Genomic DNA, 56,478 nt, shown 5'->3' on the forward strand with positions numbered 1-56,478 from the left:
TCCACGGGTGGTTCCTCCTCGACCGGTGGTTCGTCCACCGGCGGCGACAACACCAACCCCGACGGCAACAACAACCCCGTCGAGCAGGGCCAGGGCAAGGACAGCCTGCAGGACACCGGCACCACGCCGGCCGAGCAGACCGCCGACCAGGGCAAGGGCGGCGAGCTGGCCGAGACCGGTGCGGACGGCACCACCGTGCTGCTCATCGGTGCCGCGACGATGATCGCGGGCGGCGTCGGCTTCCGGCTCCTGCCGCGCCTCGTCGGCAACCGCGGCGGCGCTGCCGCGTAAGGCATGCGCGAAGGCCCGGAGCCGCTCGGCGGCTCCGGGCCTTCGGTGTCTCTGGGGTCCCGCTACACGGTCTGGTGCGCGAGCAGCGCCACCGCCGCCACAAGGACCGCCACCAGCGCTATCAGCGCGGCCGGGCTGACGCCCGACAGGGGGCCCTCCTGCTGGAGCCGCTCGCGGTTGGCCCGGCACACGGGGCAGCGGCCCTCGCTCACGGGGGCCGCGCAGTTCGCGCACACCAAACGGTCGTAGGTCATGCGCTTCTCCTCCTCCCGCGCGGCGAAGCCGGCCAAGGGATTTCCCACTGGTTCTCTCCGCTCAACGCTCCGGGAAACGCAACCGTTCCCCCTACCACTGTGCCAGCTTCCCGGATTTTCGGCGCGCCCCGCCCCCAGGACGGTCCCTGACCAGGCAGGGGATGGACAAAAGCGGCACCGGGATCGGCTCCGTACGGGGACAAAACGCGCAACCGGGGACGGCGCCTGCGCTCCGCATGCCGGTTCGCGTATGGTCACGCTCACCTACCCCCGGCGACCTGTGGTGCACCCGTGATCCGATTCGACAACGTCTCCAAGGTCTATCCCAAGCAGACCCGACCCGCCCTCAGGGATGTCTCCCTGGAGGTCGAGCGCGGTGAGTTCGTCTTCCTGGTCGGCTCGTCCGGCTCCGGCAAGTCGACGTTCCTGCGGCTCATCCTGCGCGAGGAGCGGGCCAGCCACGGCCAGGTGCACGTCCTGGGCAAGGACCTGGGACGCGTATCCAACTGGAAGGTCCCCCAGATCCGCCGCCAGCTCGGCACGGTCTTCCAGGACTTCCGCCTGCTGCCCAACAAGACCGTCGGCGAGAACGTCGCCTTCGCGCAGGAGGTCATCGGCCGGCCGCGCGGCGAGATCCGCAAGGCCGTCCCGCAGGTGCTCGACCTCGTCGGCCTCGGCGGCAAGGACGACCGGATGCCGGGCGAGCTCTCCGGTGGTGAGCAGCAGCGCGTGGCCATCGCCCGCGCCTTCGTGAACCGGCCCAAACTGCTGATCGCGGACGAGCCCACGGGCAACCTCGACCCGCAGACGTCCGTCGGCATCATGAAGCTCCTGGACCGCATCAACCGGACCGGCACCACCGTCGTGATGGCCACCCACGACCAGAACATCGTGGACCAGATGCGCAAGCGCGTCATCGAGCTGGAGCACGGCCGCCTCGTGCGCGACCAGTCGCGCGGCGTCTACGGCTACCAGCACTGAGAGAAGTACAGAGAAAGCTGCGAAAGGCTCAGTAGACGCTATGCGTGCCCAATTCGTCCTGTCGGAGATCGGCGTCGGTCTCCGCCGCAATCTCACGATGACCTTCGCCGTGATCATCTCGGTGGCCCTCTCGCTCGCGCTGTTCGGCGCCTCGCTCCTGATGAGCGACCAGGTGGGCCAGATGAAGGGCTACTGGTACGACAAGGTCAACGTCTCGATCTTCCTGTGCAACAAGGGAGACGCCGAGTCCGACCCGAACTGCGCCAAGGGTCCGGTCACGAACGAGCAGAAGGACCAGATCCTCGCCGACCTCAAGAAGCTGCCCGTCGTCGACAAGGTGGCGCACGAGTCGCAGGACGACGCGTACAAGCACTACAAGGAGCAGTTCGGCGACTCCCCGCTGGCCAGCTCGCTGACGCCGGACCAGTTGCAGGAGTCGTACCGGATCAAGCTGAAGGACCCGGAGAAGTACCAGGTCATCGCGACCGCGTTCAACGGCCGTCCCGGTGTGCAGTCCGTGCAGGACCAGAAGGGCGTGCTCGACAACCTCTTCCGGCTGCTCGGCTACCTCAACTGGGCGGCGGGCGCGGTGATGGCGGTCATGCTCGTGGTCGCGCTGCTGCTCATCGTGAACACCGTCCGCGTCTCCGCGTTCAGCCGCCGCCGCGAGACCGGCATCATGCGGCTCGTCGGCGCGTCCGGGTTCTACATCCAGGCGCCGTTCATCATGGAGGCGGCGGTCGCCGGACTCATCGGCGGCGGCATCGCCTGCACGATCCTGGCGGGCGGCCAGTACTTCGTGATCGACAACGGCGTGGCGCTCTCCGACAAGCTCCAGCTCATCAACTTCATCGGCTGGGACGCCGTGTTGACGAAGCTGCCGCTCATCCTCGCCGTGAGTGTCCTGATGCCCGCGCTGGCCGCTTTTGTGGCGTTGCGCAAGTACCTCAAGGTGTGACGAGTCTCCTGCGCGACCCGGGGCGCCGTACGGTTCAACAACCCGTACGGCGCCCCGTGTTGTCCTAGACTCACCGACATGTCAGGCCCGGATCCGCTGCTTCGGACGTCCCGGCCCCGCCGCTACGGTCGTGGGGCGGCCCTGACATTGATCTTCGCGAGCGTGCTCGCGGCGGGTGCCGCGACCGGATCCTGGCCCGGTGACGGCCGGAAATCGCCGGAGGAGCACGGCAATTCGGTCGCCGCCGCGCACGAGGAGCCGCTGGAGGACGCGACCCGGGCCGCGCGGGAGGCGATGTCCGACGGCAAGTCGCAGCAGGAGTCGGCGCAGGCAGCCGAGGAGGCCGTCAGCCGCAGCGGCGACCGGTGGGGCGCGGTCTACTCCCCGGGCGAGTACGAGGAGTTCGAGCAGGCCCTCGACGGTACGTACACCGGGGTGGGGCTGCGCGCGAAGCGCACCGCCGACGGCGCGGTCGAGGTCTCCAAGGTCCGCGAGAGATCGCCCGCCCAGCTCGCCGGCATCCGTGAGGGCGACCGGATCGCCGCCGTCGACGGCAGGCCCGTCTCCGGGCGGCCCGTCACCGAGGTGCTGACCCTGCTGCGCGGCGAGCACGCGGGCACGTCGGTCCGGGTCGGTCTCCAGCGCGGCACGCGCGCGTGGAGCGAGACGCTGCGCCGCGCCAACCTGTCGACCGAGTCCGTCACCGTCGCGCATCTGCCCTCGGGCCCCGTGCTGATCAAGGCCACCGCCTTCACCAAGGGCTCCGGCGCCCAGGTGCGCAGGGCGGTGCGCGAGGCACCCGCGCGCGCGGGCGTCGTGCTCGATCTGCGGGGCAACTCCGGGGGCCTGGTCACCGAGGCGGTCACCGCGGCCTCGGCGTTCCTCGACGGCGGCCTCGTGGCGACGTACGACGTACGGGGCAGGCAGCGCGCCCTGCACGCCGAGCGGGGCGGCGACACGTCCAGACCGGTGGTCGTGCTCGTCGACAGCGGGACGATGAGCGCGGCCGAACTGGTCACCGGAGCCCTCCAGGACCGCGGCCGCGCGGTCGTCGTGGGCACCAGGACCTTCGGCAAGGGCTCGGTCCAGATGCCGAGCCGGCTGCCCGACGGCTCCGTCGCGGAGCTGACCGTCGGGCACTACCGCACCCCCTCGGGCCGCGGCGTCGACGGACGCGGCATCACCCCCGACCTGGAGGCCGACGAGCGGGCGCTGCCGCGGGCCGAGACAGTATTGAGTGGCCTCGGGTCCCCCTCGTAGTGCGAAAATGGCCAGCACTATGGCCAAGGGAATGTACGTACCGAAGGAGTCCCAGCCCAAGCAGGGCAAGGGGGACGCGTCCAAGAAGGACGGCAAGCGCAAGATCGTCGCGCAGAACAAGAAGGCGCGGCACGACTACTTGATCATGGACACCTACGAGGCCGGCATCGTGCTGACCGGTACGGAGGTCAAGTCGCTGCGGCAGGGGCGGACGTCCCTGACCGACGCGTTCGTCCAGATCGACGGGCGTGAGGCGTGGCTGCACAACGCCCACATCCCCGAGTACAGCCAGGGCACCTGGACCAACCACTCCGTGCGCCGCAAGCGGAAGCTGCTCCTGCACCGCGACGAGATCGACAAGCTGGAGTCGAAGTCGCAGGAGACGGGGCACACGATCGTGACCCTCGCGATCTACTTCAAGGACGGCCGCGCCAAGGCCGAGATCGCGCTGGCCAAGGGCAAGCGGGAGTTCGACAAGCGGCAGACGCTGCGCGAGCAGCAGGACCGCAGGGACTCGGACCGGGCGATCGCGGCGGCGAAGCGCCGGCAGCGGGCGCGCGAGCGCTGAGCCCGTCAGGAATAGGCTGGCATCGTCGCGCGTTGGTCACGTACGATGGAACACGTCCTCCACGGTGAGGACACCGGGTCTTCGGGCCCAGTTTGATAAATCAACATGGGGATGATCGGTTTCGACAGCGGATGTCGAAGCAGGGGAAGCGTGTCGAGGAAGCGGCAATGATCTCGTAAACCATATGTCGCAACCAATAATCGCCAATTCTAAGAGCGATTCCCAGTCCTTCGCCCTCGCTGCCTAATAACAGCGACTGAAGGACCCTAAAAGGGTGTCAGCCCGGGGATGTTCCCGACCCGGATCCTGGCATAATCTAGGGAACTAAACCATCGAGCCCGGTCACGGGGTTCGATGGGAAATCAAACAGTGACTGGGCCCGTCGGCGACTTGTTCGCGTGATCGCCGGGGCCGAGAAAATCGCAGCGAACTGCACACGGAGAAGCCCTGCTGCTGCACCGTTGGACGCGGGTTCGATTCCCGCCATCTCCACTCATCCCATGTGGGCAAAGGCCCGGTGACCTCAACGGTCACCGGGCCTTCGTCATGCCCGCCCCCTTGTGGACTTGGTCTGTACCTGCCACGCTCTCGGCGCCGCCCCCCACGCCCATCCCCCCGCTACGGAGGACCGGATGCGTCTGAGACTTCTCGGCGTACTGACCCTGCTCGCCGCGCTCTTCGTCCCGCTCACCGGCTCGCCCGCCTCGGCGGCCACCACCCCGCCGCAGATCTACGGTGCCTGGCACTGCGGTGACGACGCGTGCATCTGGGGCACCGTGCGCAGCGTCAGCGAGTTCGACTCCAAGAACCACTGGCTGATCGACCGCGGTGACGGGCGCCCCTCCGTCAACCTCGTCGTGCTGAGTTTCCTGGAACCGCAGAAACTCCTGCACCGCACCAATGACGCCACCACCGCGAACGGTGTGCCCAAGGGAATCACCCCGGAAATAGTGCAGTACTTCACGTCCCGCGGAATTCGCGTGATGCTTTCCATCGGCGGCATCACCTACACCGACGCATGGGACGCCGCCCTCGCGGAGAACGCGCGGCAGCTCGGGCTCAACGCCGCCGCCGTCGCCACCCAGCTCGGGGTCGGCATCGAGATCGACTACGAGCAGAACACCAACCCGAACCTCGCCGGGCTCCAGACCTTCATCGATGCCTACCGCTCCGTGCACCCGTACGACGCCTCGGGCGCCGCCCCGGCCGCGCGGCTCACCCTCGACACCGCCGCCGGTGACCGCTGGCTGATCGGCATCAACCGCAAGGCCACCGCCGACTGGCTGCGCACCGACACGCCCGTCCTCGACTACGCCAACGCCATGGTCCCGGCCCGCCAGCCCTCCACCAGCTCGGCGATCGCCAACTGGCAGGAGCACGTGGACGGCAAGCCCACCTACTCCCCGCCGGTGCCGCCGCTCGCCCCCGCGAAGTTCACCGGCGCCGTCTACATCAGCGACCAGAGCAAGACCCTCCCCGAGTGCACCGACTTCGCCACGTCGCTGCAGAAGTCGACGGGTTCCTTCACGCAGACCGTCGCCCCGAACGGCGCGGGCACCACCTCCGGCATGCTCGGCTACATGTTCTGGGCCGCAGAGAAACCGTCCACCCGCGGCTCGGGCACGGTGCCGCCGAACACCTGCGAGGGCGGTGTCGGCGCGGGAGCCACCGCGTACGGGATGCCGCTGCCGATGCCGGCGCTGCGGCAGGGGTGACGGGGCCCGGCCACCGGCCCGGGGCGTCGCATCGAGCCATACCCGCCTGGCCGCTCGTGGGGTCTTGGCCCGCGCCCGGGTCTCCGGGATGCTCCTGAGGCATGAGCAGACCTGACGGAACCGTGAGACGAGAGCACGTCAACTCCCGTACGAGAGCGCGGCGGTGGGCCCTGCCCGCCGTCGCGGTCGTCGTCGCCGCCACGTTCTCCTGGGGCGCGCCCGCCGGGGCCGACTCCGATCCCAGCGGGCTGACCGAGGCGATCGACACCATCCTCGGTGACCCGCGGATGGAGGGCGGGGCGGCGAGTGTCGTGGTCGCCGACGCCCGCACCGGCGAGACGCTGTACCAGCACAGCCCGACCGGGCGGCTCATGCCCGCCTCCAACACCAAGCTCGCCACGTCGGCCGCCGCGATGGGCGTCCTCGGACCCGGCTACCGGTTCACCACCGACGTGCTCGCCGACGGGCGCGTCAAGGACGGGGTGCTCGGCGGGGACCTGTACCTGCGCGGGACCGGCGACCCGACCACGCTCGCCGCCGACTACGACAAGCTCGCCGCCGACGTCGCCGCGGCAGGTGTGAAGCGGGTGAACGGGCGGCTCGTCGCCGACGACACCCGGTTCGACGCGCACCGGCTCGGCGACACGTGGGGCGCCGACGACGAGTCCTCGTACTACGCCGCCCAGATCTCGGCCCTGACCGTCGCGCCCGACACCGACTACGACGCGGGGACCGTCATCGTCGAGGCGAAGCCCGGCGCGAAGGCCGGGGACAAGCCCGTCGTCAGCGTCACCCCCAAGAACGACTACGTGCACATCGACGTCAGCGGCGCGAGCACCGTCGGCGCCGGGGGAGCGGACACCCTCGCCGTCGAGCGGCAGCACGGGACCAACACCATCACCGTCAGCGGGACCGTCCCGGTGGGCGGGGACACCACCAAGGAGTGGGTCACGGTGTGGGAGCCGACCGGGTACGCGGCCGCCGTCTTCCGCGACGCGCTCGCCGCCCACGGAGTGAAGGTCGGCGGCGCCACCCGGCTCGGCCGGGCCGCGCCCGAGAGCGCCAGGCGGCTCGCCGCGCACGACTCCATGGCGCTCAAGGACCTCCTCGTCCCGTTCATGAAGCTGTCCAACAACATGCACGCCGAGGCCCTCGTCAAGGCCATGGGGTACGAGCGGACGGGCCGGCCCGGGAGCTGGGAGGACGGGCTCGCCGCCGTCGCCGACTACCTGAAGGGCGCCGGGGTCGACGCCGGCAGGGTCCGCCAGGTCGACGGCTCCGGCCTCTCCCGCAAGGACAACTTCGCGGCCCGGCAGATCGCCGACCTGCTCCTGTCCGTACGCGACGAACCCTGGTACGCCGACTGGTACAGGTCGCTGCCGGTGGCCTGCGACCCCGACCGGTTCGTCGGCGGGACGCTGCGGACCCGGATGTGCGGCACCCCGGCCGCCCTCAACGCCCGGGGAAAGACGGGGTCGTTGACCGGTGCCTCCGCTCTGTCCGGCTATGTGAAGGACGCAGACGGGCGCGAGCTCGTCTACAGCGTCGTACAGAACAACTACCTGGTGTCCTCCGTGAAGCCCCTGGAGGACGCCATCGTCGTCACCCTCGCCAAGTCGTCCGCGGGGGAGACCGTGACCGCGGTCCTTCCCAGATCCACGCGCTCGGTCCCCGCGGCCGAGCGGCGCGGAGACCTGGAGTGCTCGTGGCGCAAGCCCGCCGCTTGTTGAGTCACCGGGTGCCGCGCACGTAGCCGTAGAGCGACAGGAGCAGCGCGAGCGCCGCCGCCGTGACCGGCACGGTGTACGCCGCGGTGGGGCCCCAGTGCTCCACCGCGGCGCCGCCCGTCGCCGAGCCGCACGCGATGCCGCCGAGGATGCCGGTCACCGCGAGCGTCATGCCCTCGTTCAACTGGCCCTCGGGGGTGCGCTGCTGGACGAGGGTCATGCCCGTCACCATCGTCGGCGCCGTCGCCATGCCGGCGACCAGGAGCGCGCCGCCCAGCGCGAACAGGGAGCCGGTCGACCACGCCGCGAGCAGCGGGAGGGTCATCAAGGCCGCCATCGCCGCGACGCACGGCGGGTGACGGCGGGCGGCCGGGCCCGTCGGTTTCAGGGCGCCGTAGACCAGGCCCGCCGCGCACGAACCCGCCGCCTGGAGCGCGAGGATGCCGCCCGCCCACACCTTGTGGCCCTGCGCGTCCGCGAACGCGACGGTGACGACTTCCAGCGAGCCGAAGATCGCGCCCGTCGCGAGGAAGGCGACCAGGAGCGGCGGCATCCCGCGCGCGCGAAGCGGCGTCCTCGTCGTCTTCGTACGGGCGTGGGCGGGCGGTTCCGTCGCACGCTGCGCGGCGAAGATCAGCACGCCGGTCACCATGAGGACGACACTGGCCAGCGTGCCCGCCTCCGGGAACAGCGATCCGCACAAGAAGGCGGCGACCACCGGGCCCAGCATGTAACAGAGTTCGTCCGCGGACTGCTCGAAGGAGTTCGCGGTGTGCAGGGCGTCCGGTTCGTCCTTGAGCAGGTGCGCCCAGCGGGCCCGGGACATGCCGCCCGTGTTGGGTGTCGCCGCCGACGCCAGGTAGGCGGCGAACAGCGTCCAGTTCGGCGCCCCGACGTGCACGCACAGGAGCAGCGCGAGCGAACCGCACGCGGAGACCACGGTCGCGGGGACGGCGACCCGCGCCTGCCCGAACCGGTCCACCAGGCGTGCCGTCCACGGACCGACGACCGCGTTGGCGACCAGCCCCGTGGCGGTGACGGCGCCGGCGAGCGCGTACGAGTCGCGGGCGCCGGAGATCATGATGACCGCGCTGATGCTGAACATGCCCTGCGGGAAGCGGGCGACGAGGTTGCCGAGGGTGAAGGCGCGGGCGCCGGGGATCGTGAAGAGGCGGGCGTAGCCGGTCCGGGGGGAGGGCGGGGCAGTGGTGGTTGCATCAGCCATGACAAAGAGCGTCGCCGCAGGTCACGTACGCCGTCCAACACCTACTCGGCGATGATTCACGCACCTGTGTTGTGAGTGGTGGGGTAGGTTCGCCGGATGTCTCCGCCGTCCGTCGAGCCGCGGCTGCTGCGCGCCTTCCTCGCCGTCGCCGACGAGCTCCACTTCACGCGCGCCGCCGCCCGGCTCTACGTCGCCCAGCAGGCCCTCAGCCGTGACATCCGGCGCCTGGAACGCGAGCTGGGCGTCGAGCTGTTCGGCCGCACCACCCGGCAGGTCACGCTCACCGCGGACGGTACGCGGCTGCTGCCGTACGCCCGCCGCGTCGTCGAGGCGCAGGACGAGCTGCTCGCCGCGTTCGCCCGGCCCGCGCCGGAGGGCACACCGCTGCTCGTCGACGTCAACAGCCCGGGGCTCGTGCACGAGCGGGTCCTCGCGCGGGCGCGCGAACTCGCCCCGGAGACCGAGCTGATGGCCCGCTACGAGAGCGGCCTCACGCACGCCGCCGCCGAGCTGCTCGCCGGGCGCATCGACGTCTCCTTCGGGCGGTTCGCCGGCCTCGACCCCGCCGTGCGCGAGCGCCTCGACCAGCAGCCCATGCGGTACGAGCCGATGGCCGTCGTGCTGCCCGAGGAACACCCGCTGGCCGCCCTCGACGAGGTCCCGCTCGGGCGGCTCGCCGGCGAGCGGATCTACGCGGGCGCGGGCAATCCCCGTACGCCGGAATGGACGGATCTCGCGCGGCAATTGTTCGCCGGGCGCGGCATCGAGATCGCGCCACCCGCGCCGCTCGCCATCGGCGAGGAAGAATTCCGGCGGATCATGGCGAAATACCGGAATCCAGTACTCACGGGGGTGGATTTTCCGGCCATGCCGGGTTCGGTCCTGCGGCCGCTGGTCGACCCGGTTCCCCTGTCACCGGTGTCACTGGTGTGGCGAAAGGGACGCAAGCACCCCGGAATCGAGGCCCTGCGCGCCGCGGCCGCCGTGCTGGCCGAGGAGAACGGGTGGCTGAAGAGGCCGGAGGGGGCGTGGATACCGGCCACAGATGCACTCATCATGATGAGCCTGGGATGAACCGCGGACACGACTGTCACTTACGTGCGCTACATTCATGGTCCGGGCGCAGTGTGATAAGGGGGGCGCTCGGACCGGGTGGGGGCCCGGTCCGGCCGACGAGTGCCCGGGTAGTCGCGCGCGCACCCACGATCATGTCCTTGGGGGGATGTGCGTACGGTGGAGAACTGGCGAGAAGACGCGTCGGCGGGTCATACCCATGACCCGAACGAGGTGACGGTCCAACTCGACGGCGCGGGGCGCCAGTTGGGGGACCTCCTCGGGGCCGGCGGGCACACGGGGGAAGATCAGGCGAGCGGGGACGACAAGGAAGTCCCTGTCTTCGTCGACGACTCGGGGCGGCGCAGCCGCAGATTCCGGCGGGCCGGTGTGGCCGTCGGCATCGCCTGCGCGGTCTACGCCGTCGTCATCGTGGTCACCCTCCTTTCGGGCAACTCGAGCGCGCCCTGGCTGCCCATGGCCCCCGAGGACAAGGGCAGATCCAGCACGGTCGACACCAAACCCACGCTGCCGGCCGACGAGGCGACCCCGTCGACGTCGCCGGGCGGCACCCCCGACCCGAGCGCCTCCGGCAGCGCGTCCGGCGCGAGCGGGACGGCCGACCCGAGCGGATCGGCGTCGCCGGGCGCCGGCGCGGGCGAGTCGGGCAAGCCCGGCGACAGCACCACCGAGTCCGGCAAGCCCACGAGCGGTACGACGACCCCGCCGCCGGACAAGACCACGCCGCCCGTCAAGACGACGCCGCCGGTCGAGCCGACCACCGACCCGCCGGTCGACCCGACCACCGACCCGCCCGTCGACCCGACGACCGACCCGCCCGCGGGCGGCGGTACCGACACCGTCGCCGACGGCGCGTCCCTGCCCGTAGACCAGAGCGACCCGAGCCCGAGCGGCGAGCCGCCGACCGTGTCCGACGCGTCCTTCGAAAGCAGCGTCCTGTAAATGTCCGACCGCTCACGACGCCGGGGCGCCGCCCCCAAGCGCCGCTTCCCCCTGCGCTATCTGCTGCCCGCCCTGCTGCTCGTGGCGATGGTCGCGATGCTCATGCTCCGCGGCTATGTGCACAGCGAGATCATGGCCGACCACCGCATCCAGCCGGAGGCGGCCACCGACAAGGTCCCGCAGAAGATCCTCGACGGCGGCCCGGTCATCGACACCCGCGGGGGCCAGGAGACCAGCCGCTCCATCGGCGACCACAAGCTGGTGCTCACCTTCGACGACGGGCCGGACCCGGAGTGGACCCCGAAGGTCCTCGACGTCCTCAAGGAACACCACGCGCACGCCGTCTTCTTCGTCACCGGCACCATGGCCTCGCGCTACCCCGACCTGGTCCACCGCATGGTCGAGGAGGGGCACGAGGTCGGCCTGCACACCTTCAACCACCCCGACCTCTCCTACCAGTCGTCCAAGCGGATCGACTGGGAGCTGTCGCAGAACCAGCTGGCCCTGGAGGGCGCGGCGGGCGTGCGCACCTCCCTGTTCCGGCCGCCGTACTCCTCGTTCGCCGACGCCATGGACGACAAGTCGTGGCCGGTGACCAAGTACATCGGCTCGCGCGGCTACATCACCGTCGTCAACAACACCGACAGCGAGGACTGGAAGCGCCCCGGCGTCGACGAGATCATCAAGCGCGCGACGCCGCACGGCGGCAAGGGCGCGATCGTCCTCATGCACGACTCCGGCGGCAACCGCTCGCAGACCGTCGCCGCCCTCGACCGCTTCCTGCCCGGCCTCCAGGGGCAGGGCTACCGGTTCATGAACCTCACCGAGGCCATGGACATGAACAGCGCCCACACGCCCGTCACCGGCGTGGAGCTGTGGAAGGGCAAGGCCTGGATCTACGCGGTCCAGGCGTCGGAGAACATCACGGGCGTCCTGGTCGCCGGGCTCGCCGTCATCGGCGTCCTCGTCATGGGCCGCTTCGGCCTGATGCTGATCCTGTCCGCGGCGCACGCGCGCCGGGTGCGCAAGAGGAACTTCGCGTGGGGGCCGCCGGTCACCGAGCCCGTCTCGGTCCTGGTCCCGGCCTACAACGAAGCCAAGTGCATCGAGAACACGGTGCGTTCGCTGATGCTCAGCGAGCACCCCATCGAGATCATCGTCATCGACGACGGCTCCACCGACGGCACGGCTCGCATCGTCGAGAACATGCGGCTGCCGAACGTCCGCGTGGTCCGCCAGCACAACGCGGGCAAGCCCGCCGCCCTCAACCGGGGCCTGGCCAACGCCCGGTTCGACCTCGTCGTGATGATGGACGGCGACACCGTCTTCGAACCGGCCACCGTCCGCGAGCTGGTCCAGCCGTTCGGCGACCCGCGCGTCGGCGCCGTCGCGGGCAACGCGAAGGTCGGCAACAGGGACTCCCTGATCGGCGCCTGGCAGCACATCGAGTACGTGATGGGCTTCAACCTCGACCGCCGCATGTACGACATCCTGCGCTGCATGCCGACGATCCCCGGCGCCGTCGGAGCCTTCCGGCGCAGCGCCCTGGAGCCCATCGGCGGCATGAGCGACGACACCCTCGCCGAGGACACCGACGTCACGATGGCGCTGCACCGCCAGGGCTGGCGCGTCGTCTACGCGGAGAAGGCCCGCGCCTGGACCGAGGCCCCGGAGTCCGTGCAGCAGCTGTGGTCGCAGCGCTACCGCTGGTCGTACGGCACCATGCAGGCGATCTGGAAGCACCGCCGCGCCCTCGTCGAGCGCGGCCCGTCCGGCCGCTTCGGCCGCGTCGGCCTCCCGCTCGTCTCCCTCTTCATGGTCCTCGCGCCGCTGCTCGCGCCGCTCATCGACATCTTCCTGCTCTACGGAGTGGTGTTCGGCCCCACCCAGAAGACGGTCATCGCCTGGTTCGGCGTGCTCGCGATCCAGGTGGTCTGTGCGGCGTACGCCTTCCGGCTCGACAAGGAACGCATGACGCACCTGATATCCCTCCCGCTCCAGCAGCTCCTGTACCGGCAGCTGATGTACGTCGTGCTGCTCCAGTCCTGGATCACCGCGCTCACCGGCGGCCGGCTGCGCTGGCAGAAGCTGCGCCGCACCGGAGCGGTGGGAGCCGCCCCGGGCGGCCTGCCGCACCAGCGGACGTCCTCGGTCTCCCACGACGACAGGAGGCCGGTGGCATGACGCAGCCCCCTTACGACGGTTACGACCGGGCGAACGGCTCGTACGGCTCCGACGGGACGCCGGGCAACGGCGATTGGTTCGGCGGGCAGGAGCAGGCGCAGTGGCCCCCGGCCGCGCCCGCCACCTCCGCCTGGCCGCAGACCGCCGCGCCGGACGTGACCACGCGCCTGGCCGAAGTGCCGCCGCAGACGCGGCCGGCGGACGCCACGAGCCCGCTGCCCCAGGCGAAGGCCGCGCCCAAGAAGCCGGGCCGCGACCGCTACCTCGACCTGCTGCGCTCCATCGCGCTGGTCCGCGTCGTCGTCTACCACCTCTTCGGCTGGGCCTGGCTGACGGTCCTGTTCCCCTCCATGGGCGTGATGTTCGCGCTCGCCGGGTCGCTGATGGCGCGCTCGCTGAGCCGCCCCGCGATCGGCGTGATCCGCGGCCGCGTCCGGCGCCTGCTGCCGCCCATGTGGGGCTTCGGCGTCGTCGTCCTCGGCATGCTCTTCGCCAGCGGCTGGAACCCGGGCAAGGACCCCGACAACGGCGGCACGTGGGGCTGGATCAGCCTGCTCAACTACATCGTCCCGATCGGTGCCCCCACCTACCCGTGGCACATCGGCAGCGACGGCGGCCTGCTCGACACCACCTGGCCCGCCCAGGCCGCCGGCCCGCTCTGGTACCTGCGCGCCTACCTGTGGTTCGTGATCGCCTCGCCGCTGCTGCTGTGGGCGTTCCGCAAGGTGCCGTGGGCGACGCTGCTCGCGCCGCTCGGCCTCACCGCGATCGTCGGCACGGGCCTGGTCACCATCCCCGGCGAGACGGGCAACGCGGTCACCGACTTCGCCGTCTACGGCAGCTGCTGGGTGCTCGGCTTCGCCCACCACGAGGGCGTCCTGAAGAAGATCCCGCGCTATCTGGCCGTCTCCTGCGCCGCGCTCGTCATGGCCTTCGGCCTGTGGTGGGCGACCGGCCACCTCGGCCCGGACGGCTGGGACCTGAACGACATCCCGCTGGCCCAGGCCACCTGGTCCTTCGGCTTCGTCGTGATCCTGCTCCAGTACTCGCCGTCCTGGCAGGAGCTGCCCGGGAAGCTCGCCAAGTGGGACAAGCTCGTCACGCTCTCCAACAACCGCGCCGTGACGATCTACCTCTGGCACAACATGCTGATCATGGCGACGGTGCCGATCATCGACCTCGCGTACAACCTGCCGTTCATGGAGAACGCGCGCTGGAGCGGGGCGCTCGACTCCACGTACATGATCTGGATGTTCGTGCTCGTCTGGCCGCTGATCGCGCTCGCGATCGTGGGCACGGGCTGGATCGAGGACCTCGCCGCGAAGCGCTCGCCGCGCCTGTGGCCGGACGGTTCGCGCAAGGGGCGCAAGAAGTCCCGCCACTCCTGACGGCTGAGGGAACCCGGGGGCGCCGCTGAGGCTGCGCCGCGTCAACCCCGCCCCCGGGCCTCACCACCCGCCTGCCTGTCAGGTGAAGACAACGTTCCCCGGCGGTCACTCCCCGCCACAGTCCGGAAATTTGGCCTCCCTACCTTCGGTCGCATCAGCAGTGAACCGTGACCTGGAGGCGTCAGATGGCCGGCCGGAGCTGGATCGAACAGTGGGATCCCGAGAACGAGGCGTTCTGGGAGGAGACAGGCGCGAAGACCGCCCGGCGCAACCTGCTCTTCTCCATCCTGTCCGAGCACATCGGGTTCTCCATCTGGACCCTGTGGTCGGTCATGGTCCTGTTCATGGGACCCGAGTACGGCATCGACCCGGCGGGGAAGTTCTTCCTCGTCTCGATGGCCACCCTCGTCGGCGCCTTCGCCCGCGTGCCCTACACGTTCGCCGTGGCCGTCTTCGGCGGCCGCAACTGGACGGTCATCTCGGCGAGCATGCTGCTGGTTCCGTCCATCGCCGCGTTCGTGGTGATGGAGCCGGGAACCTCGTACACCACCTTCATGGTGTGCGCGGCCCTGACCGGTGTCGGCGGCGGTAACTTCGCCTCCTCCATGACCAACATCAACTCCTTCTTCCCGCTGCGGCAGAAGGGCTGGGCGCTCGGTCTGAACGCGGGCGGCGGCAACATCGGTGTCCCCGTCATCCAGCTCGTCGCGCTCGCCGTCATCGGCGCGAACGGCGGCCCGCGCGTCCTGCTCGGCATCTACATCCCGCTGATCCTCGTCTCGGCGCTCTGCGCCTCGCTGTTCATGGACAACCTGGCGACCGTCAAGAACGACACCGGAGCGGCGAAGGACGCGGCGCGCGACGCGCACACCTGGATCATGTCGTTCCTGTACATCGGCACCTTCGGTTCCTTCATCGGGTACTCGTTCGCCTTCGGCCTCGTCCTGCAGACCCAGTTCGGCCGTACGCCGCTCCAGGCGGCCGGTGTCACCTTCATCGGCCCGCTGCTCGGCTCGCTGATCCGTCCCGTGGGCGGCAAGCTCGCCGACCGGTACGGTGGCGCGCGCATCACGCTGTGGAACTTCGTCGGCATGGCCGTCGCCACGGGCGTCGTGATCCTCGCCTCGGTGCAGAAGTCGCTCGCCCTGTTCACCGTCGCGTTCATCGTGGTGTTCGTCCTGAGCGGGCTCGGCAACGGGTCCACGTACAAGATGATCCCGGGCATCTTCCAGCAGAAGGCGCTGGCCAAGGGCCTCACGGGGGAGGACGCGGCCGCGTACGGGCGCCGGCTCTCCGGGGCGTCGATGGGGCTGATCGGCGCGGTCGGGGCACTCGGCGGGCTGGGCATCAACCTGGCCTTCCGGCAGTCCTTCCAGACCTCCGGCAGCGGAACGGGTGCCTTCGTCTCCTTCCTCGTCTTCTACGCGGTGTGCTTCGCGGTGACGTGGGCCGTATACCTTCGCCGTTCGGCCGCACGTTCCGTGGCCGCACCGACGGCCGAAGCGAAGCCGCAGCTCAGCTACGCGGAAGTGTGAGACCGGAGCACGTAACACCGACGCAATCACGTTGATCCGGGCCTGTCACGGAGCGTTGACAGGCTCGGACGACGCCACGCTCCACCACGGCGTAACGGGACGACCGTCGACCGGGACGAGAACCAGATGTACGAACAGCAGCAGACCGTAAGCCCGGACCACGGGCCGCTCGCGGGCTTCACCGTGGGCGTGACCGCCGCCCGCCGGGCCGATGAGCTGGGCGCGCTGCTCCAGCGGCGCGGTGCCTCGGTGCTGCACGCGCCCGCCCTGCGGATCGTGCCGCTCGCCGACGACAGCGAACTCCTCGCCGCGACCAAGGAGTTGATCGACCATGCCCCCGACGTGGTGGTCGCCACGACCGCCATCGGGTTCCGCGGCTGGGTCGAGGCGGCCGACGGCTGGGGCCTGGGGGAGGCCCTGATCGCCCGGCTGCGCGGCGTCGAGCTCCTCGCGCGCGGGCCCAAGGTCAAGGGCGCGGTGCGCGCCGCGGGCCTGACCGAGGAGTGGTCGCCGTCCTCGGAGTCGATGGCGGAGGTCCTGGAGCGGCTGCTCGCCGAGGGGGTGCAGGGGCGGCGCGTGGCGGTGCAGCTGCACGGCGAGCCGCTGCCCGGGTTCGTGGAGGCGCTGCGGGAGGCGGGCGCCGAAGTGGTCGGCGTGCCCGTCTACCGGTGGATGCCGCCCGAGGACATAGGCCCGATGGACCGGCTCCTGGACGCCACGGTGTCGCGGGGGGTGGACGCGCTGACGTTCACGTCCGCGCCGGCCGCCGCGTCGCTGCTGAACCGGGCCGAGGAGCGGGGCCTGCTGCCCGAGCTGCTCGCGGCCCTCAACCACGACGTCATGCCTGCCTGCGTGGGACCGGTGACGGCCCTGCCGCTGCAGGCGCGCGGCGTGGAGACGGTGCAGCCGGAGCGCTTCCGGCTCGGCCCGCTGGTCCAGCTGCTGTGCAGGGAACTGCCCGGCCGCGCCCGTACGTTGCCGATAGCCGGCCACCGGGTGGAGATCCGGGGCCACGCGGTCCTGGTCGACGGGGCGCTGCGGCCCGTACCGCCCGCCGGGATGTCGCTGCTGCGTGCGCTGTCGCGACGGCCGGGCTGGGTCGTGGCCCGCGCCGATCTGCTGCGCGCGCTGCCGGGAGCGGGCCGCGACGAGCACGCGGTGGAGACGGCGATGGCCCGTCTGCGCTCGTCCCTGGGCGCCCCGAAGCTGATCCAGACAGTGGTGAAGCGGGGGTACCGGCTTGCGCTCGACCCCGCGTCGGACGCCAAGTACGCGGATTCGTGAGGGCGTCGGGCGTCACCGTGCGCCCCGCCGCGCCCACCCCACCGTCGCCCGCACCAGGCACCCCGTCGCCACGGTGCACAGCACCGCCCGCGCCACGTTCCACGCCACCCACGGCCCCTCGAAGCGGTCCCGTACGCGGGCCGGGTCCGCGATACGGGCCGGGTCGCCGGCCGCGGCCAGGGCGTCGTTGAGCGGGACGTTCACCGCCGACGTCACGACGAACGCCAGCGCGTAGGCCACGAACGCCGCCAACACCCAGAATCGCAGGCCCTGTTGGCGTCGGGTCCACCACGCCGCGAGGCCGGTCAGCGGCAGCGCGCCCATGAACACCAGCAGGAACACCGGGTTCTGGATCACGTCGTTGATGTTCTGCATCACCTCGATGTACGTACGGTCGCCGCTGCGTGCCAGGGCCGGCATCACCGCGCACCCGAACACATAGAAGGAGCCGGCTATCAGCCCCGTGGCGACCGTGGCCGCTCCCAACACCCCACCCGTGTACCGCGTCGTCTTCGTCATGCCCTCAGTCAACCCGCGGGCCGCGCGCCCCGACATCGTCGAGCCGCGCACCCCCATAAGCGAGCGTCCACGCGCATCCGCGTACCGTACGGACATGCTGATCGCCGCCGACATCGAGTTGCGCCGCGCCACGGTCGCCGACGCCGCCGCCCTCGCCGCAGCGCACCTGCGCAACGTCGACCACCTGCGGTCCATCGAGCCGTACCGCGGGCCCGACTTCTATACGGCCGAGACGCAGGCGGCCCGCATCTCGGAGGACAACGGCGCGACCTGGCTGCTGTTCGACAAGGCGGCGGACGGGCAGGTCGTCGGGCGGCTCGCGCTCAGCGGCATCGCGCTCGGCCCGCTGTGCAGCGCGAACCTCGGCTACTGGGTCGACGGCGACTACCGCGGCCGCGGCCTGATCCCCGCCGCCGTCGAGGAGGTGTGCCGCGCCGCCCGCGACGAACTCGGCCTGCACCGCGTCGAGGCGGGCACCCTCACCGACAACACGGCGTCCCAGCGCGTCCTCGCCAAGTGCGGCTTCACCGAGTACGGCCTCGCCCCGAACTACCTCCACATCAACGGCGCCTGGCGCGACCACGTCCTGTTCCAGCGCCTCCTGCACGACGATCCTCCCGCCCACATTCCCAAGTAGGGCCAGGGCGGGCACTGTAGAGAACATGGCAGCAGTACCCACAGAGTTCCCCCTCCCCCCTCACTCCGCTCTTCATGAGCTGCGGTTCGACTCCGGACGTCTCTGCCTGGACCTGGTCGCCACCGCGCACCCCGACGAACGCCTCACGTCCCCCGACCGGCTGAGCGCCTGGCTCGTCGGCGCCCGGCTCGTCCCGGCCGGCGCCGCGCCCCCCACCATCACCCCCGCCTGGCTCGCCGCCTTCCGTGAACTGCGCGGCCACATCGCCCAGTTGGTCCGCGGTGAACTCGCCGGCCGCCCCGCCCCGGCCGCCCTCGAACGCGTCAACCTGCTCGCCCGCGCGGCCCCGCCCGCGCCCTGCGCCGTCCGCACCGCCGAGGGCACCCTCGTACGGTCCTTGCAGGCCGAGCCGGGCTGCCCGGCGCTGCTCGCCGCCGTGGCCCGCGACGCCGTCGACCTGCTCACCGACCCGGCCGCCCGCGGCTGCCTGCGCCAGTGCGAGGGCGACAACTGCCCGCTCCTGTACCTGGACACGTCCCGCGGGCGCCGCCGCCGCTGGTGCTCCAGCGAGGTGTGCGGCAACCGCGAACGGGTCGCCCGGCACCGGCGCAGGGCGGCGCTGGCCCGGGCGTGACCTACGACACGTCGAACCCCCTTTGAACACCGGCGCGTTCACTTCCGTATCTCTCCCATGAGCCAAGGAGCAAGAGGCGTCAGGGCGAAACGTCGAAGTGGGGACACCGGAGGTAGGCGTGCGCAAGGATTCCGCCGTGGCCGATGAACGCCCGCCCCGGGCCCGACATCGTGCGCCCCGGCCGCCCGAGCCGGACGAGGAGCTGATGCGCGCGCTCTACGCCGAGCACGCGCGACCGCTTCTGGCCTATGTGCTCCGGCTGGTGGCGGGGGACCGGCAGCGCGCCGAGGATGTCGTCCAGGAAACGCTCATCCGTGCCTGGAAGAACGCCGGCCAGCTCAACCGAGCGACCGGTTCGGTACGCCCCTGGCTGGTGACGGTCGCCCGACGCATCGTCATCGACGGCCACCGCAGCCGGCAGGCCCGGCCGCAGGAGGTCGACGCGTCGCCGCTGGAGGTCATCCCCGCGGAGGACGAGATCGACAAGGCGCTGTGGCTGATGACCCTCTCCGATGCCCTGGAGGACCTCTCCCCGGCCCACCGCGAAGTGCTGGTGGAGACCTACTTCAAAGGGCGTACGGTCAATGAGGCGGCCGAGACGCTCGGCATCCCCAGCGGAACGGTGCGCTCCCGTGTCTTCTACGCGCTCCGTTCGATGAAGCTGGCGTTGGAGGAGCGGGGGGTGACGGCATGACATCGACGTACGGGCACGAGCCGACGGATCCGACAGGTGACGTGCACGAGACGGTCGGCGCGTACGCGCTCGGCATCCTCGACGACGCCGAGGCGAGCGCGTTCGAGGCCCACCTGGCGACGTGCGTGGCGTGCGCGCGGCACCTGGAGGAGTTCGCGGGCATGGAGCCGATGCTCGCCGCGCTCGCCGACCTGCCGCCCGAGCGCGGCACGCCGCACATCGGCGCAGCCCTCGCGGCCCGGCCGAGCCCGCGCCTCGCGGAGTCCCTGGTCGACGAGGTCGCGCGCAAGCGGACCCGGAAGCGCCGCCGCGGCATGTACCTGGTGGCGGCAGCCGCCGCGCTGATCATCGGCGGCCCGCTGACGGTCATGGCGGTCACCGACGACGGCGGCACCGGCACCGTCGCGGAGCCGCACCCCACCAGCCCCGCCCAGGACGCCTTCTTCCACCACATGCCCGACAAGGTGCACGCGACCGACGCCACGACGAAGGTCACCGCGACCATCGGCATGGAGAAGAAGGCGTGGGGCACGCACACCGCCCTGGAGCTGAAGAACGTCAAGGGCCCGCTGAAGTGCTCCCTCATCGCCGTCGGCAAGAACGGCGAGCGCGAGACGGTCACCACGTGGGCCGTCCCGAAGTGGGGCTACGGCATCACGGACAGCCCGCACGAGAGCGCCACCTACCCGCTGTACGTGCACGGCGGCGCGGCCTTCGAGCGCGACGAGATCGACCACTTCGAGGTCGAGACGCTCGACGGAAAGCGGCTCGTGGAGGTGAACGCGTAGCCGTGACGCTCCGTACGTAGCTTCCGGGGCCCCCTTTCGCGTACCTTTGACGGCTGCCCAGCACGTCAGAAGGGGGCCCGGTGGCCGCTCAGGCTCAGCACGATTCAGCGGTGAACTCGGAAGTCTCGAACATCTCGGACACCATGAGCGCGGACTCCGTCCGCGACCGTGAGATCGGCGTCGAACAGGACCATCTCGACGCCGTGTACCGCCGTCTCGAGGAGAAGATCCACGAGGCGGAGTTCCTGATGGACGACGCCGCCAAGCGCGGCCAGGTCGGCACGCCCGGCGCCCTCGCCGAGCGCGACGCGCAGGTGTTCCGCGCGGGCATCCACCTCAACCGTCTCAACAACGAGTTCGAGGACTTCCTGTTCGGCCGCATCGACCTGCTGCTCGGCAAGGACGGCAAGAAGGGCCCCGACGGCGCGTACACCGCCGTCGAGCCGGCCGAGGGCGCCGTCCGCGACGACAACACGGCCGACATCGCCGAGACCCTGCACATCGGCCGCATCGGCGTCCTCGACGCGGACTACTCGCCGCTCGTCATCGACTGGCGCGCGCCCGCCGCCGCGCCGTTCTACCGCTCGACCCCGGTCGACCCCGGCCGCGTCGTACGCCGTCGCGTCATCCGCTCCAAGGGCCGCAAGGTCCTCGGCGTCGAGGACGACCTGATGCGCCCCGAGCTGACCGCCTACCTCGACGGTACGCAGCTGCCGGCCATCGGCGACGGCGCGCTCATGGCCGCCCTCGGCCAGGCCCGCAGCCACACCATGCGCGACATCGTGGCGTCCATCCAGGCCGAGCAGGACCTCGTCATCCGCGCGCCCGCCGCCTCCGTGACGTACGTGGAGGGCGGCCCCGGCACCGGCAAGACGGCCGTCGCCCTGCACCGCGCCGCATACCTGCTCTACCAGGACCGGCGGCGCTACGCGGGCGGCATCCTCATCGTCTCGCCGACCCCGCTGCTCGTCGCGTACACCGAGGGCGTGCTGCCGTCCCTCGGCGAGGAGGGCCAGGTCGCGATCCGCGCGGTCGGCTCGCTCGTCGACGGGGCCGAGGCCACCGAGTACGACAGCCCCGCCGTGGCCCGCATCAAGGGCTCCTCGCGGATGCTGACCGTGCTGCGCAGGGCGGCCAGGGGCGCGCTCGAATCCGGGCGCCCGGCGCGGCCCGCGCAGGACCAGGACCAGCTGACCTTCGACGACGAGGGCGGTGAGGCGCCCTCCGCACCGGAGGAGACCCCCACCCGGCTGCGCGTCGTCGCCTTCGGCCGCCGCCTGGAGCTGGACGCGGGCGAGCTGAACCGGATCCGGCAGACGGCGCTGAGCGGCACCGCCCCCGTCAACCACCTGCGCCCGCGCGCCCGCAGGCTCCTGCTGGACGCGCTGTGGAACCAGTCGGGCGCGGGCACCCGGCACTCCGACCCGGAGCTCGCCGCCGAACTGCGCTCCTCCTTCGACGAGGACGTCACGTCGGAGGACGCGTTCATCCACTTCCTCGACGCGTGGTGGCCGGAGCTGACGCCCCGCGCCGTCCTGTCCGCGATGGCCGACGAGCGGCGCCTCGGCCGCTGGGCGCGCCGCGTCCTGAACCCGGGCGAGGTCCGCAAGCTGGCACGCTCCCTCAAGCGCGACGCGCTCTCCGTCCACGACGTCGCCCTCCTCGACGAGCTGAACGCCGTCCTCGGCACCCCGGCCCGCCCGAAGAAGAAGCGCGCGTACGACCCGCTCGACCAGCTCTCCGGCCTGGAGGAGCTGATGCCCGTACGCGAGGAGACGCAGTACGAGCGCGCCGAGCGGCTCGCGCAGGAGCGCACGGAGTACGCGCACGTCATCGTCGACGAGGCACAGGACCTCACGCCCATGCAGTGGCGGATGGTGGGCCGCCGCGGCCGGCACGCGACGTGGACGATCGTCGGCGACCCGGCGCAGTCCTCGTGGTCGACGCCGGACGAGGCGGCCGAGGCCCGCGACGAGGCGCTCGGCAGCCGTCCCCGGCGCCGTTTCGAGCTGACCGTCAACTACCGCAACCCGTCGGAGATCGCGGACCTCGCGGCGAAGGTCCTCGCGCTCGCGATGCCCGGCTCGAAGTCCCCGTCCGCCGTCCGCTCGACGGGCGTCGAGCCGCGCTTCACCGTCGTACGGGACAGGATGGGCGACACCGTCCGCGAGGAGGCGGCGCGGCTGCTCGACCGGGTCGACGGCACGGTCGGCGTCGTCGTGGCGATGAACCGGCGCGCGGAGGCGGCCCGTTGGCTCGCCGGGCTCGGCGAGCGCGTCGTCCCGCTCGGCTCCCTCGAAGCCAAGGGTCTGGAGTACGACGCCTCGATCGTGGTCTCCCCGGCCGAGATCGCGGACGAATCGCCGGCCGGTCTGCGCGTCCTGTACGTGGCGCTCACGCGCGCGACGCAGCAGCTCACGGTGGTCTCCGCGGACCGTGACGAACCGGACGCGAACGGGGTGCCGGACCTGCTGCGCGACTGACCCTTGCCTCCCCCGGGTCCGGTGTTACCGTTGATGACGGCACCGGCTCGATCCAAGCCCCCGGGCCCAACCTTCGTCCCTCAGAGGGACCACTTGCCGCGAGGCGAGCATGGCGGGTCGGTGTCATAGACGTACGAGAGAGGCCCACGTCACAGAAGTGACGTGGGCCTCTTTCTGTTTCCCGCTACTTCTCGTATGGTGGAAGTAAGTTTCCAAAAACGGTTCTCATAGCTGGATGAACGTAAGGTTCAAAATCCGATGCGGCTACCACGTACTCACCGGTAGGTGCGACCATCGGACGGCAACAGCTACACGGTGAAAGCAGAGGAAGTCGGCCATGGCAACGGCGCCCAGCGTCTCCTACTCGATGACGGTCCGGTTGGAGGTGCCCGCGAGCGGAACCGCCGTATCGCAGCTCACCACCGCCGTGGAGTCCTCCGGAGGCTCGGTGACCGGCCTCGACGTCACCGCTTCCGGCCACGAGAAGCTCCGGATCGACGTCACGATCGCGGCCTCCTCGACGTCCCACGCGGACGAGATCGTCGAGGAACTGCGCGGCATCGAGGGTGTGACGCTCGGCAAGGTCTCCGACCGTACGTTCCTCATGCACCTCGGCGGCAAGATCGAGATGCAGTCCAAGCACCCCATCCGCAACCGTGACGACCTGTCCATGGTCTACACGCCGGGTGTGGCCCGCGTCTGCATGGCGATCGCCGAGAACCCCGAGGACGCCCGCCGCCTCACGATCAAGCGCAACACGGTTGCGGTCGTGACGGACGGCTCCGCGGTCCTCGGCCTCGGCAACATCGGCCCGATGGCCGCCATGCCGGTCATGGAGGGCAAGGCCGCCCTCTTCAAGCGCTTCGCCGACATCGACGCCTGGCCGATCTGCCTGGACACCCAGGACACGGACGCCATCGTCGAGATCGTCAAGGCGATCGCCCCCGGCTTCGCGGGCATCAACCTCGAGGACATCTCCGCGCCGCGCTGCTTCGAGATCGAGGCCCGGCTGCGCGAGGCCCTCGACATCCCCGTCTTCCACGACGACCAGCACGGCACCGCGATCGTCGTCCTCGCCGCCCTGACCAACGCACTTCGCGTCACGAACAAGGCAATTGGCGACATCCGGGTCGTCATGTCGGGCGCCGGCGCGGCCGGTACCGCCATCCTCAAGCTGCTCCTCGCGGCGGGCGTCAAGAACGCGGTGGTGGCCGACATCCACGGCGTCGTGCACGCCGACCGCGAGGACCTGGTCGACGCCGACACCGACTCGCCGCTGCGCTGGATCGCGGACAACACCAACCCCGAGGGCCTGACCGGCACGCTCAAGGAAGCGGTCGTCGGCGCGGACGTCTTCATCGGCGTCTCGGCCCCGAACGTGCTGAACGGCGACGACGTCGCGGCCATGGCCGAGGGCGCCATCGTGTTCGCGCTCGCGAACCCGGACCCCGAGGTCGACCCCGCGATCGCCCGTCAGACGGCGGCCGTCGTGGCCACGGGCCGCTCCGACTTCCCGAACCAGATCAACAACGTCCTCGTCTTCCCGGGCGTCTTCCGTGGCCTGCTCGACGCCCAGTCGCGTACGGTCAACACGGAGATGATGCTGGCCGCGGCGACCGCCCTGGCCGACGTGGTGAGCGAGGACGAGCTCAACCCGAACTACATCATTCCGAGCGTCTTCAACGACAAGGTCGCGGGCGCCGTCGCCGGTGCCGTGCGCACCGCGGCGAAGGCCGCCGGAGTCGTTGTGACGGGGACCACGACCGCCTGAGGCCCGGCGCGTCGCGGAATGCGGGGCCCTTCCGGGCCCTCTAGGGTGGCCGGGAAGCAGGCCCCCCTAGGGCCGTCCCGCCCCCGGTGGTGGCGCCGTCCGTGTGACCCCGAGGGGTACCGGATTGGCTTTACCGCCGCTGGTGGGGGCAGGATGCGTCTTCGGGCGCGAGGGTCTGGACGACGGACCCGGGTCCTGGGCCTGACCGAGACCCTGGCAGCATCGGCTTCGCTGTTGCCCAACACGCGGCCTGTCCGCGTGGCACGCCTCAACGGCAAGAAGAACACGGGAGTACAAACATGAACCGCAGTGAGCTGGTGGCCGCGCTGGCCGACCGCGCCGAGGTGACTCGCAAGGACGCCGACGCCGTGCTGGCCGCGTTCGCCGAGACCGTCGGCGAGATCGTTGCCAAGGGCGACGAGAAGGTCACCATCCCCGGCTTCCTGACCTTCGAGCGCACCCACCGTGCCGCTCGCACCGCCCGTAACCCGCAGACCGGCGAGCCGATCAACATCCCGGCCGGTTACAGCGTGAAGGTCTCCGCGGGCTCGAAGCTCAAGGAAGCCGCCAAGGGCAAGTAAGTCTTAGGCGAGAAAGCGGTCCTCCGGGTCTCCGGGGGGCCGCTTTCGCGTGTGCGGGGTGCTGTCGCGTCGGCGGGTGCGGGTCGGCATGCGCTGCGCGCAGCCTTCGTAGGGGAAATGCGACGCGAAGCGTCTGCATTTCAGGGGCGCGGGGAACTGCGCGACCAGCCCCCGCCGGCCCGCGGGCGCCCGTGAGCCGTCAAGCCGGCAGACGCGCCAGCGTGACGTCCTCCAAGGAAGCCACGACCGTCGTACGCGGCCCGGGCGCGATCCCCGCAACCGACGGGACCGCCAGCAACCGGCACCCCGCGGAGAGCGCCGCCGCGGCCCCCGTGGGCGTGTCCTCGGCCGCCAGACACTCCTGCGGAGCCGCACCGAGCAGCTGAGCCGCCCTCAGATACGGGTCGGGATGCGGCTTGCCGCGCTCCGTGTCGCCGTTCGTCACGAGCGCCGCGAACCGTTCCACGCCGAGGACTTTGACGACCTGTTCCGCCACATGCCGCTCAGAAGCCGTCACAAGGGCCACAGGGACGCCCAGCGCCCGCGCCCCGTCCAACAGTCGCAGCGCGCCCGGCTGCACCCGCACACCGGCGGCCACGGCCGCGGTGAACTCCCGGTCGAGCCAGGCGCAGGCGTCCTCGTACGACGACGCCGTGAGCCCCTCGTCGACGCAGCGCAGCGCCGCGTCCGCGATCGTCAGACCCGCGAACGCGTCGAGCCCGGCCGGGGAGCCGGTGAAACGGCCCACCACGGCGAGCCACGCCCGCTCCGTGTCGACGAGCGTGCCGTCCATGTCGGTCAGCAGGGCGGCGGGGCGGGGAAGACGGATCACGTGAACTCTCAGGCTCTTTCGGGCGGTACGGCGACGGGGCCGCCGGATCGTCCCGGCGGCCCCGTCAACGTACGGAAGACAAGCGGCGCTTAGCCCAGCGCCTTCCCCGGAAGCTCAACCTTCGCGCCGAGTTCGACGAGCTTCTCCATGAAGTTCTCGTAACCGCGGTTGATCAGGTCGATGCCGTGCACGCGGGACGTGCCCTGCGCGGCCAGCGCCGCGATCAGGTACGAGAAGCCGCCGCGCAGGTCGGGGATGACCAGGTCGGCGCCCTCCAGCTTGGTCGGGCCCGAAACGACCGCCGAGTGCAGGAAGTTGCGCTGCCCGAACCGGCAGTCGGAACCGCCGAGGCACTCGCGGTAGAGCTGGATGTGCGCGCCCATCTGGTTCAGCGCGGAGGTGAAGCCGAGGCGGGACTCGTAGACCGTCTCGTGGACGATCGACAGGCCGGTCGCCTGCGTGAGGGCCACGACGAGCGGCTGCTGCCAGTCCGTCTGGAAGCCGGGGTGGACGTCCGTCTCCAGCGCGATGGACTTCAACTGGCCGCCCGGGTGCCAGAAGCGGATGCCCTCGTCGTCGATCTCGAAGGCGCCGCCGACCTTCCGGTACGTGTTGAGGAACGTCATCATCGAGCGCTGCTGCGCGCCGCGCACGTAGATGTTGCCCTCGGTCGCGAGCGCCGCCGAGGCCCAGGAGGCGGCCTCCAGACGGTCGGAGAGCGCGCGGTGCGTGTAGCCGCCGAGCTTGTCGACACCCGTGATGCGGATGGTGCGGTCGGTGTCCATCGCGATGATCGCGCCCATTTTCTGAAGGACGCAGATCAGGTCCTCGATCTCCGGCTCCACGGCCGCGTTCGAGAGCTCCGTGACGCCCTCGGCGAGGACGGCCGTGAGCAGGACCTGCTCGGTGGCGCCCACGGAGGGGTACGGCAGGCGGATCTTGGTGCCGCGCAGGCGCTGCGGGGCCTCCAGGTACTGGCCGTCCGCGCGCTTCTCGATCGTCGCGCCGAACTGGCGGAGCACCTCGAAGTGGAAGTCGATCGGCCGGCCGCCGATGTCGCAGCCGCCCAGGCCCGGGATGAACGCGTGACCGAGGCGGTGCAGGAGCGGGCCGCACAGCAGGATCGGGATGCGCGAGGAGCCCGCGTGCGCGTCGATGTCGGCCACGTTCGCCGACTCCACGTGCGACGGGTCCATGACCAGCTCGCCCGGCTCCTCGCCCGGGCGGACCGTCACCCCGTGCAGCTGGAGCAGTCCGCGTACGACACGGACGTCGCGGATGTCGGGGACGTTGCGCAGCCGGCTCGGAGCGCTGCCGAGCAGCGCGGCGACCATGGCCTTGGGCACGAGGTTCTTCGCGCCGCGGACACGGATCTCGCCCTCCAGCGGGGTTCCGCCGTGGACAAGCAGGACATCGTCGGTGACGGTCATGAATCTCGCGTTCCGATGAGATGGGCAGGGGGCCAAGGGACAAGGGTAAGGGCCGCCTCCCCCTGTTCCGTAAGCCCGAGGAGGGTCTGGAACCGTCATGACTTCGCTACAACACGAACCGTTCCGAATCGGGCACATGGGGTGACCGGCCCGTAGGTCCGGGCCATTCCGCTTGTCCGCCCGCTGAGCTGCGTTCACGCGGTTGTCGCGCTTGCCTCCCCGTACGGCGGGAAGATGCGGGATCATGTCTCGCATGACCGAGGTGTCCTCGCTCACAGGGCGGCTGCTCGTGGCCACACCCGCTCTCGCGGACCCGAATTTCAACCGTGCTGTCGTGCTGCTCCTCGACCACGACGAGGAGGGCTCGCTCGGCGTCGTCCTCAACCGGCCCACCCCGGTGGACGTCGGCGACATCCTGGAGGGCTGGGGCGATCTCGCCGGCGAACCCGGCGTCGTCTTCCAGGGCGGCCCCGTCTCGCTCGACTCGGCGCTCGGTGTCGCGGTCATCCCCGGCGACTCCACGGACGCCGCGCCGCTCGGCTGGCGCCGGGTGCACGGCGCGATCGGCCTCGTCGACCTGGAGACCCCGCCGGAACTGCTCGCCGCGGCCCTCGGCTCGCTGCGGATCTTCGCCGGGTACTCCGGATGGGGCCCGGGGCAGCTGGAGGGCGAGCTGACCGACGGTGCCTGGTACGTCGTCGAGTCCGAGCCCGGCGACGTCTCCGCGACCCGCCCCGAGGGGCTGTGGCGGGCGGTCCTGCGTCGCCAGCGCAGCGAGCTGGCGATGGTGGCCACCTACGCGGACGACCCCTCGCTCAACTGAGACTCTTCGCCTCGCGCGCGGGCTTAAGTACCCTTGGCGGTTATGAGCACTCTTGAGCCCGAGCGCGGGACAGGTACGGGGACCCTCGTAGAGCCGACGCCGCAGACGTCGCACGGCGACGGCGACCACGAGCGCTTCGCCCACTATGTCCAGAAGGACAAGATCATGGCGAGCGCCCTGGACGGCACGCCTGTCGTCGCGCTCTGCGGCAAGGTGTGGGTGCCGGGCCGGGACCCGAAGAAGTACCCCGTCTGTCCGATGTGCAAGGAGATCTACGAGTCCATGGGCGCCGGTGGCGACAAGGACGGCGGCAAGGACGGCGGCAAGAAGTAGCTCTGGCAGCTCTGGTTTCCGATGCGAGGCCCCTGGTGTGCGATCGCGCACGCCGGGGGCCTTTCCCGTACAGCGATTCTCGTACAGCGGTTCTCGTGCAGCGGTTCTCGGCGAGCGATTGAGGAGTGACGTGACTGACGTGAGCGGTCTCGGTGAGATGGGTCTCGTTCCGGCGCCCCGCCAAGTGGCGTGGGGGAGTGGCTCGTTCGTGCTCGGCGACGGCACGGGGATCGCGGCGGGGGAGGGCACCCGGGACACCGCGCGGTGGCTGCGCGCGACACTCGGCGCGGCGACCGGTCTTGAGCTGCCGCCGCAGGACGCCGGTGGCCCGGACGGTGTCATACGGCTGCGCGTCGATCCGGCGCTCGACGCGGAGGCGTACCGGCTGAGCGTCACCGCCGACGGTGTCGACATCGCGGGAGGCGCCCCGGCCGGTGTCTTCTGGGGCGCGCAGACGCTGCGCCAGCTCCTGGGCCCCGACGCGTACCGCAGGGCGCCGCTCGGCCCCGGCCGTGTGTGGACCCTGCCGTACGTCACCGTCGACGACGCCCCGCGCTTCCGGTGGCGCGGCACGATGCTCGACGTCTCACGGCACTTCATGCCGAAGGACGGCGTGCTGCGCTACCTCGACCTCCTCGCCGCCCACAAGCTCAACGTCTTCCACTTCCACCTCACCGACGACCAGGGCTGGCGCGTCGAGATCAAGCGGTACCCGAAGCTGACGGAGACCGGATCCTGGCGTGCGCGCACCAAGTTCGGCCACCGCGCCTCCCCTCTGTGGGAGGACAAGCCGCACGGCGGCTTCTACACCCAGGACGACATCCGCGAGATCGTCGCCTACGCCCACGCCCGGCATATCGCGGTCGTCCCCGAGATCGACCTGCCGGGCCACTCGCAGGCCGCCATCGCCGCGTATCCGGAACTCGGCAACTCCGATGTCATCGACACCACTTCCCTCCCCGTCTGGGACACCTGGGGCGTCAATCCGAACGTACTCGCCCCCACTGACAACACCCTCCGCTTCTACGAGGGCGTCTTCGAGGAGCTCCTCGACCTGTTCCCGTCCACGTTCATCCACGTGGGCGGCGACGAGTGCCCCAAGGACCAGTGGAAGCAGTCGCCGACCGCCCAAGCCCGTATCAAGGAGCTGGGGTTGGCGGACGAGGACGAGCTGCAGTCCTGGTTCATCAGGCACTTCGACACCTGGCTGAGCGAGCGCGGGCGGCGCCTCGTCGGCTGGGACGAGATCCTGGAGGGCGGCCTCGCGCCCGGCGCCGCCGTGTCGTCGTGGCGCGGCTACCGGGGCGGCATCACCGCGGCCAAGGCAGGACACGACGTCGTCATGTGCCCAGAGCAGCAGGTGTACTTGGACCACCGGCAGGCACCCGGCGAGGACGAGCCGGTGCCGATCGGTTACGTGCGCACGCTGGAGGACGTCTACCGTTTCGAGCCCGTCCCGCCGCAGCTCACCGAGGACGAGGCGCGGCACGTGCTCGGCACCCAGGCCAACCTGTGGACCGAGGTGATGGAGAGCGCGCAGCGCGTCGACTACCAGGCGTTCCCCCGGCTCTCGGCCTTCAGCGAGGTGGCGTGGAGCGAGCTGCCCGCGCCGCGGGCGCGCGACTTCGCGGACTTCGAGCGCCGAATGACCGTTCACTACCGGCGACTTGACGCGCTGGGCGTCGACTACCGGCCGCCGGGTGGCCCGTTGCCGTGGCAGCGGCGACCCGGGGTGCTCGGACGCCCGATCGAAGGGGCACCCCCGAACGTGTGAGCCGGGGGTGCGCACGGCGTGTTCCTGCGGGGCTCCGCGGGGACGCGCCGCCCACCCGGAATGAGCAGTCCTTATGCCATCCCTACGTCGCTCATATGTCGCCGAAGAGTGCCAATTCCCGCGCACCGGCGAAGTGGTGGGATATCGGTCATCTCCCAGGTGGAAGGGGCGAATGTCTCCTACCGGACCCCCTCGCCGGGCACGCGGGAAGATGTGCCAGAGTTGCCACGTCCGGCCTGTCAGCACGTACCGTACGGCGGAACAGGCGTAACGGCGGTAACGGCTCTCACGCGGCAGACCACGCGGAGATCGCCGGGGCGTCGGCCCACGCGGCCGGACATCGGGAAGGGGCAGCCGGTTTGACCACGCACGCACCGCAGGCGACACAGGCCGCGGTACTTCCGGGTTCGCTGGACGAGGCCGTCGCGGCGCTTGCCGCCATGCCCGCGGCCGTGCCCGTGGCCGGAGGCACCGACCTCATGGCCCAGGTCAACGCGGGTCAACTCCGTCCCGCGGCGCTCGTCGGCCTCGGCCGCATCAGCGAGATCCGCGGCTGGCAGTACCAGGACGGGCACGCGCTGCTCGGCGCCGGACTCACGCACGCGCGGATGGGCCGCCCCGACTTCGCCGCGCTCATCCCCGCCCTCGCGGCAGCCTCGCGCGCCGCGGGCCCGCCGCAGATCCGCAACGCGGGCACCCTCGGCGGCAACATCGCCTCCGCCGCGCCGACCAACGACACGCTGCCCGTGCTGGCCGCCCTGGAAGCCACGTTGATCATCGCGGGGCAGGGCGGCGCGCGCCGCGAGGTGCCCGTCTCGCACCTGCTGGCCGGCATGGAGATGCTGCGCCCCGGCGAGCTGATCGGCTTCGTCCGCGTGCCGCTGCTGCACGCGCCGCAGGTCTTCCTGAAGGCGACGGGACGCACCGGCCCCGGCCGGGCCACGGCGTCCGTCGCGCTCGTCCTCGACCCGGCCAGGCGCGGGGTGCGCTGCGCCGTCGGCGCCATCGCGCCGATGCCGCTGCGGCCCCTGGAGGCCGAGCAGTGGGTGGCCTCGCTCATCGACTGGGACGGCGAGCGCGGGGCGCTGGTGCCGGAGGCGCTCCAGGCGTTCGGCGAGTACGTCGCCGCGGCCTGCATCCCCGACCCGGCCCCCGCACCGGACGGCACGCAGCAGCCGCTGCCGTCCGCCGTACTGCATCTGCGGCGCACCGTCGCCGTGCTGGCCCGACGTGCACTTGGGAGGGCGCTGTCGTGACGAACCCCGGTACCGGTGCCCCGGGGGCGGACGGCTGGAAGCCGCTGCCCCAGGGCGAGTACGACTCCGACGCCACGGCCTTCGTACAGCTGCCGCCCGAGGGCTTCCCGGACGCGGCACCGCTCGCCGCGCCCGGCCACGGCTACGTACCGCCGCAGATGACGGTGAGCCCGGCCACGGGTGCCGCCGCGACCGACCCCGCGGCGACCGGCGTGTGGGTGCTGCCGCAGGACCTGATCGCCCCCGCCTCGGGCGCGGGCGGTGACGCGTCGCAGGTCGGCGCGGCGCCCGTCAGCTGGCCCGTGGCGAACCAGGAGCCGTACGAAGAGCCGTACGAAGAGCCGCGCCACGAGGGCGCGTACCAGGCGGGTCCCGGGCAGACCGGGCAGTGGTCGATCCCCGTGGCGAACGGTGATCTCCCGGACGAATCGGGCGAGTTCACGCAGTCGTCGCTCGCCGCGCAGTGGGGCGACCGGACGCCGCCGCCCACGCTGCCGGGCGGCGCGCCCGCGCCGTGGGCGTCGGAGCCGTGGGCACAGCCGGAGGCCGCCGAGGCGCCTTCGGAGCCGGAACCCGAGCCGGTCGCGGAGGTCGTACCCGAGCCGGTCGCGGAGGTCGTACCCGACCCGGTCGAGGCGGCCGTACCCGAGCCGGTCGAGGCGGCTGCCGGGGTCCCCGAACCCGCTGAGCCCGCGGACTCCACCGAAGATGCCGAAGCGCCTGCTGAGGGCGCTGACGCCGCTGAGGGCACGGATGAAGCCGAGGCCGCCGAAGCCGCCGAGGTCACGGAGACCGCGCCCGACCCCTCCGCCGCCCTCCCGCTCCACGACGACCACCCCCTCGTCAGCTACGTCCTGCGCGTGAACGGCACCGACCGCCCCGTCACCGACGCCTGGATCGGCGAGTCGCTCCTGTACGTGCTGCGCGAGCGGCTCGGCCTCGCGGGCGCCAAGGACGGCTGCTCGCAGGGCGAGTGCGGCGCGTGCAACGTCCAGGTGGACGGCCGCCTCGTCGCCTCCTGCCTCGTACCGTCGGCGACCGCGGCAGGCAGCGAAGTCCGTACGGTCGAGGGCCTGGCCGAGGACGGACAGCCCTCGGACGTGCAGCGCGCGCTGGCCGCGTGCGGCGCCGTCCAGTGCGGATTCTGCGTCCCCGGCATGGCGATGACCGTCCACGACCTGCTGGAGGGGAACCCGAACCCCACCGACCTCGAGACCCGGCAGGCCCTGTGCGGCAACCTCTGCCGCTGCTCCGGCTACCGCGGCGTGCTCGACGCGGTGCGCCAGGTGTCGGCCGAGCGGAAGGCGTCCGCCGACGACGCGGCGGAGCCGGCCGACGACGAGCTCCGCATTCCGCACCAGGCGGGACCGGCCCATGGTGAGCTGTTCCAGGACGGAGGCCAGGCGTGACGACCGAGACCAACGGGTCGACCGGGATGATCCCCGAGGCGGCCGGCGCCCCGGAGCCGGAGGGCATCCCGCACGGTCTGGGCACGACGCTCCCGTCGGTGGAGGCGCGCGCCAAGGCCGAGGGCACGTTCCCGTACGCCGCCGACCTGTGGGCCGAAGGGCTGCTCTGGGCGGCGATCCTGCGCTCACCGCACGCGCACGCGCGCGTGGTCTCCATCGACACGACCCACGCGCGCGAGATGCCCGGCGTCCGCGCGGTCGTCACGCACGAGGACGTCCCCGGCGGCCCGCTCTCCGGCCACCGCACGGCGGACCGCCCGGTGTTCGCCTCCGATGTCGTACGCCACCACGGCGAGGCCCTCGCGGCCGTGGCCGCCGACCACCCGGACACGGCGCGCATGGCGGCGGCGGCCATCATCGTCGAGTACGAGGTCCTGGAGCCGGTCACCGACCCCGAGCAGTCGTTCGCGGCCGAGCCCCTGCACCCCGACGGCAACCTGATCCGCCACATCCCGCTGCGCCACGGCGACGCCGACGCGACGGGCGAGGTGATCGTCGAGGGCCTGTACCGCATCGGCCGCCAGGACCCGGCGCCCATCGGCGCCGAGGCCGGCCTCGCCGTGCCGCGCCCCGACGGCGGCGTCGAGCTGTACATCGCCTCCACCGACCCGCACGGCGACCGGGATCTCGCGGCGGCCCGCTACGGCCTGGAGCCGGACCGCGTGAAGGTCGTCGTCACCGGCGTCGCGGGCGCGACGGCGGACCGCGAGGACCCGAGCTTCCACCTCCCGCTCGGCCTGCTCGCGCTGAGAACCGGCTGCCCGGTCAAGCTCACGGCGACCCGCGAGGAGTCCTTCCTCGGCCATCCGCACCGCCACCCCACCCTCCTGCGCTACCGCCACCACGCGGACGCGGACGGCAAGCTGGTGAAGGTGGAGGCACAGATCCTGCTCGACGGCGGCGCGTACGCGGACACGTCGTCGGACGCCCTCGCCGCGGCCGTCGCCTTCGCCTGCGGCCCGTACGTGGTGCCGCACGCCTCCATCGAAGGCTGGGCGGTGCGGACCAACAACCCGCCCTCCGGTCACGTACGAGGAGAAGGCGCACTCCAGGTGTGCGCGGCCTACGAGGCCCAGATGGACAAGCTGGCGAAGAAGTTGGGCGTCGACCCGGCGGAGCTGCGCATGCGCAACGTCCTGGCGACGGGTGACGTCCTCCCGACCGGCCAGACGGTGACGTGCCCGGCCCCCGTGGCCGAACTCCTCGACGCCGTACGGGAGTTCCCGCTCCCGCCCCTCCCCAAGGACACCCCGGAGGAGGACTGGCTGCTGCCCGGCGGCCCCGAGGGCGCGGGCGAACCGGGTGCGGTCCGGCGCGGCGTCGGCTACGGCATCGGCATGGTGCACATGCTCGGCGCCGAGGGCGCGGACGAGGTCTCGACGGCCACGGTCAAGGTCCACAACGGCGTGGCGACCGTCATCTGCGCGGCGGTCGAGACCGGCCAGGGCTTCATCACCCTCGCCCGCCAGATCGTGCAGGACACGCTCGGCATCGACGAGGTGCACGTCGCGCCCGTCGACACGGACCAGCCGCCGGCCGGCCCCGGCAGCCGCGGCCGCCACACGTGGGTGTCGGGCGGTGCGGTCGAACGTGCGGCGAAGATGGTCCGCACGCAGCTCCTCCAGCCGCTGGCCCACAAGTTCGGCATGTCCACGGAGCTGCTCCAGATCGCCGACGGCAAGATCACCTCGTACGACGGTGTCCTGTCGACGACGGTCGAGGAGGCCATGGAGGGCAAGGAACTCTGGGCCACCGCCCAGTGCCGCCCGCACCCCACGGAGCCCCTGGACGCGACCGGCCAGGGCGACGCCTTCGTGGGCCTCGCCTTCTGCGCGATCCGCGCGGTGGTCGACGTGGACATCGAGATCGGTTCCGTACGCGTCGTCGAACTGGCGGTCGCGCAGGACGTCGGCCGCGTCCTGAACCCCGGCCAGCTCGCGGCCCGCATCGAGGCCGGCGTCACCCAGGGCGTCGGCGCGGCCCTCACGGAGAACCTCCGCACCCCGCAGGGCATCGTCCGCCGCCCCGACCTCACCGGATACGCCCTCCCCACCTCGCTCGACGCCCCCGACATCCGCATCGTCAAGCTCGTCGAGGAGCGCGACGTGGTGGCCCCCTTCGGGGCGAAGGCGGCCAGCGCGGTCCCGGTCGTGGCGTCCCCCGCGGCGGTGGCCTCAGCGGTCCGCGCGGCGACGGGCCGCCCCGTCAACCGCCTGCCGATCCGCCCGCAGGCGGCGGTGGTGACGCCGGAGCCGGCGGAGTCAACGGCCTGACCTGGCAGGGCAGTTGGCCCGCCGGTTGGGCCCCTCTGCTCGCCTGACATCTCCTGCGCGAACCGTTACGTTCCGTGGCGTTCTGTGACGTGATCTGCGTTGCCTCTGCCCTGGGGCTCCTGTGAACTGTCAGTGCGGCTGGCTAAAGTTGATACGGATTTTGCTCGCGACGGCCGATCGCGGCAGGGGCCGTACGGGGACGCGGAACGGGGAGGACGTACGCGATGGCGGACGACAAGGGTGGCGGCGGTGGCGGTACCGGGGGCGGCTGGCTGTCCGGTGTGTTCGACGCGGCGCAGGACGCGGTCGGGGACATCGTCACGGAGCTGGAGTCGTTCACCAAGTTCCAGCAGCGGGTCGATCAGCTGATCAAGGACTTGAAGGGGTCGCCCGCCGGGCCGCAGAAGGTCGGCCAAGAGGCGCTGGCACGACACCAGTTCGGCGGCGGCGACGGCGGATTCAAGGAGGCCTCCGGCCTCTACACGTCGTACGCGTCGGTGATCAGCGAGCTGGAGAACCTCTCGAAGCTGCTGTCCGACTCCATAGAGGGCATGGGCATCGCGGTCCTCGCCTCGCACAAGGGCTACGCGAACATCGACGACGACGTCCGGCGCCGGATGCAGGCCATCAGCGCCGAGACGACGAAGCACTACGGCGGGGAGTACGAGCCGCCGACGCACAAGAAGAGCGACGACGGCTCGACCGGCGGTGCCGACCAGGGCAGTTCTTCGGACGGCTCTTCGGGTGCCTCTTCAGGAGGCCCTTCCGGCGGCGACACGGCCGGCGGTTCGGGCGGCGATTCGGGTGGAGCGATCTGATGGCGGAAGCACCGATTGACGGCGGCAGCGGCGGCACCGGAGGCACGCAGTTCACGGGCCTCACCCACGAACAGATGCTGGAGTGGCTCGACCAGGCCAACAGCGGAGAGGTCCAGGCGGCGGCGGACCGGCTCGCGGCCGCCGCGAAGGAGATCCACAAGATCGCGGACGACCTCAAGATCCGTCCGCAGTGGGTGACATGGAAGGGCGAGGGCGCGGAGGCGTTCCGCGGCTGGGCCTCCGACCTCGCCAACGCGACGGTCAGACTCGGCGACTTCAGCCAGGACTCGGCCAAGTGGATGGGGCAGGCGGCCACCGCGATCGGCACCGCGCAGGCATCCATCCCCCGCGACAAGCCGAGCGCCCAGGCGAACCTCGACGCGGCGCAGGCCGCGCACAACGACCCGGACGCCCGGTCGATCGCGTCCAAGTCGTCGAGCGAACTCGCCGCGCTGAAGGCGGACCAGGAGAAGGTGCGGCTCGAGGCGGCGGCGGAGATGACGAAGCTGGGGCAGTCGTACGCGCTGTCCGCTTCCCAGATGGACGCGCTGGAGCGGCCCAAGTTTCCACCGCCGCCCACCGCCTTCGTGCCGCCGAGGGACGAGTCGACCGACCTGGCTCGCCCGGGTGCCGGTACGGGCGGTGCGGGTGCGGGTGCGTCGACGGTCGGCGGTTCGGCCGGAGCGGCTGCGGGGACAAGCGGCCACACGGCAGTCGGAGCCGCCGCTGCGCACGCGGAGACGGGCGCGTCCGGCGCCGTGTCCGGTCTCCCCGCGGCCTCTGCACGCCCTGAAGTTCCCGAGACCCCTACCCACATGGGGATCGACTCCGTCGGCACCCTGCCGGATGCCCGTACGACGGCCCCCGCTCCGTCTCAGGGAATCTCCCCGCTGGCTCCCCAGACCGGAGGAGGCAGCAATCCGGTGGCTCCGCCGGGGATGTTGCCGCCTGCCTTCGGAAACGCGGGAACGCGGCCGCCTGCGCTCGGGCGTGCCACGGGACCCGGCCTCACCGGGCGCGGAGGCACCACACCGGTGAGCGGGGGGACGGGGCGGACTGCCACGCCCTCCGCGTCGGGGAGCACGGGACGCCCCACGACCCCGGGGGTGCGCGGAGGCCAGCCGATGCCGGCGCAGGGCGCCTCGGCCGCGGGACGAGCGGGCGCCAAGGGAGCACCTGGCCGGGTGCCGGCCAACGGAGTCACAGGCGGACGCCCCCAGCCCACAACGAGCAAGCCTGCCAAGGGAATTCCGCGTGGCTCGGTGGTCGGCGGCCGGCCCGCGGGCGGTGGCCGGGGCGCGACGGGGCAGGGAGCAGCCGGTGGCCGGTCCGTCCCGACGGCCGGTGGCGGCGCCGCCGGCCAGCGAGGTACCGGCTCCAGCAGGCGCGTCACCGGAGCTTCTGCCGAGAAGGGCGGAATCGTGGGAGGCCGTGGCCAGCAGCAGGGCCGCTCCGGGGCTCGTTCCTTCAGCCCCGGAGGCTCGGGGCTGGTCCGTGGGCAGGGCGCCGCGGGCGGGCCGTCGGACGGCACGCAGGGTTCCGGCCAGTCCGGGCGCACGACCGGTGCGGGTGCGGCTCCGCACGGCGCTCGCCCGGGTTCCCGTCGAGACGACCAGCGGGACGGCCGCCCCGACTACCTGACCGAGGACGAGGCCACATGGCGGCCCGACGACCGCCGGGCCGTACCGTCTGTGGTCGACGACACGACGAAGAACGACGAGAGGTAGACCAGAACGATGCCCACCCTCAGCACTCGACGCCGCGGCGCGGCAGCCACGGCTCTGCTCGGTGCGCTGCTGGTGGGCACGGCTGCGGTTCCGGCCCACGCTGATACGACGCGCTCCCAACAGTGGTTTCTCGATGCCATGCAGGCCGAGAAGATGTGGAAGACGAGCACGGGCGAAGGTGTCACCGTCGCCGTCATCGACACGGGCGTGGACGCCGGCAATCCGGACTTGAAAGGCCGAGTGCTGGACGGCTTGGACCTCGCCTCCAACCTGGAGAAGGGCGACGAGCACAGCGACTACGACGGGCACGGCACGGGCATGGCGGGCCTGATCGCAGGCACCGGTGCCTACGACGGCGGCAAGGGGGCATTCGGTCTCGCGCCGGGTGCGAAGATCCTGCCGATCCGGATGCCCGACATCAGCAAGGGTGTCCTGCCCTTCGAAGAGAGCACCCAGCTCGTCAAAGCCATCCGGTATGCGGCGGATTCCGGTGCGAAGGTCATCAACATCTCCCTGGGCGGATCGAGCACCGAGCTCACTGCCTTGGCGCCGGCGGTGAAGTACGCACTGGACAAGGGCTCCTTGGTGTTCGCCGCTTCAGGAAACAGCGGCGACAAAGCCAACAAGGTGGAGTACCCGGCAGCCACCCCGGGAGTCGTGGCTGTCGGCGCCGTGGGGCAGGACCTCCACCGGGCCAAGTTCTCCACGCACGGGCCTCAAGTAGACCTGTCGGCACCAGGTGTCGACATGGTTCACGCGTGTGGAGGTTCCACCGGGCTCTGCAAATCCGAGGGCACCAGTGACGCCACCGCCATCGCCTCCGCCAGCGCCGCCCTCATCTGGGCCGCGCACCCCGACTGGACCAACAACCAGGTCCTGCGCGTCATGCTCAACACGATCGGCGGGCCGACGGACGGGGCGAAGCGCAACGACTCCATCGGGTACGGGATCGTACGGCCGCGCGTCGCGCTGAAGACGCCGGGGGATCCGGGGCCGGCGGACAAGTTCCCGATGGCGGACTATCCCGGCGCTGCCAAGTCGTCGCCGTCGTCGGAGTCATCGACGGGGTCCGGTGCCGAGGCCTCGGACGGCGGAGGTGCCACGGAGAGTTCGACCAGGTCCGGGGGCGGAAACATCGGGCTGTGGGTAGGAGGGGGAATCGCCGCTGTCGTGATCGCCGGCGGCGCCGCCGCCCTCGCGATCACCCGGAGGCGCCGACGCGATCATCAGCAACTGCCGCCCACCGCCACGCCGATGCAGCCTCCGTACGCTCCTTACGGGGGTCAACTTCCGTACGGGAACCAGCAGTTCACAGGTCAAGGGCAGCAGCCGTACGGATCGACTCAGGGAAACCGTCCCGACGGATCGCAGCAGGGTCTCCCTTAGCCGCGACGGGGCCCCCTCGTCACGGTGACGGTTTGGGAAGGTGTTTCGGCAATCGGGCTTCGGCCAGGCACCCCAGTTGGCTGGCGAATTTCCTCGAAATCGAATTCAGGATCGCCATCCTCTCGTTCTCGGTGCTGTGGACTTTCATTTGGTTTGCCGAGCTGTACATCGCGGCATCAATGAATTTCGAACCGTCTGCTTTGCTGGCCTCTCGGCACTCAAAGTAGAGCGAGGTAGAGTTCCCATCTCCAGCGTAGGCGATGGAGCCCACGGGATAGAAAGTCCTCTCTGTCGCGTCTTCAAGCCCCTTGCGTGTCGGCGTGCGCTTGACGCCAATGAAATCAATCTGGAGCAACGGGTGCCCGGATTTGTCGGAAGCCTTGTAGACGTTGCATTGAGTGCGCTGCGTGGTTTCGGTGCTGAGGTGCTTGCCGGCTCGCGCGAGCGAAAACTTATTCGGTTCGCCGAAGTCGTTCTTTCCCGGCAGTTCCTGAAACTTCGTGGTGCCGGAGATCTTCTCCAAGGCAGCTGCCGATTCACGGTCGAGTGACTCGTCGCAGAGCTTGTCGGCCGAGACGCCGCTGACGCCATCGGACTTCCCGTTCGAGCAGCCGGAAATTATCACCATTCCCACGACTGCACCGAGGGCGAAAATTCGGCCACGACCCCTTGGGGTGTACATTCGCATTGTCCATCAATCCTTGTACGGAGCGCGACCTCGGAAATCGTCCTCGTCTGAGCCGGTCGACGTGTACATCGTCTTGATTTGCTGAAGGGTTTGGTTGCGATCCGCTTCCCCTCCGGCCTTCTCGTAATTGCTGAAGTAGTGCTCGTAGCTCTTCCCCAGCTCGTCCGTTCCTTTTCCGTAGAATTGCTGGCTGGTGAGTTGGCTCTGCTGGTCGGGATCCTTCTCGGCATCGTCCACGCCCTGGTCGATCTGCTGCCCGATGAAGGTATTGACCGCCTCGCCAACCGTGTCCGCGGCGAGAGGTGCAATGACCAGTGCGGCGGCGCTGGTTCCAGGGAGAGGGATGGCGGCAACGCCTCCACCGACCACCGCGCCCGCGCCGAACTTGATCCATTCTGCCGAGCGGCCGAGTGATTTGTTCGCCTCGGTGGAGGACTCACCGAAATCAGTGGTCGCCTGCTGCACTCGTGAGTGGTCCAAGATTCCGCGTGCCTCGGCCTCCATGGACAGTGCGTCTACGCCACGGTCGTAACGTGCATCGCTCGTTGGCGGGTTCGCATCGAGAAGGCTCAACGTGTACAGGTGCTGCGAGGCGGACATGATCTTGTGGGAGGTTTCGTTCTGTCCCATCACGCTGAGGAAATTGATGGCTCCCTGGTTGCCGAAGTCGGCCCGCCCGGCATATCTGGCAGGGAAGTCGCCGGCGTCTTTGCCGTGATCGCCGAGTCCTGACATCGCATAGTTGAGGTCGTCGGTGTAGGCCCCGCCCATTGTGCCGAGACTGTCCGCGAGTTCGGGCTGTTTGTGCAGCATTTCGGGCCCGTCTTCGCTGCCGTACAGGTACACGACCTGTTCCATGACGCCGGCTGTGGCCGCTGTGCGGTGCACTCCGGACGGAACCTGCTTCGGGTCGTCCGTGTAGGGGAAGCCGAGCGTTGCCGACTCCAGAGCGTGCCCGAGGGCGTCGCGACCGGCGACGATCTTGTGGTTGCCGTCGAGGGTGGGGTCGGCTGCCCAGATCCGGTCCTTCGTCAGGTACTTGAGGTGCTCATTGACCTCTGAGTCCTTGTTGACCGTGGAGCCGGCGCCGTCGGGTTGGGCGAAGAATTGTGTCGAGGCGTCGGGGTTGTTTCCGAGCGCCTCGAGGAACCCCGTCATCGGGTCCCGGCCCCGGTCGTCCTTGCCCCAGTAGTTGAGGTCGCCCTGGTTCCAGTTGTTGATCCAGGGGTTCATGTCCTTGACGTTGCGTTCCTTGTCGTACGCGATGAGCTTGTCGCCGTAGTCGTTGAGGAACTGGTCGTCGTAGTTGCCGAACCGCATCAGGTTGCTCATGACCGCGAAGCCGCGGGGGTTGTTGGCGTCGTCGGTGCCGAGTTCGTTCGGGCCCATGCTGACCACCTGCTTCTCCCAGCTGCGCATGTTGGCGCTGTCGGAGAGGGTGGCGGTGCCGAGGGTGATGCCCAGGTTCTTCTGCAGCTGTTTGGCCTGCTCGTAGCGCTTGGGGTCGTAGCTCGCCTGATAGGGGTCGGCGATTCCGGCGTAGAAGGACATGACCTTCTTGGGGCCGACATCGACCGCGAACTGTTCGGCGAAGAGGGGGTCCTTCCCGTACTTCGCCATGCTGGCGTTGAGCGACGCCAGTTCCGTGTTGGAGACGTCGTGCGGGTCCTTGCGGGCGATCTTGGCCGCCTCTTCGGCCGCCTTGATCGCGCCGGCCGCCTCGTCACGGTCCTTGTAACTGGCGTCGGAGAAGCCGAGCTCGGCGTGGTCGACGATCAGCCGCAGGGCCTTGGAAGCGGTGCTGTCGCTTTCGATCGCCTTCTTGAGAATGTTCTGGATGTCGTCGCGCAAGGCATTCGCTCCTGCCTTCGCGCCTTCCGGGTCGGTCGTGGGGTTCGGGGTGACGGTGAACGAGCCGCTGCCCGTGTCCACGACCGTGTAGTTCTTGGCGTTCTCGATCGCCGTGTTCAACTGCTGCTTGTACGTGGCGAGTTCGCCTCGCGTGTCCTTGATGATGCGCGTGACCGTCTGGGCCTGGGTGTGCGCGTCGTCGAACTCGCCGGCCGTCTTGTCCACGAACTCGCGTGTGACGGTGGCGTTCATGCCCGCCCACTTCGCCGAGTCCGCTTTCTTCTTCAGGTGGTCGCGGGCGTCGGAGGCGACTTCCTTGAGGTCACTCGTCATCTTCTCCCAGCGCTCGATGGCGTCGTCCAGCTTGGAGAAGTTGAGATGGCGCAGCGCGTCGAGGTCCATTACTTGCCCGTGGTCCTCTCGTCGAATCCCTTGTCCAGGGTCGAGATGCTGCTGATCACGCCTTCGATGTAGACCTCGTCCTTGGCGTGGATGCTCTGCGTGACGTGCAAGTGGTTGGCGATGTGGGCGGATGCGTCCAGCAGCGATTGCACCTGGTCGACCCAGTGCACCGCGACATGGTCGATCGCGGCGCCGAGTTCGAAGCCGTCGCTCGTCTTCATGCTGTCCACGACGCTCATGGACGCGAGCCGGGCCTTGTCGCTGGCCTCGTCGAACTTCTTGTGCAGCTCACGCGCGGCGTTACCCACGGCGATGAGGTCCGTGTTCGAGGCCTTGAGATCGCCGTACGAGCTCGGGCCGCCTCCGCCCGGTTCCACCGGAATGCTGTTGAGCTGCATTCGCGTGGACTGCCGGTGCGCCGCGTCGGCCTTCAGTTGCTCCCACTCATCCCACGCCATGGGTGCCGCCTTCCCCCGTGTGACTGTTTGTTTCCGCGGCCGGTGGACGCGGCCGCTCCGAATCAACGTAGCGCGGCGATCAGCAAGATCACATCGTTCGGCGGTGATCTCTCAGGCTGCTCGGATCGGGCTTTTTCGGCACTTTCCTCGAATCGGGCGGGGGGTGGATGCGGCGGTGGCTCACGAGCTCCGGTGGCGATGAGCACGCAAACGGATTCGCGCTTCCCCGCGGAGCCCTTTGTGCATGGCGGGGGGCGGGTGCCCCTCTCGGCGAGTTCAGCAACTGCCCGACGAGACCTTCGTCTTCAAGTCGTACTCCGGAACCACCGTGTTCGGCTGGTCGCCCGCGCCCGGGACCACGAAGGCGCCGTCGGCGGATTCGGACCGGGTGATGTGGAGGCAGAAGCCGTCGCCCGCGCCGGTGGCCGTCACCGTGTAGGAGTTCTTGTCGGCGGTCGTGACGTCGAGGGCGATGACCGGGCCCGAGCCCTTGCCCGCCTTTCGGACCTCGCTGTCGACGAGGGAGTGGTAGTCGCCCTGCGGGTCGTCGAGCTGCGGTTCCTGTTCGAGGGCGGAGGCGGCCTCGTTCACCGTGTCGCGGAGTTCGCGGTTGCTCCAGGACGTCTCGTCCGCGAGTCTGAGGCCCTTGATCCCCCAGTACGCCAGGGCTACGGCCAGGAACAGGAAGAGCGTTCGGCGCCAGCCCGGTGAGGCGTCGCGCATGCGGCCGCCCGGCCAACACCGTTCGAACCAGGCCTGGTTCACGGCGCCGAGCACTGCGAACAGCGCGCCGACCACGAGGAAGCCGATCGCCATGGCGGTCACGTGGTGCCCCCGGTGGTCCGCGCGTCACGTGCGTCGGCGTACTTGTCCAGCTCGCGCATCGCCTCGGCGTGGGCGCTCATCCGCATGCTCACGCGGCCGCTCGTGAAGAGCGCCACACCCGCGGCGGAGACCGGTACGGAGAGGCCGAGCACCAGGACGGCCTCGGGCCAGTCGCGTTCGTTCTGGCACCAATCCCCTTTGTAGATGCCGTTGTTGGCCGTGCCGGCATCGGTCAGCAGTCGTGAATCGCACTCCGCGGGGTGACGGTCGTTCGGTTCCTCGTCGACCGTGTACGGGGTGAGGAGCAGGAGCGCGCACCATGCCCACTGGAGCGTTGCCACGGCCAACAGGCCCAGCCCCCAAGCGCGTTCGCGTCCGGCCCTGTCGCGGAAGTCAAGGTCGTACTCACGTGATCGCATGGCGGTCGAACTTAGCAGCGCGCCCTGCGCGACGTCTGGTGCGCGAGGGTCACGATGTGCCGGTACAGCGCCTCGTGCCCCTCTGGCGTCGGGTGCAGGCCGTCGGTGAGGAGGTCCGGGCGGTCGCGCAGTGGCTCCCACAGGTCGAGGTGGTCGACGTCGTGGTCCGCGCACCAGGTGCGCAGCGTCGCGCGCAGGGCCAGGGCGCGGTCGCGCGTGAAGTGCAGGCCGTCGTCGGCGGGGGTGCGTGTCTCGTCGATCCAGGACGGGCCCGCCACGACGAGGCGGGCGTTGTGGCGCATCGCCGTGTCCGCCAACGAGGCCAGGGCGTCGGTGAGTTGGCGGTCCGTACGCGTACGGGGGCCGGGCAGCGCCGCGTCGTTGATGCCCGCGGCGACCAGGAGCGTGTCGGGCAGGCGCGGGCCGAGGAGCGCCGGGGTCTGCTCGCTGACGTCGGTCAGGGTGCTGCCGGGGATGGCCAGGTTGAAGAGGCGGTGGCCGGTCTCGTTCTCCGCGATGTGTGCCGCCGCGAGCCGGCCCGCCCAGCCGCCCCGCGGATCGCAGCGCCCGTACGCGATGCTGTCGCCGACGATCACGATGCGGGACGCGGGTCGCAGGGGCCGGGCGTCCAGGTAGGCCCAGGTGGTCTCCCCGGAGGTCAGGCGTACGCGGCGGCGGACGTAGTCGTCGACCTCGTACGCGTCCGCCGCCTCCAGGTCGGCGTCGGTGAGCCGCAGGGCCGCGCCCTTCACCTCGGCCCCGTGCTGTCGCACCAGCGTGAGGTGGACGTCGAGGCCGCTCGTGGCGATGACGGTCGCGTCGGTGATCCGGAGCGGTGTCGTCGTGTGGCCCGCGAGGGCCGCCGGGCGGCTCGGGACGGGGCCGCCGAACAGGGTGGCCTGGACCCGCTCGTCCAGCAGGGTGCCGAAGGAGAAGAGCAGGTGGGGGCGGGGGGTGTGCATGGCGCGGGGCGGTCCTCGGTCGAATCAGTCGTGCGGTTCGTAGTTTTGTTGAACGATTCTCTCATTCCTGGTGCGGCATGCCGAAGGGGCGTCCCGCATGTACGCGGGACGCCCCTTCACAGGCGTGCAGCTCAGCGCCGTTGAGCTGCCGAGGCCGTGACCGGAATCGAACCGGTGTGCTTCGCTTTGCAGGCGAATCCCTAAGCCACTCGGGCACACGGCCTTGATGACTTCGACCGTAGGGCCCGCCCCGGCCGCCTTCAACGGTCCCGCCGCCCCTGCAACGTGACTGCCATACGCCGTTCATGAAAGGCCCGTGCCGACGGGCGGGCGTAGGACCAAGGGACCAGTGGGAACCCCTCCTCCCGACAGGGGTCAACGATCCCTACGCCACTTACCCTGATCCGCATGACCGCCCTCGATGACGCCCCCGCACCCCTGGACGCCGCCGTCGCCGAAGTCACGGGAGCCACCGAAGGCGGCGTCCTCGGGCGGACCTACCGCGCCCTGAGCATCGGCATCGTCACCGTCGTGCTGCTCATTGCCTTCGAGGCGACCGCCGTCGGCACCGCGATGCCCGTCGCCGCACGGGAGTTGGACGGGGTGTCGCTGTACGCCTTCGCGTTCTCCGGGTACTTCACGACGTCGCTGTTCGGCATGGTGCTCGCCGGGCAGTGGGCCGACCGGCGCGGACCGCTCGGGCCGGTGGGCGCGGGGATCGCCGCGTTCGCCGCGGGGCTGCTGCTCGCCGGGACCGCCGGGAGCATGTGGATGTTCGTCGCCGGGCGGGCCGTGCAGGGGCTCGGCGGCGGGCTCGTCATCGTCGCGCTGTACGTGGTCGTCAGCCGCGCCTACCCCGCACCGCTGCGGCCCGCGATCATGGCGGCGTTCGCGGCGAGCTGGGTCGTGCCGTCCATCGTGGGGCCGCTCGCGGCGGGCACCGTCACCGAGCACCTCGGCTGGCGCTGGGTGTTCCTCGGGATCCCCGTGCTCGTCCTGCTGCCCCTCGCCCTCGCGCTGCCGCAGGTGCGGCGGCGGGCCGGCGGGCCCCCGCCCGGGGCCGGCGCCGAGAAGGGCCTCGACCGGCGGCGGATCCGGCGCGCGTTCGGGATCTCGGTGGGCGCGGGGCTGCTCCAGTACGCGGCCCAGGACCTGCGCCCGCTCGCCCTCGTGCCCGGTGTCGCCGGCGCCGCCCTCCTCGTACCGTCCGTGCTCGGGCTGCTGCCGCGCGGCACGTACCGGGCCGTGCGCGGGCTGCCGTCGGTGGTGCTGCTGCGCGGGATCGCGGCGGGGTCGTTCATCGCGGCCGAGTCGTTCGTACCGCTGATGCTGGTCACTCAGCGCGGGCTCTCGCCGACGCTCGCCGGCCTGTCGCTGGCCGCGGGCGGCGGCACGTGGGCGCTCGGGTCGTGGCTCCAGTCCCGGCCGCGGTTCGAGCCGTACCGGGAGCGGCTCGTCGCCGGGGGCATGGTGCTGGTCGCCGCCGCGATCGTCGCCGCGCCGAGCGTGCTGATCGAGGCGGTGCCGGTGTGGACCGTGGCCGTCGCGTGGGCCTTCGGGTGTCTGGGGATGGGCCTGGTCATCTCCTCCACGAGCGTGCTGCTGCTCCAGCTGTCCGCGCCCGAGGAGGCCGGGTCGAACTCGGCCGCGCTCCAGATCTCCGACGGCCTGTCCAACGTCGTGCTGCTCGCCGCCGGCGGCGCCGCGTTCGCCGCGCTCGGCGGGGGAGCGGTGGGCCACGGCGTCGCCGACGGCGCGGGCGGCTCGCACCCGGCGGCGTTCGTCGCCGTGTTCCTGCCGATGGCGGCGGTCGCGCTGGTGGGGGCGTGGGTGGCCACCCGGCTGCGCGCGGCAGAGCAGTGACGTAGCGGCGACTGCCCGTGAACGTACGCGAGTTGATCTGTGACGCGTGTCCCAACCACCCCCCGTCCGGCGTCGTCCAGCGCGCTCGTCAACACGCTCACCGGTAGGGTGGCCCGGTTGTCATACGTAGCAGTGCCGTCCAGCCTCATGTGATTCGGAGACCGTGACTACCACCGCCGCCACCAGTTCTTCCTCGTCCCACCACCTCTCGCCCGCCTTTCCCGGCCGCGCCCCCTGGGGCACCGCCAACAAGCTGCGAGCCTGGCAGCAGGGGGCGATGGAGAAGTACATCCAGGAGCAGCCGCGCGACTTCCTCGCGGTCGCGACGCCGGGCGCAGGCAAGACGACCTTCGCGCTCACCCTCGCCTCCTGGCTGCTGCACCACCACGTCGTGCAGCAGGTGACCGTGGTCGCGCCGACCGAGCACCTGAAGAAGCAGTGGGCCGAGGCGGCCGCTCGGATAGGGATCAAGCTGGACCCGGAGTACAGCGCGGGCCCGCTGAGCAAGGAGTACCAGGGCGTCGCGGTGACGTACGCGGGTGTCGGCGTACGGCCGATGCTGCACCGGAACCGGAGCGAGCAGCGCAAGACCCTCGTCATCCTCGACGAGATCCACCACGCCGGTGACTCGAAGTCGTGGGGCGAGGCCTGCCTGGAGGCGTTCGAGCCGGCCACGCGGCGCCTCGCGCTGACCGGTACGCCGTTCCGCTCCGACACCAACCCCATCCCCTTCGTCACGTACGAGGAGGGCAAGGACGGCATCAGGCGGTCCTCCGCCGACTACACGTACGGCTACGGCAGCGCGCTCGGCGACGGCGTCGTGCGGCCCGTCATCTTCCTCTCCTACAGCGGCAACATGCGCTGGCGGACCAAGGCCGGTGACGAGATCGCCGCGCGGCTCGGCGAGCCCATGACGAAGGACGCGATCAGCCAGGCCTGGCGCACCGCGCTCGACCCGCGCGGCGAGTGGATGCCGAGCGTGCTGCGCGCCGCCGACGCCCGCCTGACCGAGGTCAGGAAGGGCATCCCGGACGCGGGCGCCCTCGTCATCGCCGCCGACCAGGACTCCGCGCGCGCCTACGCCAAGCTGATCCGCGAGATCACCGGCACCAAGGCGACCGTCGTGCTCTCCGACGACGCCGGCGCCTCGAAGCGGATCGACGACTTCGCGGCGAGCGAGGACCGCTGGATGGTCGCGGTCAGGATGGTGTCGGAGGGCGTCGACGTCCCGCGGCTCGCCGTGGGCGTGTACGCGACGACGATCTCGACGCCGCTCTTCTTCGCGCAGGCCGTCGGCCGTTTCGTGCGGTCCCGGCGGCGCGGCGAGACCGCCTCCGTGTTCCTGCCCACCGTCCCCGACCTGCTCGGCTTCGCCAACGAGATGGAGGTCGAGCGCGACCACGTGCTCGACAAGCCGAAGAAGGAAGGGGAGGAGGACCCCTACGCCGAGTCCGAGAAGGAGATGGAGGAGGCGAACAAGGAGCAGGACGAGGACACCGGCGAGCAGGAGCAGTTCGCCTTCGAGGCGCTGGAGTCCGAGGCCGTCTTCGACCGTGTCCTGTACGACGGCGCCGAGTTCGGCATGCAGGCCCACCCGGGCAGCGAGGAGGAGCAGGACTACCTCGGCATCCCCGGGCTCCTCGAACCCGACCAGGTGCAGCTGCTCCTCCAGAAACGGCAGGCCCGGCAGATCGCGCACAGCAGGAAGAAGCCCGACAGCGAGGCCGATCTCCTCGAACTCCCCGCCGAGCGGCGGCCGGTGGTCTCCCACAAGGAGATGATGGAGCTGCGCAAGCAGCTCAACACGATCGTCGGCGCGTACGTGCATCAGACCGGCAAACCGCACGGCGTGATCCACACCGAACTGCGCCGGGTGTGCGGCGGTCCGCCGAGCGCCGAGGCGACGGCCGGGCAGCTGCGCCAGCGCATCGCCAAGGTCCAGGAGTGGGCGACCCGGATGAAGTGAGGCCCGCACCAAGTGCGGGCAATCACCCATAACTCCGGCCACAGGTTGACCGGATTCTGGACGGAGTCTTCCGCTCAGCGGGACGACCTCGCTACATTCCCGGCAACGCACACGCCCCGTGGCAGCGCCGCCGCGGAGCGCAGCCGGTACGTACGAAGACAGTCGTAAGCAAGACAGTCGTATGCAGCCGTAACCAGCCGTAGCGGCCGTATGCAGCCCAGCGCCTGATCACCGACCGGCGGCCTCTGACGCGCGTCGCCCACGGGACAGGCGACGCAACCGCCGCGTAGGGGGTCCGCCGACACTCACCACTAAGGAGTGGGCGTCGTGACCGCGGAGACCTCCCAGACGCTCGACCGGGGACTGCGCGTCCTCAAACTGCTCGCCGACACGGACCACGGGCTGACCGTGACCGAGCTGTCCAACAAGCTCGGTGTCAACCGCACCGTCGTCTACCGTCTGCTCGCCACGCTGGAGCAGCACGCCCTCGTCCGCCGCGACCTCGGCGGCCGCGCCCGCGTCGGACTCGGCGTGCTGCGCCTGGGCCGGCAGGTCCATCCGCTGGTGCGCGAGGCCGCGCTGCCCGCGCTGCGCTCGCTCGCCGAGGACATCGGGGCGACCGCCCATCTGACACTGGTCGACGGCAGCGAGGCACTGGCCGTGGCCGTCGTCGAGCCGACGTGGACCGACTACCACGTGGCGTACCGGACCGGGTTCCGCCACCCGCTCGACAGGGGTGCCGCGGGCCGCGCGATCCTCGCCTCGCGCCAGGGGGCCGTCGCCGAACCGGGGTACACCCTCACGCACGGGGAGCTGGAGGCCGGGGCGTCCGGTGCCGCCGCGCCGCTGCTCGGGGTCACAGGACTGGAGGGCAGCGTCGGCGTGGTGATGCTGGCGGACGCGGTGCCTGAGCGGGTGGGGCCCAGGGTGCTCGACGCCGCCCGCGAGGTCGCCGACGCGCTGCGCTGAGCCGCAGGGCGCGGCCGGCCCCGCGGCGACGCCGCACGCACCCGCCAAGATCAACCGGGCAGACGATAAGTTGGCCCCGTGCTCAATCGCCTCAGCCGCCCCGTCGCCCTCGCCCTGTGCGCGGCCCCCGTCATCGCCCTGCTGGCGGTGGCCGGGTTCGCCCCGCTGCCGTTCTCGCTCGCGCAGCCGGGGCCGACGACCGATGTGCTGGGGGAGTCGGACGGCAGGCCCGTCATCGAGATCACCGGCGCGCCGACCCGGGACACCACGGGCAAACTGCGCGCGGTGACGATCGTGGCGACCGGGCCGGACGCCGACGTGCACCTCGGTGACGTACTGGACGGATGGTTCGCCGAGGACCGGGCGGTCATGCCGCGCGACTCCGTGTACCCGGCGGGCGACTCGACCAAGGAGGTCGAGGAGCACAACAAGCAGGAGATGAAGGGGTCCCAGGACGCCGCCACCGAGGCCGCTCTCGGCTACCTCGGCGACCGGGACAAGGACATCCGCGTCAGCCTGCAACTCGGTGACGTCGGCGGGCCCAGCGCGGGCCTGCTGTTCTCGCTCGGCATCGTCGACATGCTCGACGGCGACGGCAGCGGCGGCGACCTCACCGGCGGGAAGTCGATCGCCGGTACGGGCACGATCGACGCGTCCGGCAAGGTCGGCGCCGTCGGCGGCGTCTCGCTCAAGGTGCAGGCCGCCGACCGCGACGGCGCCACCGTCTTCCTCGTACCGAAGGCGGAGTGCGCGGACGCCAAGGCCTCCGCGCCGGCGTCGATGCGGCTGATCCCGGTGACCACGCTCAAGGGCGCGGTCACCGACCTGACGAACCTGGGGAAGGGCGCGGGGAAGGTCCCCTCCTGCTGATCAGCAGGCCGGGCGCTACTCCTTGACGAAGCCCTCCTTCACCAGCCAGTCCTTCGCCACGTCGTGCGGGTCCTGCCCGTCGACGTCGACCTTCGCGTTGAGGTCCTGGGCGACGGTGTTGTCCAGCTTCTTGGTGATCGGCTCGATGACGTCGGCCATCTGCGGATACTTCTTCAGCGCCTTGGTGTTGAGCTCGGGCGCCGCGTTGTAGTTCGGGAAGAAGTGCTTGTCGTCCTCCATCACGTGGAGGTTCATCGACTTGATGCGGCCGTCGGTCGTGTACACCTCGCCGAACGTGCAACTGCCCTTCGCCGCCTGCGTGTAGATGATGCCGCTGTCCATCTGCGTGACGTTGCCGTTCGGGACGCTCATCCCGTACGCCTTCTCCATGCCGTGCAGCCCGTCGGCCCGGTTGGCGAACTCGCTCTCGACGCACAGCGTGACCGCGCCCGGGTTCGACTTCGACAGGGCGGCGACGTCGGAGAGCGTCTTCGTCCCGTACTTCTTGAAATTCGCGTCGTTCATCGCGAGCGCGTACGTGTTGTTGAGCTCGGCGGGCGGCAGCCACGTGATGCCGTTCTTGAGGTCGGCGTCGTGCACCGCCTGCCACTGCTTCTGCGGGTCGGTGATCGGATCGGAGTTGCCGAGATACGTGATCCAGGCCGTGCCCGTGTACTCGTACATGGCGTCCGCGTCACCGGACTTGATGGCCTCACGGGCGCCGACGGAGCCCTGGATGCCGGTCCGGTCGAGGACCTCCGCGCCGGCCGCCTTGAACGCGATGCCCATCATCGCGCCGAGGATCAGCTGCTCGGTGAACTCCTTCGACGTGACCGTGAGGTTGGCGCCCTTGAGCGGCTCGCCCTGCCCGATGGAGCCCGGCTTCACGTCGTCGACGAGCGGGCTGCCGCTGGTCAGGCCGCAGCCGGCGAGCAGCGCCAGACCGCTGAGCGCTGCCGCCACCGCCCGCGCCCGGTAGGTGTGCGTCATGAGCGTGCCTCCAACCCGCGCGGCCGCAACAGGAGTTCGGCCAGCGACGCCAGCCAGTCCACGAGCAGCGCGAGCGCGATCGTCAGGATCGAGCCGAGCATCAGGACGGGCATGCGCTGGTTGGTGATCCCGGTGGTGATCAGGACGCCGAGCCCGCCACCGCCGCCGAACGTGGCGAGGGTGGCCGTGCCGACGTTCAGGACGAGGGCCGTGCGCACACCGGCGAGGATCAGCGGGACCGCCAGCGGCAGTTCGACCTTGCGCAGCACGCCCATCGGCGACATGCCGATGCCGCGCGCCGCTTCGAGGAGGGTCGGGTCGTTCGCCTTCAGGCCCGCGATCGTGTTGGAGAGCACCGGCAGGATCGCGTAGATGATGATGCCGATCAGCGCCGACCTCTCGCCGATGCCCAGCCAGATGACGAGCAGCGCGAGCAGGCCGATCGCCGGGGTCGCCTGGCCCATGTTGGCGAGCGCGAGGGCGAACGGGGTCGCCTTCCTGAACGCCTTGCGGGTCAGCAGGATGCCCAGCGGGATCGCGATGATCAGCACGAAGAAGGTCGAGATCACGGTCAGGCTGATGTGCTGGCGCAGCGCCTTGCCGACCTGGCCGCCGGAGATGGCGTTCTCGGAGATCGAGTCGAGGTCCGCGTTGCGGAACCACAGCCAGGTGATCAGCAGCACGATCGCCAGGACCGCCGGCAGGAACGTCAGCTTCTGCCACGTGATGCGGCGCGGCGCCTTGTCCGGGCCCGGGGACGGCGCGGCCTCCTGCTCGCCCTCGCCGTCGTCGCGGAACGCGAGGCCCTTGACCTCGTGCTCGCCCTCGGGGCGCTCGCCGCCGTGCTTCAGGGGGCTGCTCACGCCTTCGCCTCCCCGTCGGCCGTGTCGGCGCCCTCCTGCTCCAACTGCGTCTGGTGGGCGCGCTGTTCCTCCAGCTCGTGCTGGTGCTCGACGGCTTCGAGGCGGTCGGCCTCCAGGAGTTCGTGCACGGAGTTCATGAGCGTCTCCATGTCGACGACGCCCTCGTACTCGCCGCGCCGCCCGGTCACGGCGACCCGGCCCGCGTTGTCCGTGAGCACCGCCTCCAGGGCGTCGCGCAGGGTCGCGTCCCAGGTGACCGTGTCGTGTACGAGGGTGCCCGCGCGGGCCAGGGAGCCCTTGGCGCGCATCAGGTCGCCGCGGCGCAGCCACTTGTAGGGGCGGCGGCGCTTGTCGAGGAGCAGCAGCTCGTTCGTTCCGGCCGCGCGCAGCTTGTTGAAGATGTCCTGCAACGGGTCGTCGACGCCCACCGTCGGATAGTCGGTGACCTCGACGTCCCGTACGCGGGTGAGGTTGAGGCGCTTGAGCGCCGCGCCCGCGCCGACGAAACCGGAGACGAAGTCGTCGGCCGGGTTGGTCAGGATCGCCTCGGGGGTGTCGAACTGCGCGATGTGCGACTTCTCGCGGAGCACCGCGATCCGGTCGCCGAGCTTGATCGCCTCGTCGAAGTCGTGGGTGACGAAGACGATCGTCTTGTGCAGCTCGTGCTGGAGCCGGATCAGCTCGTCCTGGAGGTGGTCGCGGGTGATCGGGTCGACGGCGCCGAACGGCTCGTCCATCAGGAGCACGGGCGGGTCGGCGGCCAACGCCCGTGCCACGCCCACGCGTTGCTGCTGTCCGCCGGAGAGCTGGCGCGGGTAGCGGCCGTGGAACTCGCCCGGGTCGAGGCCGACCAGGTCGAGCATCTCCTCGACGCGCGACTTGATCTTCGACTTGGACCAGCCGACCATCTTCGGTACGAGCGCGATGTTCTGGGCGACGGTCATGTGCGGGAAGAGTCCGGAGGACTGGATCGCGTAGCCGACCTTGCGACGCAGCTTCACCGGGTCCATGTCGGTGACGTCCTCGCCGCCGATCCGGATGCGGCCGCCGGTCGGCTCGATCAGCCGGTTGATCATCTTCAGGGTCGTCGACTTCCCGCAGCCCGACGGGCCCACGAAAATGATCAACTCGCCTGCCTTGATCTCCATGTTGACGCTGTCGACGGCCGGTTCGGACGAGCCCGGGTAGCGCTTGGTCAGGTTCTCCAGCTCGATGCTGGCCCCGGACGCCTGCGCCGCCGGCGTCTGCGCCGCGGTCTCGGTGGTGGTCTCAGACACGGATCCCCCTCGGGATGGTCAGGCGGCCGATGAGGACGTACGCGGCGTCGAAGAGCAGCGCGAGGATGATGATGCCGAGCGTGCCCGCGAGCACCTGGTTGAGCGCGTTGGCGCTGCCCAGCGAGGCGATGCCGCGGAAGATCTCGTTACCGAGGCCGGGGCCGGAGGCGTACGCGGCGATCGCGGCGATGCCGAACAGCATCTGCGTGGCCACCCGGATCCCGGTGAGGATCGGCGGCCAGGCGAGCGGCAGCTCGACCTTGAAGAGCCGGGCCGCGCGGGACATCCCGATGCCCTTGGACGCGTCGATCAGCGCGGGGTCGACGCCGCGCAGGCCCACGATCGTGTTCCGGACGACCGGCAGGAGCCCGTACAGGGTCAGCGCGATGACGGTCGGCGGGACGCCGAGTCCCACGATCGGGATCAGCACACCGATCATGGCCAGGGACGGGATGGTCAGGATGCTCGTGGTGATGTTCGTGGCCATGTTCCGCGCCCACTCGGTGCGGTACGTCACGACCCCGATGACCATGCCGATCGCGGTGGCCAGGACGGTGCACTGGAAGACCACGCTGGCGTGCTGGAAGGCGTCGGCGAGCAGCTGCTGGTGCCGGGCCACCAAGTAGTCCCAGAAGTTCATCGCGCCTCACCGCCCGGGCGGTGCTCGAAGGGCCGTCAGGAATCTCCCGACGCCTGCTCCACCAGCGGAATGATCCGCAGCGGAACGGGATTTTCCATGACGATCGCCGTGGAAGCCCGGACGATGCCATCAAAACCGACAACCCGGTCGATCACACGTTGAAGGTCCGCGTTCGAGCGGGCCACGAGCCGGCACAGCATGTCCCCGCTGCCGGTCGTCGTGTGCAGCTCCAGGACCTCGGGGACGGTCGCCAAATGGGCCCTGACGTCGGCGCCTTGCCCCTGCCGGATTTGCAGGGTCGCGAACGCCGTGACGGGGTATCCGAGCGCCGCCGGATCGACCTGCGGACCGAATCCGCGGATGACTCCGTTCGAGGTAAGCCGGTCGAGGCGGGCCTGCACGGTGCCGCGCGCGACTCCGAGGCGGCGCGACATCTCCAGGACCCCGATCCTCGGCTCCCGCGCGAGCAGCACGATCAGCCGCCCGTCGAGATGATCGATCGACATGCCCGCCTCCACGGTGGTCATCCTGTACACAAAGCCCGCGGTATCGGGCCCCGCACTGGTCAGATTGCCCAGCAAATACGCAAACTATTGCGCACCTTGTGGAACGGCGGGAGCCTCCACACATGACGCAGACCACACACTCGTCCATGCAGCAGACCCCCGACACCGCCCGGCAGGCCGACCCCTTCCCGGTCAAGGGAATGGACGCGGTCGTCTTCGCCGTGGGCAACGCCAAGCAGGCCGCGCACTACTACTCGACGGCGTTCGGCATGAAGCTCGTCGCCTACTCCGGACCGGAGAACGGCAGCCGCGAGACCGCCTCGTACGTCCTGACCAACGGAGCGGCCCGCTTCGTCTTCACCTCCGTCATCAAGGCGACGACCGACCGGGGCCGCTTCCTGGCCGACCACGTCGCCGCCCACGGCGACGGCGTCGTCGACCTCGCCATCGAGGTGCCGGACGCGCGCGCCGCGTACGCCTACGCCGTCGAGCACGGCGCCCGCGGCGTCGAGGAGCCGTACGAGACGAAGGACGAGCACGGCACCGTCGTGCGCGCCGCCATCGCCACGTACGGCAAGACCCGCCACACGCTCGTCGAGCGCACCGGCTACGACGGCCCCTACCTGCCGGGCTTCGCCGCCGCCGACCCGATCGTCGAGCCGCCGGCCAAGCGCACCTTCCAGGCGATCGACCACTGCGTCGGCAACGTCGAGCTGGGCAAGATGAACGAGTGGGTCGCCTTCTACAACAAGGTCATGGGCTTCACGAACATGAAGGAGTTCGTGGGCGACGACATCGCGACCGAGTACAGCGCGCTGATGTCGAAGGTCGTCGCGGACGGCACCCTCAAGGTGAAGTTCCCGATCAACGAGCCCGCCATCGCCAAGAAGAAGTCCCAGATCGACGAGTACCTGGAGTTCTACGGCGGCGCCGGCGTCCAGCACATCGCGCTCGCCACGAACGACATCGTGGCGTCCGTACGGACCATGCGCGCGGCGGGAGTCCAGTTCCTCGACACCCCCGACTCGTACTACGACACCCTCGGCGAGTGGGCCGGCGAGACCCGCGTGCCCGTCGAGACGCTGCGCGAGCTGAAGATCCTCGTCGACCGCGACGAGGACGGCTACCTGCTCCAGATCTTCACCAAGCCGGTCCAGGACAAGCCGACCGTCTTCTTCGAGATGATCGAGCGGCACGGCTCGATGGGCTTCGGCAAGGGCAACTTCAAGGCCCTGTTCGAGGCGATCGAGCGGGAGCAGGCGAAGCGCGGAAATCTCTGACGGTCGCGTCTAGCCTGACCGTATGGCCAGGATGA

Annotated in this window: 51 protein-coding genes, 1 tRNA gene and 1 other RNA gene (2 of these 53 cut by a window edge); 36 read left to right on the plus strand and 17 right to left on the minus strand. The window is 70.6% G+C overall.

Translation table 11 applies throughout. The annotated features are described in order from the left end of the window. Nucleotides 1–291 carry the 3' end of a hypothetical protein gene (locus AB0L37_RS08450; RefSeq protein WP_365501723.1) on the plus strand. Its footprint begins 573 nt before the window's first position, so 291 of the gene's 864 nt are visible here — the last part of the coding sequence; its start codon lies off the left edge, out of view; it ends in the stop codon at nucleotides 289–291. 62 nt (nucleotides 292–353) lie between these two features. Here AB0L37_RS08450 and AB0L37_RS08455 read toward each other — a convergent pair whose 3' ends face one another. Next, the gene (locus AB0L37_RS08455) at nucleotides 354–545 is read right to left on the minus strand and encodes a hypothetical protein (protein ID WP_365501725.1); all 192 of its coding nucleotides are present in this window, start codon (nucleotides 543–545) and stop codon (nucleotides 354–356) included. A gap of 291 nt (nucleotides 546–836) precedes the next feature. Between AB0L37_RS08455 and ftsE the strand changes: the two genes are divergently transcribed. The 7 genes from ftsE to dacB all read left to right on the plus strand — a co-directional run bounded on the left by ftsE (nucleotide 837) and on the right by dacB (nucleotide 7,757). Continuing rightward, nucleotides 837–1,526, plus strand: a complete 690-nt coding sequence (gene ftsE / locus AB0L37_RS08460) for a cell division ATP-binding protein FtsE (RefSeq protein ID WP_365501727.1) — start codon at nucleotides 837–839, stop codon at nucleotides 1,524–1,526. 40 nt (nucleotides 1,527–1,566) lie between these two features. After that, the gene (ftsX, locus tag AB0L37_RS08465) at nucleotides 1,567–2,484 is read left to right on the plus strand and encodes a permease-like cell division protein FtsX (protein ID WP_365501729.1); all 918 of its coding nucleotides are present in this window, start codon (nucleotides 1,567–1,569) and stop codon (nucleotides 2,482–2,484) included. Between the two features lie 78 nt (nucleotides 2,485–2,562). Further along, nucleotides 2,563–3,744, plus strand: a complete 1,182-nt coding sequence (locus AB0L37_RS08470; RefSeq protein WP_365501731.1) for a S41 family peptidase — start codon at nucleotides 2,563–2,565, stop codon at nucleotides 3,742–3,744. Nucleotides 3,745–3,775: 31 nt separating this feature from the next. Further along, nucleotides 3,776–4,312, plus strand: coding sequence for an SsrA-binding protein SmpB (gene smpB / locus AB0L37_RS08475; RefSeq protein WP_365502105.1), 537 nt, complete (start codon nucleotides 3,776–3,778; stop codon nucleotides 4,310–4,312). Between the two features lie 107 nt (nucleotides 4,313–4,419). Next, nucleotides 4,420–4,807: a transfer-messenger RNA gene (gene ssrA, locus AB0L37_RS08480) on the plus strand. A gap of 137 nt (nucleotides 4,808–4,944) precedes the next feature. Then, the gene (locus AB0L37_RS08485; protein WP_365501733.1) at nucleotides 4,945–6,027 is read left to right on the plus strand and encodes a hypothetical protein; all 1,083 of its coding nucleotides are present in this window, start codon (nucleotides 4,945–4,947) and stop codon (nucleotides 6,025–6,027) included. Nucleotides 6,028–6,128: 101 nt separating this feature from the next. Beyond that, on the plus strand, nucleotides 6,129–7,757 hold the full coding sequence (dacB, locus tag AB0L37_RS08490; protein WP_365501735.1) for a D-alanyl-D-alanine carboxypeptidase/D-alanyl-D-alanine-endopeptidase: 1,629 nt from the start codon (nucleotides 6,129–6,131) through the stop codon (nucleotides 7,755–7,757). A gap of 1 nt (nucleotide 7,758) precedes the next feature. Here the strand turns inward: dacB and AB0L37_RS08495 are convergent, their stop codons facing one another. Beyond that, the gene (locus tag AB0L37_RS08495) at nucleotides 7,759–8,979 is read right to left on the minus strand and encodes an MFS transporter (RefSeq protein ID WP_365501737.1); all 1,221 of its coding nucleotides are present in this window, start codon (nucleotides 8,977–8,979) and stop codon (nucleotides 7,759–7,761) included. Nucleotides 8,980–9,075: 96 nt separating this feature from the next. Between AB0L37_RS08495 and AB0L37_RS08500 the strand changes: the two genes are divergently transcribed. The 6 genes from AB0L37_RS08500 to AB0L37_RS08525 all read left to right on the plus strand — a co-directional run bounded on the left by AB0L37_RS08500 (nucleotide 9,076) and on the right by AB0L37_RS08525 (nucleotide 17,386). Beyond that, nucleotides 9,076–10,053 (plus strand): LysR family transcriptional regulator, encoded by a 978-nt coding sequence (locus AB0L37_RS08500; protein WP_365501740.1) that lies wholly within the window; start codon nucleotides 9,076–9,078, stop codon nucleotides 10,051–10,053. Nucleotides 10,054–10,212: 159 nt separating this feature from the next. Next, nucleotides 10,213–10,995, plus strand: coding sequence for a hypothetical protein (locus AB0L37_RS08505; RefSeq protein ID WP_365501742.1), 783 nt, complete (start codon nucleotides 10,213–10,215; stop codon nucleotides 10,993–10,995). After that, nucleotides 10,996–13,179, plus strand: a complete 2,184-nt coding sequence (locus tag AB0L37_RS08510) for a glycosyltransferase (RefSeq protein WP_365501744.1) — start codon at nucleotides 10,996–10,998, stop codon at nucleotides 13,177–13,179. It begins immediately after the preceding gene. Further along, nucleotides 13,176–14,567 (plus strand): acyltransferase, encoded by a 1,392-nt coding sequence (locus AB0L37_RS08515; protein ID WP_365501746.1) that lies wholly within the window; start codon nucleotides 13,176–13,178, stop codon nucleotides 14,565–14,567. Before AB0L37_RS08510 ends, AB0L37_RS08515 begins: the two co-directional genes overlap by 4 nt. Nucleotides 14,568–14,752: 185 nt before the next feature. Further along, nucleotides 14,753–16,102 carry a nitrate/nitrite transporter gene (locus AB0L37_RS08520; protein WP_365501748.1) on the plus strand — a complete coding sequence of 450 codons (1,350 nt, stop codon included), beginning with the start codon at nucleotides 14,753–14,755 and terminating at the stop codon, nucleotides 16,100–16,102. Between the two features lie 126 nt (nucleotides 16,103–16,228). Further along, nucleotides 16,229–17,386, plus strand: a complete 1,158-nt coding sequence (locus AB0L37_RS08525; protein ID WP_365501750.1) for a uroporphyrinogen-III synthase — start codon at nucleotides 16,229–16,231, stop codon at nucleotides 17,384–17,386. Nucleotides 17,387–17,398: 12 nt separating this feature from the next. On the opposite strand, the gene AB0L37_RS08530 is transcribed toward AB0L37_RS08525, so the two are convergent. Further along, nucleotides 17,399–17,905, minus strand: coding sequence for an anthrone oxygenase family protein (locus tag AB0L37_RS08530; protein ID WP_365501752.1), 507 nt, complete (start codon nucleotides 17,903–17,905; stop codon nucleotides 17,399–17,401). 94 nt (nucleotides 17,906–17,999) lie between these two features. Between AB0L37_RS08530 and AB0L37_RS08535 the strand changes: the two genes are divergently transcribed. From AB0L37_RS08535 to AB0L37_RS08565, 7 genes are all read left to right on the plus strand, one after another. Further along, on the plus strand, nucleotides 18,000–18,542 hold the full coding sequence (locus AB0L37_RS08535) for a GNAT family protein (protein WP_365501754.1): 543 nt from the start codon (nucleotides 18,000–18,002) through the stop codon (nucleotides 18,540–18,542). Nucleotides 18,543–18,567: 25 nt separating this feature from the next. Next, nucleotides 18,568–19,176, plus strand: a complete 609-nt coding sequence (locus tag AB0L37_RS08540; protein ID WP_365501756.1) for an ABATE domain-containing protein — start codon at nucleotides 18,568–18,570, stop codon at nucleotides 19,174–19,176. 118 nt (nucleotides 19,177–19,294) lie between these two features. After that, on the plus strand, nucleotides 19,295–19,870 hold the full coding sequence (locus AB0L37_RS08545) for a sigma-70 family RNA polymerase sigma factor (RefSeq protein WP_338697072.1): 576 nt from the start codon (nucleotides 19,295–19,297) through the stop codon (nucleotides 19,868–19,870). Further along, entirely contained in the window at nucleotides 19,867–20,658 is a 792-nt protein-coding gene (locus AB0L37_RS08550) for a zf-HC2 domain-containing protein (protein ID WP_365501759.1), read from the plus strand. The genes AB0L37_RS08545 and AB0L37_RS08550 overlap by 4 nt, the downstream gene beginning before the upstream one ends. Nucleotides 20,659–20,801: 143 nt before the next feature. Beyond that, nucleotides 20,802–23,141 (plus strand): UvrD-helicase domain-containing protein, encoded by a 2,340-nt coding sequence (locus AB0L37_RS08555; RefSeq protein WP_365502107.1) that lies wholly within the window; start codon nucleotides 20,802–20,804, stop codon nucleotides 23,139–23,141. A gap of 337 nt (nucleotides 23,142–23,478) precedes the next feature. Beyond that, the gene (locus tag AB0L37_RS08560) at nucleotides 23,479–24,912 is read left to right on the plus strand and encodes an NAD-dependent malic enzyme (RefSeq protein WP_365501761.1); all 1,434 of its coding nucleotides are present in this window, start codon (nucleotides 23,479–23,481) and stop codon (nucleotides 24,910–24,912) included. Nucleotides 24,913–25,211: 299 nt separating this feature from the next. Then, entirely contained in the window at nucleotides 25,212–25,493 is a 282-nt protein-coding gene (locus tag AB0L37_RS08565; protein ID WP_016645140.1) for an HU family DNA-binding protein, read from the plus strand. A gap of 199 nt (nucleotides 25,494–25,692) precedes the next feature. Here AB0L37_RS08565 and AB0L37_RS08570 read toward each other — a convergent pair whose 3' ends face one another. Together AB0L37_RS08570 and murA are read right to left on the minus strand one after the other, a co-directional pair. Further along, complete coding sequence (locus AB0L37_RS08570) at nucleotides 25,693–26,325, minus strand: HAD family phosphatase (protein ID WP_365501763.1); 633 nt, start codon at nucleotides 26,323–26,325, stop codon at nucleotides 25,693–25,695. A gap of 89 nt (nucleotides 26,326–26,414) precedes the next feature. Continuing rightward, nucleotides 26,415–27,755 carry a UDP-N-acetylglucosamine 1-carboxyvinyltransferase gene (murA, locus tag AB0L37_RS08575; protein ID WP_255976127.1) on the minus strand — a complete coding sequence of 447 codons (1,341 nt, stop codon included), beginning with the start codon at nucleotides 27,753–27,755 and terminating at the stop codon, nucleotides 26,415–26,417. A 253-nt stretch (nucleotides 27,756–28,008) separates the two neighbouring features. On the opposite strand from murA, the gene AB0L37_RS08580 reads away from it, so the two are divergent. From AB0L37_RS08580 to mycP, 9 genes are all read left to right on the plus strand, one after another. Further along, nucleotides 28,009–28,578, plus strand: coding sequence for a YqgE/AlgH family protein (locus tag AB0L37_RS08580; RefSeq protein WP_365501765.1), 570 nt, complete (start codon nucleotides 28,009–28,011; stop codon nucleotides 28,576–28,578). A 42-nt stretch (nucleotides 28,579–28,620) separates the two neighbouring features. Continuing rightward, on the plus strand, nucleotides 28,621–28,911 hold the full coding sequence (locus AB0L37_RS08585) for a DUF3039 domain-containing protein (protein ID WP_255976123.1): 291 nt from the start codon (nucleotides 28,621–28,623) through the stop codon (nucleotides 28,909–28,911). A 157-nt stretch (nucleotides 28,912–29,068) separates the two neighbouring features. After that, nucleotides 29,069–30,685 (plus strand): beta-N-acetylhexosaminidase, encoded by a 1,617-nt coding sequence (locus AB0L37_RS08590; protein WP_365502109.1) that lies wholly within the window; start codon nucleotides 29,069–29,071, stop codon nucleotides 30,683–30,685. A gap of 359 nt (nucleotides 30,686–31,044) precedes the next feature. Then, complete coding sequence (locus tag AB0L37_RS08595) at nucleotides 31,045–31,941, plus strand: FAD binding domain-containing protein (protein WP_365501768.1); 897 nt, start codon at nucleotides 31,045–31,047, stop codon at nucleotides 31,939–31,941. Then, nucleotides 31,938–33,350: a 2Fe-2S iron-sulfur cluster-binding protein gene (locus AB0L37_RS08600; RefSeq protein ID WP_365501770.1), complete on the plus strand. Its 1,413-nt coding sequence runs from the start codon at nucleotides 31,938–31,940 to the stop codon at nucleotides 33,348–33,350. Before AB0L37_RS08595 ends, AB0L37_RS08600 begins: the two co-directional genes overlap by 4 nt. Before the next feature lie 26 nt (nucleotides 33,351–33,376). Further along, nucleotides 33,377–35,683, plus strand: coding sequence for a molybdopterin cofactor-binding domain-containing protein (locus AB0L37_RS08605; RefSeq protein WP_365502111.1), 2,307 nt, complete (start codon nucleotides 33,377–33,379; stop codon nucleotides 35,681–35,683). 224 nt (nucleotides 35,684–35,907) lie between these two features. Next, on the plus strand, nucleotides 35,908–36,501 hold the full coding sequence (locus tag AB0L37_RS08610) for a hypothetical protein (protein ID WP_365501772.1): 594 nt from the start codon (nucleotides 35,908–35,910) through the stop codon (nucleotides 36,499–36,501). Next, nucleotides 36,501–38,228 carry a translation initiation factor IF-2 gene (locus AB0L37_RS08615; RefSeq protein WP_365501774.1) on the plus strand — a complete coding sequence of 576 codons (1,728 nt, stop codon included), beginning with the start codon at nucleotides 36,501–36,503 and terminating at the stop codon, nucleotides 38,226–38,228. The genes AB0L37_RS08610 and AB0L37_RS08615 overlap by 1 nt, the downstream gene beginning before the upstream one ends. A 9-nt stretch (nucleotides 38,229–38,237) precedes the next feature. Further along, complete coding sequence (mycP, locus tag AB0L37_RS08620) at nucleotides 38,238–39,614, plus strand: type VII secretion-associated serine protease mycosin (protein WP_365501776.1); 1,377 nt, start codon at nucleotides 38,238–38,240, stop codon at nucleotides 39,612–39,614. A gap of 19 nt (nucleotides 39,615–39,633) precedes the next feature. On the opposite strand, the gene AB0L37_RS08625 is transcribed toward mycP, so the two are convergent. The 7 genes from AB0L37_RS08625 to AB0L37_RS08655 form a co-directional block, all read right to left on the minus strand. Further along, on the minus strand, nucleotides 39,634–40,248 hold the full coding sequence (locus AB0L37_RS08625; protein WP_365501778.1) for a hypothetical protein: 615 nt from the start codon (nucleotides 40,246–40,248) through the stop codon (nucleotides 39,634–39,636). Nucleotides 40,249–40,308: 60 nt separating this feature from the next. Beyond that, complete coding sequence (locus AB0L37_RS08630) at nucleotides 40,309–42,555, minus strand: DUF6571 family protein (protein WP_365501780.1); 2,247 nt, start codon at nucleotides 42,553–42,555, stop codon at nucleotides 40,309–40,311. After that, nucleotides 42,555–43,013, minus strand: a complete 459-nt coding sequence (locus tag AB0L37_RS08635; protein WP_365501782.1) for a hypothetical protein — start codon at nucleotides 43,011–43,013, stop codon at nucleotides 42,555–42,557. The genes AB0L37_RS08630 and AB0L37_RS08635 overlap by 1 nt, the downstream gene beginning before the upstream one ends. A 276-nt stretch (nucleotides 43,014–43,289) precedes the next feature. Then, the gene (locus AB0L37_RS08640) at nucleotides 43,290–43,838 is read right to left on the minus strand and encodes a hypothetical protein (protein WP_365501784.1); all 549 of its coding nucleotides are present in this window, start codon (nucleotides 43,836–43,838) and stop codon (nucleotides 43,290–43,292) included. Further along, nucleotides 43,835–44,257 (minus strand): hypothetical protein, encoded by a 423-nt coding sequence (locus tag AB0L37_RS08645; RefSeq protein WP_365501786.1) that lies wholly within the window; start codon nucleotides 44,255–44,257, stop codon nucleotides 43,835–43,837. Before AB0L37_RS08645 ends, AB0L37_RS08640 begins: the two co-directional genes overlap by 4 nt. An 11-nt stretch (nucleotides 44,258–44,268) precedes the next feature. Beyond that, on the minus strand, nucleotides 44,269–45,219 hold the full coding sequence (locus AB0L37_RS08650; protein WP_365501788.1) for a GDSL-type esterase/lipase family protein: 951 nt from the start codon (nucleotides 45,217–45,219) through the stop codon (nucleotides 44,269–44,271). Between the two features lie 151 nt (nucleotides 45,220–45,370). Continuing rightward, nucleotides 45,371–45,442, minus strand: a tRNA-Cys gene (locus tag AB0L37_RS08655). 185 nt (nucleotides 45,443–45,627) lie between these two features. Here AB0L37_RS08655 and AB0L37_RS08660 point away from each other — a divergent pair. The 4 genes from AB0L37_RS08660 (at nucleotide 45,628) to AB0L37_RS08675 (ending at nucleotide 50,887) form a co-directional block, all read left to right on the plus strand. After that, on the plus strand, nucleotides 45,628–47,082 hold the full coding sequence (locus AB0L37_RS08660) for an MFS transporter (RefSeq protein WP_365501790.1): 1,455 nt from the start codon (nucleotides 45,628–45,630) through the stop codon (nucleotides 47,080–47,082). A 163-nt stretch (nucleotides 47,083–47,245) separates the two neighbouring features. Then, complete coding sequence (locus tag AB0L37_RS08665; RefSeq protein ID WP_365501792.1) at nucleotides 47,246–49,048, plus strand: DEAD/DEAH box helicase; 1,803 nt, start codon at nucleotides 47,246–47,248, stop codon at nucleotides 49,046–49,048. A 327-nt stretch (nucleotides 49,049–49,375) separates the two neighbouring features. Then, nucleotides 49,376–50,017 carry a helix-turn-helix domain-containing protein gene (locus AB0L37_RS08670; RefSeq protein ID WP_365501794.1) on the plus strand — a complete coding sequence of 214 codons (642 nt, stop codon included), beginning with the start codon at nucleotides 49,376–49,378 and terminating at the stop codon, nucleotides 50,015–50,017. 78 nt (nucleotides 50,018–50,095) lie between these two features. After that, complete coding sequence (locus tag AB0L37_RS08675; protein WP_365501796.1) at nucleotides 50,096–50,887, plus strand: S16 family serine protease; 792 nt, start codon at nucleotides 50,096–50,098, stop codon at nucleotides 50,885–50,887. 15 nt (nucleotides 50,888–50,902) lie between these two features. On the opposite strand, the gene AB0L37_RS08680 is transcribed toward AB0L37_RS08675, so the two are convergent. From AB0L37_RS08680 to AB0L37_RS08700, 5 genes are read right to left on the minus strand one after another with little or no spacing between them, the layout of a single operon-like run. Beyond that, on the minus strand, nucleotides 50,903–51,877 hold the full coding sequence (locus AB0L37_RS08680) for a glycine betaine ABC transporter substrate-binding protein (RefSeq protein ID WP_365501798.1): 975 nt from the start codon (nucleotides 51,875–51,877) through the stop codon (nucleotides 50,903–50,905). Continuing rightward, nucleotides 51,874–52,740 (minus strand): ABC transporter permease, encoded by an 867-nt coding sequence (locus AB0L37_RS08685; RefSeq protein ID WP_365501800.1) that lies wholly within the window; start codon nucleotides 52,738–52,740, stop codon nucleotides 51,874–51,876. The genes AB0L37_RS08680 and AB0L37_RS08685 overlap by 4 nt, the downstream gene beginning before the upstream one ends. Next, nucleotides 52,737–54,017, minus strand: a complete 1,281-nt coding sequence (locus AB0L37_RS08690; protein WP_365501802.1) for a betaine/proline/choline family ABC transporter ATP-binding protein — start codon at nucleotides 54,015–54,017, stop codon at nucleotides 52,737–52,739. The genes AB0L37_RS08685 and AB0L37_RS08690 overlap by 4 nt, the downstream gene beginning before the upstream one ends. Beyond that, complete coding sequence (locus AB0L37_RS08695) at nucleotides 54,010–54,657, minus strand: ABC transporter permease (protein WP_365501804.1); 648 nt, start codon at nucleotides 54,655–54,657, stop codon at nucleotides 54,010–54,012. The genes AB0L37_RS08690 and AB0L37_RS08695 overlap by 8 nt, the downstream gene beginning before the upstream one ends. A gap of 35 nt (nucleotides 54,658–54,692) precedes the next feature. Further along, on the minus strand, nucleotides 54,693–55,163 hold the full coding sequence (locus AB0L37_RS08700) for an Lrp/AsnC family transcriptional regulator (RefSeq protein WP_365502113.1): 471 nt from the start codon (nucleotides 55,161–55,163) through the stop codon (nucleotides 54,693–54,695). Between the two features lie 122 nt (nucleotides 55,164–55,285). On the opposite strand from AB0L37_RS08700, the gene hppD reads away from it, so the two are divergent. Continuing rightward, a complete protein-coding gene (gene hppD / locus AB0L37_RS08705) occupies nucleotides 55,286–56,443 on the plus strand; it encodes a 4-hydroxyphenylpyruvate dioxygenase (RefSeq protein ID WP_365501806.1) in 1,158 nt (385 codons plus the stop codon). Between the two features lie 22 nt (nucleotides 56,444–56,465). Next, on the plus strand, nucleotides 56,466–56,478 hold the 5' portion of the coding sequence (locus AB0L37_RS08710) for a hypothetical protein (RefSeq protein ID WP_365501808.1). The gene runs 272 nt beyond the window's last position; only the first 13 of its 285 coding nucleotides appear in the window; it begins with the start codon at nucleotides 56,466–56,468; its stop codon lies beyond the right edge, outside the window.

This window comes from Streptomyces sp. NPDC052225 (assembly GCF_040679615.1).
In the GTDB taxonomy this organism is placed as follows: domain Bacteria; phylum Actinomycetota; class Actinomycetes; order Streptomycetales; family Streptomycetaceae; genus Streptomyces.

Coding starts and splice junctions, on each gene's coding strand:
- dacB (WP_365501735.1), top strand. CDS start 6,129: ATGAGCAGACCTGACGGAACCGTGAGACGAGAGCACGTCAACTCCCGT.
- AB0L37_RS08650 (WP_365501788.1), bottom strand. CDS start 45,219: ATGCACACCCCCCGCCCCCACCTGCTCTTCTCCTTCGGCACCCTGCTG.
- AB0L37_RS08470 (WP_365501731.1), top strand. CDS start 2,563: ATGTCAGGCCCGGATCCGCTGCTTCGGACGTCCCGGCCCCGCCGCTAC.
- AB0L37_RS08520 (WP_365501748.1), top strand. CDS start 14,753: ATGGCCGGCCGGAGCTGGATCGAACAGTGGGATCCCGAGAACGAGGCG.
- AB0L37_RS08695 (WP_365501804.1), bottom strand. CDS start 54,657: ATGAACTTCTGGGACTACTTGGTGGCCCGGCACCAGCAGCTGCTCGCC.
- AB0L37_RS08485 (WP_365501733.1), top strand. CDS start 4,945: ATGCGTCTGAGACTTCTCGGCGTACTGACCCTGCTCGCCGCGCTCTTC.
- AB0L37_RS08580 (WP_365501765.1), top strand. CDS start 28,009: ATGACCGAGGTGTCCTCGCTCACAGGGCGGCTGCTCGTGGCCACACCC.
- AB0L37_RS08500 (WP_365501740.1), top strand. CDS start 9,076: ATGTCTCCGCCGTCCGTCGAGCCGCGGCTGCTGCGCGCCTTCCTCGCC.
- AB0L37_RS08455 (WP_365501725.1), bottom strand. CDS start 545: ATGACCTACGACCGTTTGGTGTGCGCGAACTGCGCGGCCCCCGTGAGC.
- AB0L37_RS08605 (WP_365502111.1), top strand. CDS start 33,377: ATGATCCCCGAGGCGGCCGGCGCCCCGGAGCCGGAGGGCATCCCGCAC.
- AB0L37_RS08495 (WP_365501737.1), bottom strand. CDS start 8,979: ATGGCTGATGCAACCACCACTGCCCCGCCCTCCCCCCGGACCGGCTAC.
- mycP (WP_365501776.1), top strand. CDS start 38,238: ATGCCCACCCTCAGCACTCGACGCCGCGGCGCGGCAGCCACGGCTCTG.
- smpB (WP_365502105.1), top strand. CDS start 3,776: ATGTACGTACCGAAGGAGTCCCAGCCCAAGCAGGGCAAGGGGGACGCG.
- AB0L37_RS08535 (WP_365501754.1), top strand. CDS start 18,000: ATGCTGATCGCCGCCGACATCGAGTTGCGCCGCGCCACGGTCGCCGAC.
- AB0L37_RS08550 (WP_365501759.1), top strand. CDS start 19,867: ATGACATCGACGTACGGGCACGAGCCGACGGATCCGACAGGTGACGTG.
- AB0L37_RS08515 (WP_365501746.1), top strand. CDS start 13,176: ATGACGCAGCCCCCTTACGACGGTTACGACCGGGCGAACGGCTCGTAC.
- AB0L37_RS08645 (WP_365501786.1), bottom strand. CDS start 44,257: ATGCGATCACGTGAGTACGACCTTGACTTCCGCGACAGGGCCGGACGC.
- AB0L37_RS08660 (WP_365501790.1), top strand. CDS start 45,628: ATGACCGCCCTCGATGACGCCCCCGCACCCCTGGACGCCGCCGTCGCC.
- AB0L37_RS08680 (WP_365501798.1), bottom strand. CDS start 51,877: ATGACGCACACCTACCGGGCGCGGGCGGTGGCGGCAGCGCTCAGCGGT.
- murA (WP_255976127.1), bottom strand. CDS start 27,755: ATGACCGTCACCGACGATGTCCTGCTTGTCCACGGCGGAACCCCGCTG.
- AB0L37_RS08540 (WP_365501756.1), top strand. CDS start 18,568: ATGGCAGCAGTACCCACAGAGTTCCCCCTCCCCCCTCACTCCGCTCTT.
- AB0L37_RS08630 (WP_365501780.1), bottom strand. CDS start 42,555: ATGGACCTCGACGCGCTGCGCCATCTCAACTTCTCCAAGCTGGACGAC.
- AB0L37_RS08555 (WP_365502107.1), top strand. CDS start 20,802: ATGAGCGCGGACTCCGTCCGCGACCGTGAGATCGGCGTCGAACAGGAC.
- AB0L37_RS08700 (WP_365502113.1), bottom strand. CDS start 55,163: ATGTCGATCGATCATCTCGACGGGCGGCTGATCGTGCTGCTCGCGCGG.
- ftsX (WP_365501729.1), top strand. CDS start 1,567: ATGCGTGCCCAATTCGTCCTGTCGGAGATCGGCGTCGGTCTCCGCCGC.
- AB0L37_RS08585 (WP_255976123.1), top strand. CDS start 28,621: ATGAGCACTCTTGAGCCCGAGCGCGGGACAGGTACGGGGACCCTCGTA.
- AB0L37_RS08510 (WP_365501744.1), top strand. CDS start 10,996: ATGTCCGACCGCTCACGACGCCGGGGCGCCGCCCCCAAGCGCCGCTTC.
- hppD (WP_365501806.1), top strand. CDS start 55,286: ATGACGCAGACCACACACTCGTCCATGCAGCAGACCCCCGACACCGCC.
- AB0L37_RS08590 (WP_365502109.1), top strand. CDS start 29,069: ATGGGTCTCGTTCCGGCGCCCCGCCAAGTGGCGTGGGGGAGTGGCTCG.
- AB0L37_RS08565 (WP_016645140.1), top strand. CDS start 25,212: ATGAACCGCAGTGAGCTGGTGGCCGCGCTGGCCGACCGCGCCGAGGTG.
- AB0L37_RS08615 (WP_365501774.1), top strand. CDS start 36,501: ATGGCGGAAGCACCGATTGACGGCGGCAGCGGCGGCACCGGAGGCACG.
- AB0L37_RS08560 (WP_365501761.1), top strand. CDS start 23,479: ATGGCAACGGCGCCCAGCGTCTCCTACTCGATGACGGTCCGGTTGGAG.
- AB0L37_RS08530 (WP_365501752.1), bottom strand. CDS start 17,905: ATGACGAAGACGACGCGGTACACGGGTGGGGTGTTGGGAGCGGCCACG.
- AB0L37_RS08525 (WP_365501750.1), top strand. CDS start 16,229: ATGTACGAACAGCAGCAGACCGTAAGCCCGGACCACGGGCCGCTCGCG.
- AB0L37_RS08635 (WP_365501782.1), bottom strand. CDS start 43,013: ATGGCGTGGGATGAGTGGGAGCAACTGAAGGCCGACGCGGCGCACCGG.
- AB0L37_RS08610 (WP_365501772.1), top strand. CDS start 35,908: ATGGCGGACGACAAGGGTGGCGGCGGTGGCGGTACCGGGGGCGGCTGG.